Origin of the sequence: Streptomyces sp. YS415 (assembly GCF_023544665.1) — a bacterium.
Taxonomy (GTDB): domain Bacteria; phylum Actinomycetota; class Actinomycetes; order Streptomycetales; family Streptomycetaceae; genus Streptomyces.
In genome coordinates this window covers 1-57,311 of record NZ_JAMJFL010000033.1, presented here as the reverse complement: position 1 = coordinate 57,311, position 57,311 = coordinate 1, and the positions used below count along the sequence as shown (strand labels likewise).

Sequence of the window (57,311 nt, the reverse complement as noted above, 5' to 3'; positions counted from 1 at the left end):
GCCGCCGCCGGTCGCGGAGACCGTGACGATCGCGTTGACCTCACGGCCGCCCTCGGGAAGGTACTCGTTCTGGTACACGTCCATCGAGAACTGCGGCACGTTCGACTTCGAGAAAATGGCCATGCCTTCTGTGATCCCCCTAGGTCACCCCACCGGGGTGGGGCGATGGCTGATGGCGGACCGGTCCCCTCCGGCCCGTCGAGGCTTCCCCGCTGCGTGGCCTCAGGCCGATCCTGCCCCCATCGGCGGGGCCGGGAACGGCAGCACGGCCACTGTTACGTTGTCGTGGCCCCCGCCGTCGAGCGCGTGGCCCACCAGCACCTGGGCGCTGTGCAGCGGACGTACGGCCGCGTCGAGGGGCACCACGTCCGCCATCTCGCCGGCCGCCTCGGCGTAGTTCCACAGCCCGTCGGTGCAGACCACCACCACGCCCGGCCGGTCCGGCTTGAAGGACGCGGTGTGCGGCTCCAGTTCGTAGGCGTCCGCGCCGAGCCACCCGGTGATCGCGTGGGCGCGCTCGTCGGCGTACGCCTCGGCCTCGTTCATCAGGCCCGCGGCGACCATCTGCGCGGCCCAGGAGTCGTCCTCGGTGAGCCGGGCCGCGGGCGCGCTGCGGTCCACCGGGACCCAGTAGACGCGGCTGTCGCCGACCCAGCCGACGACCAGCAGCCCGGCGGTGATCACGGCGCCGACGAGGGTGCAGGCGGGCGCGTTCTGGTGCGGGGCGTGCTCGCGGGCGGTGGCGGGCTCGCCGGCCAGCGCGTTGACCGCGCGGGAGGCGGCGACGATCGCCTCGTGCATGGCCTGCTGCGGATGCGTGCCCTGCGGCAGCGCCGCCAGCAGCGATTCGCTCGCCGCGCGGGACGCGGCCTGCGAGGCGTCGTCGGGGCGGGTCGCCGAGGAGACGCCGTCGCAGACGATCGCCAGGAGCGCGGGGGAGCCGTCGGCGAGGGCCGTGCAGCCCACGGCGAAGGAGTCCTCGTTGCGGTGGTGGCGCAGTCCGCGGTCGCTGACGGCGGCGATCGGGCCGCACGACTGCTCCATGTGGTCGCGCTCGCGGGGCTGGGCGTGACCGCAGTTCTCGCAGTAGCCGTCGTGGTCGACCCGGCCCGCCCGGCAGGCCACGCACACCTTGGCGGCCCCGGCCGGGGCCGGCTCCTCGGCGGCGACGCGCGGGTCGGGCGCCTGGAGCGGGTACTCCTCGGGCTCGGGCGCGTGGTCGAACCGCACGCCCGAGTGACCGCGGCCGTCCGGTTCGGCCCCCGGGAGATCGGCGGGCCGGTGCACCGCCGCCGGGGCGTCCGGGCCGGCCGGCTCGGAGACCTGCGGCCAGGCCGCGCCGGCGGCGCCGGGCCGCGGCGGCGGGACCGCGCTGTTGAAGGCGGCCGGTGTGCCGGCGAGGGCGGACAGGTCGTATCCGCACTTCTCGCAGAAACGGTCACCCGAGAGCAGCGGTTCGGCGCAGCTCGGGCACTTCGACAGAGCGGCCTGCTGGGGCATCTGCGACATCAACTACACCCACGTCCGGGGGCGGTAACGATTGGCACGTTCCACCAGGTCGATCCTCTCCTCGCCGCCCTGCGCGAGCCGGGCCAGCGTGCGGTACGAACGCTCCAGACCGAACCGCAGTCCCCGCTCGTCCAGGCCGCTGCCGAGCAGCAACCGTCCCCCGACGGCGGTGGGGACGGAACCTTGGCCACCGGAGAGTATCCAGTCCAGCGCACTGCCGAGCACCTCGGCCGCCAACTGCTCGCGGCGCGCCGGGTCCAGACCGTACGCCTGAAGCGCTTCCACCTGGCCCGCCGCGGCGGTCAGGTCGTCCAGGAACGGTACGTCACCGGCGACCGCGGTGCGCTGGCGCAGCCGCGCCCGTACCGCCGCGACCCGTGCGGCCGTGTAGTGGATGGAGCTCTCCGGAACCGACTCCAGCGTCGTCACGGCGCTGCGCCGGTCGCCGGTGGCGAGCTGGACGCGGGCCAGGCCGAACGCGGCGCTCACATAGCTCGGGTCGGTCGTCCAGACCAGGCGGTAGTACTCGGCGGCGTTGTCGAGCTGGCCGAGCACCTCCGCGCACAGGCCCAGGGCCAGCTTGGGGGCGGGCTCGCCGGGGAAGGCGTCGTAGATCGCGTCGAAGGCGAGCGCGGCGCCCTCGTGATCGCCGGTCACCAGCGCGGCCACGCCCCGGTACCAGACCACCCGCCAGTCGTCGGGCCGCTCCGCCTCCAGGTGCAGCAGGGCCTCGTGGGCGGTGCCCGCGTCGCCGTTCTCCAGCCAGGCCCGCACCTGCCGCAGCCGGGTCTCGGTGGAGGGCGCCGGGGCGGCGGCGAGCGCGCTGACGAGTTCGCCGGGCGCGGAGGTCATCAGGCCCGCCAGGAAACCGGCGTTGGGGTCTCCCGGGTCCACGTGCGGCACGGGCAGGGCGAGGGCCGCCGCGGGGGTGAGGACGGGCTTGACCAGGCCGCCGGCCAGGGCGGGCGCGGTGGTGGCGGCGCTGCCGCGGGCCCCCAGACGGGAGACCTCGCCGTCCAGCTTCGGGAACAACACCGTGTCGGTGACCTTCACTTCGGGACCGAACAGCGTCGACAGCGCGGGCCGCGCGCGTCCCGTCTGCAGCGACACGACCTCCCGCAGCACGCCCGTCAGCTGCTCCGCCATCTCCTGCGCGGAGGCGAACCGGCGGGCCGGGTCGGGGTCCGTCGCCCGGACCAGCAGCCGGTAGAAGGACTCGTACTGCCGGAACACCTCGATGTTGTCCGGGTCGGGCAGGGAGTCCACGAAGACGTTCGTGTAGCCCTGGAAGTCGAAGGTGAGCACCGCCAGGGTGCGGCCGACGGTGTAGAGGTCGCTCGCCACCGACGGGCCGACCTCCGCGACCTCCGGCGCCTGGTAGCCCACCGTGCCGTAGATGGCCGACTCCTCGTCGTCCATCCTGCGCACCGCGCCCATGTCGATGAGCTTGAGCTGGCTCTCGGTCTGGATGGCGTTGTCGACCTTGAAGTCGCAGTACAGCAGGTTGCGGCTGTGCAGATGGCCGAGGGCCTCCAGGGCCTCGATGCCGTAGGCGCAGGCCTGCTCCACCGGCAGCGGATCGCGCTTGCCCGCCGCGGTGCGGCGGTCGTTGGCGATCTCCTTGAGGGACTTGCCGCCGACGTACTCCATGACGATGTAGCCGTCCAGGGAGCCGGTGCGCTGGTCCAGGTGCTCGACGAAGTTGTAGATCCGCACGATGTTGGCGTGCTCGATCTCCGCGAGGAAGCGCCGCTCGGAGATCGCGGCGGCCATCGCGTCCTGGTCGCCGGTGTCGAGCAGGCCCTTGAGGACCACCCAGCGGTCGGAGACCGCACGGTCCACGGCGAGGTAGACCCAGCCGAGCCCGCCGTGTGCCAGACAGCCCACGACCTCGTACTGCCCGTGCACCACATCGCCGGACTTCAGCTTCGGGACGAAGGAGTACGGGTGCCCGCACTTGGTGCAGAAGCCCTCCGTACGGCCCGGCCGCTCGCCGCGCGCCCGGCCCACCGGCGCCCCGCAGTCCGAACGCGAGCAGAACCGCTTGCGCTCGGGCACCTCCGGGTTGTCCAGCACCATCGCGCGCGGGTCGGGCCGCGGCACGTCCGGCACGTCCACCAGGCCGACGCCGAGCCGGCCCCGTCCCGAGGTGGCGGCGGCGGAACCGGAGCTGCGCACCGACACCGAGCGGCCGGAGGCACGGCCCGACAGGGACCGCGACAGCCGCCCGGACACCGAGCGGCGCGACTTCGACGACTGCGAGGACGTACGCGAGCTGCTGCGGCTGCTGGAGCGGGAACTGGTGCTGCCCGAACCGCCCTTGCCGCCGCCGGTCACCCCGGTGGGCGTCGAGCCGACCATGCCGGACGAGGAGACGACCGGGGCCAGACCGCAGGTGTCGCAGTACAGCTCACCGCCGCCCATGTCCTCGTACGCACCGCCGCAGCCGGGCCGCTGGCAGGACTGCTGTGGCTGACTCATGACCTCGTCTCCCCCCGACGATCCTCCGGTCCGTCCTGCTCCGCCACCCGCGGGGTGCCGAGCAGTTCGACGGCCGCCCGCTGGTAGCGCAGGACGGCCTGTTCCGCGACGCGCAGGTCGCAGGGCGCGCTCCACAGCATCCGCCGGGCCGCGTCGTACCGCTCGATGAGGAACGGGTCCTCGGCCAGGCCGTGCCGGGCCACCTTCGCCTTGTACGCGTCCAGCCGCCCGCGCAGCTCGGCGCGGACCGCCAGCGGCTGGGTAACGGCGGTCAACGACTCGCGGGCGCGCAGCAGTTCGTCCTCCGCCTTCTCCTCCAGCGACTCCAGCAGCGGGGACAGCCGGTGCCACTGGCCGTGCCTGCGGTACTCGGCGGCCGTCGCCAGCTGCTCCTGCAGCGCGGTCGGCGGACCGCTGACCACCGGTACCTCGGTGGCGGCGATCTTCGCCAGGACCTCGCCGCGCGCGGTGCGTGCCTCGGCGAGGGTGCGGTCCGCGCGGGAGAGCACGTCCCGCAGCTTCACCAGGCGGGCCTCGGCGTCCTGCCGGACGGTGAGCACGGCGTCGATCTCCCGGCGTACGTCCTCCAGGGCGCGCGCCTCACGGTCGTACACCGTGGTGTCCGGCTTGCCGCCGCCGGGGGCCGAACTGCCCTGCGCGGGACGCCAGAAGGCGAGCGGGTCCGACACGACCTGCGCGCGCAGGTCCGTCAGCGTGCGGGTGATGCGCTCCAGGTCGTCGCCGGCCGGGTGCTCGCCCGGGCGGACGCCGACGGAGTGCGCGAGCTTGCGGGTGCGCTGGAGCTCCGCGGCCAGTAAATCGATCCGGGCAGGCAGCGCCGACCACACCGCGTCGGCGGCGACGACCATGTCCAGTGAGCTCGCGTACAGCTCGTTCATCCGGTCGACCAGTGCGGCCAGCGTGAACCGCTCGCTGAGCTTGCCCGAACCGCCGTGCAGCGTCGGCGCGTTGGCGGTGGCCACGGTGGAACCGGCGACCGTGACGGACTCGCCGCGCAGGAGCTCGGTCAGCTCCGCCAGGTCCTCGCGGCTGGACCAGCGGCGCCGGGAGCGGATCTCACGGGCGCCGCGCAGGGCCGCCGTATAGGCGTCGAAGTAGGCCCACAGCAGCGTGATCGACGCCTCCGCGGCCGTCCAGCGCTCGTGGGTGACGCCGGTGAGCTCGGCGCCTTCGAGGAGTCTGCGGCCCGCGTGGTCCTGGAGGGCGAGCAGCGAGGTCTCGATCGCCTCGTGCTCCGCGCCGAGCCGCGCCAGCGCACGGTCCACCTCGTCCCGGTCCATCACCGGCCCGGGGGGTCCCGTGACGCCCATCGATCACCTCTCGCTGCTGTGTTGTGCGGTTGGGGGGTTGTGCTCGTGCCGGGTTCAGCTCTTGCGGAGGTACCGCGGTGCGGGCGGTTCCGAATCCGCCGACTCCGCCCCCAGTGTCGCCGACAGCCAGGTGTCGTACGACGCCTGCCAGCCGCCGGAGGCGTCCTTGCGGTAGTCCACCAGGATCTGGTTGACCCGGCGTACCAGATCGTCGGCGTCCTTCTTCATCGCCACGCCGTAGTACTCGGTGGTGAACGCCGCGCCCTTCAGCTCGACCGTCGGGTCCTGCGCCGCCTGGCTCGCGGCGAGCGCGCCGTCGGTCACCACCGCGTCGGCTTCGCCGAGTTGGAGACGGACCAGGCAGTCGAGCTGGTTGGGAACGGTGCGGGAGATGTCCGCCGAGGCCGGCAGGTTGCCGTCCTTGCGGCCCTGCTCCAGGGTGGAGTACGCCGTCGAACCCTCGGCGGTGCAGATCTTCCGGTCGGCGAGGGTGTCGTCGTAGCCGGTGACGTCGGAGGACTTGGGGGCGAGGACCTGCTGGCCGGTCTTGAAGTAGGGCGCGGAGAACGCGACGTCGGTGAGCCGGTCGCAGTTGATCGTCATGGTGCGGACCACCATGTCGACGCGGCCCTCCTGGATCGCCGGGATGCGCTGGTTGGTCGGTATCGCCTTGAACTGCACCGCGTCCGGGTCGCCCAGGATGTCCTCGGCGATCCGGCGCGCCAGGTCGATGTCGAAGCCCTCCAGCTCGGCGGCGCCGGTGCTGTTGGGGTTGCGGTAGCCCCAGCGGTAGCTGTTCTGGTCGACGCCGACGATCAGCTTGCGCTTCTCGCCCTGCCGGTTCTTGATCGCCTCGATGGTCGGACCGTCCGCGCCGGACGGGGAGAGCGTCTGCTTCTCCGGGTCCGTGCACTCCTCCTCGGCGCGGGCGTGGCTGCCCTGCGCGATCCCCGGGCCACCGGTGCCGGTGCTGCCGTCGCCGGCGGCCCGGGCGAGCGGCAGCAGCAGCGCGAGCACCACCGCAAGGGCGCACACGGCCGCCATCGCTCCTACTCCGCCCCAGCCTTTCAGACTGGCCCGCAGTCGCTTCGCGCGCATCGTCCTGCCCCCTCTCACCGGTACTCCGACAGCCTGCGGCCGATGCCCAGGACGGCGCCGGCCGCGCCCAGCACGGCGAGCACCGCCGCGCCGATGGTCAGCCCCGACATCGCGTCCAGGCCGTTGCCGGCCGCCGACTTGAACTCGGCCGTCTCGTGCTTCAGCGCGGTGGCGAGGTTGGTGTCGACGCTGTCGAAGCACTCGCCGGTGGTGCCCTTGGCGCCGATCACCTTGTCCAGCGCCTGCTGGTACTCGCCGTTCTCGTCCTCCGCGCGGGCGGCGGAGTGGCGCTTCTTCCACTCCGTCATGTTCGCCACGGCCGAGGTGACCGGCCGCTCGCCCGCCCGGTCGTCGGCGAGATCCCCCGCGAGGGCGAGGCCCTTGCCGAGGGCGTTCATGTCCTGCGTGAAGTCGTAGTCGTAGGCGTCGTACGTCTCCTCGCCGACCTTCTTCGTCTCGGCGCCGCGGGAGACCAGCGTCAGGTTCTCGTTGCCGCGGGCCTTCAGGGAGGCGATCCGGGCGTCGTGCAGGACGTTCAGCGAGCGGACGCCGTGGTCGTAGGAGTCGTTCAGGCTCGCGCGGGCCACGCTGTGGCCGATGACCAGCCACAGCAGCACCACGGTGGCGGCGGCGGTGGCGGCGACCAGGCCGTGGTTCAGGACGCGGTTGGTGCGGCGGTAGTTGCGGTGCTGGGCCCAGGCGAGGGCGGCGAGCGCGAGGACGCCGAGGGCGATCGCGGCCCAGGGGTACGGGGTGGCGCCGTCGTAGTCGTCGCGCAGCCGCTGGTTCTCCTTCTTGTAGAGATCCTCCGCGGCCGGGAGCATCTCCTGCTGCATCTTCTCGTTGGCGTACCGCAGATAGGCGCCGCCGACCGGGAAGCCCTGGCGGTTGTACGTCCGGGCCTGCTCGACCAGGCCCTTGTACTCCGGGAGCAGCCGGTTGAGCTTGGCGATGGTCGCCGCGGAGGGGGAGTCGGGGTCGGAGTTGGCCGCGGCGGTGACGAGCTTCTCCGCGGCCGTGCGGATGCCCTTCTCGTAGCGGACGCGGTTGACGCCGGTCTCCGAGCGGCCGGCCAGGAAGCCGCTGGAGGCGGCGGTGTTGGCGTCGGCGAGGGAGCGGTAGATGTCGGCGGCGTCGGAGCTGAGCGGCTGGCTGCTGTGCAGGACGTCGTCGGCGGCGGCCGCGCGGTCGGCGACCTGCCAGGCGGTGACCGCGCCGAAGGCGACGACCAGCAGGGCGAGTACGGCGCCGATGATCCGGAGCCGGCCGGGCTCGGTGGTGGCGGCGGCGCGGAGCCGGTCCACGCCCTCGGCGAAGGCGGTGCGGCGGGTCACCGGTGGCGGGGGTGCCGTCGGCTCGGCGGGGGGAGCGGGCCGGTGCTGCTGCGGCGGGATCGGCGGCATGGCGGGCACGCCGGATCCCGGTGGTGGTGCCGTGCTGCTCGTCGCCGGCTGTGTCACTTCGACCTCCCCCATGGTCATCCGTCGCCCGCAAGTATCACTGCCGAAGCCTGCCGACGGCCAGGCGGGATCCCGGATCACCCCCTGCCCATGAATACGCCTCGGCCACCGGTTCGGTTCCGGCGGGGGTGGGTCGGGGTGCGGCGAGGGGCGGGTGGGGGTGACGTGGGGCGGGAGATGGCCGCCTCCGACGCTGCCGCCCCCGCCGCTCACCCCCCGTAATGCGCCCGCGCTCGCGCCTCCGCCTCCGCTCCCGCGCCCACCACGTCCAGCCCCAGCAGCACCGCGCCCAGCACCGGTGGTGCCGTCACCACGCGCGGTACCGCCTTCGGGGCGCGGGTGGCGAGCAAGTCCCGTATGCCGGTGTCCAGGAGGGGATGCCGGGCGGCCAGGACGCTGCCGCCGAGGATGACCGGAGCCTCCTCCGTCAGGAGGTCCAGCCGCCGCAGCGCGACCGTCGCCATCGTCACCACCTCCTCCGCCAGGCGGTCGACCAGGGAACGGGCCACCGGGTCGCCCGCCGCGGCCGTCGCGAAGAGGACCGGGGCCAGTTCGTGGCGGCGGGAGAGGGGGAGGTGATCCAGGTGCAGCGCTTCGATCAGGGACTGCATCGACGGGAGGCCGAAGTGGGCCGGGAGCGTCGCGGCCAGCGCGGTCGGGGCGCCCCGCCCGTCCTCCGCCCGCGCCGCGTGCCACAGCGCCTCCTCCGCCAGGCCCCAACCGCCGCCCCAGTCGCCGGAGATGCGGCCTAGCGCCGGGAAGCGGGCCGTGCGGCCGTCCGGGAGCATGCCCACGCAGTTGATGCCGGCGCCGCACACCACGGCCACGCCGCGCGGTTCGGCCACGCCCGCCCGCAGGATCGCGAACGTGTCGTTGCGGACGTCGACCGTCGCCCCCCACGCGCGCGCGTGCAGTGCGGCCGACAGCTGTTCCTCCTCCACCGGGAGGTCCGCGTTGGCCAGACACGCCGAGACGTGGGACACCGAGTCGACGCCCGCCTCGGCGAATGCCCGCCGTACCGCGTCCGCGACCTTGTCCACCGCCGCCGTCACCCCGACCGCCGGCGGCCGGAACCCGCCGCCGCGCGCCGCCCCGATGACCTCCCCGCCGGCCGTCACCACCGCCACGTCGGTCTTGCTGTTGCCCGCGTCGACGGCGAGCACCGTGCCCGTCACGCCCACGCCAGGTGCTCCCGGTTGTGCGCGATCAGCCGGTCGGTGAGGGCCTCGGCGTACGCGTACTGCCCGACCAGCGGGTGCGCGAGCAGCGCCCGGAACACCCGCTCCCGGCCGCCCCGCAGCGCCGCCTCCAGGGCCAGGTCCTCGTACGCCGTCACGCTCGCCATCAGTCCCGCGTACAGCGGATCCACGTCCGCCACCGGCAGCGGCGCCGCCCCCTGCGGGCCCACCGCGGCCTGCACCTCCACCACGGCGTCGTCCGGGAGGAAGGGCAGCGTGCCGTGGTTGTACGTGTTCACCACCTGGTAGGGGCTGCCGGCCCCGCCGAGCAGTGCCGCCGCCAGGTCCACGGCGGCCTCCGAGTAGTAGGCGCCGCCCCGCCGGGCCAGCAGCTCCGGTTTCTCGTCGAGCGCCGGGTCCGCGTACAGCTTCAGCAACTGCCTTTCCATCTCCGCCACTTCGGCCGCCCGGGAGGGCTTGGTGCGCAGTTCGTCCACCACCTCGTCGTGGGCGTAGTAGTAGCGCAGGTAGTAGGAGGGGACGACGCCGAGGCGGTCCAGTACCGCGCGGGGCAGGTGCAGGGTGGAGGCGATGTCCTCGCCGTGCTCGGCCAGCAGCCGGGGCAGGACGTTCGCGCCCTCCGGGCCGCCGAGGCGGACCGCCGTCTCCCAGGTGAGGTGGTTCAGGCCCACGTGGTCCAGGTGGACGTCTGCCGGGGCGACGCCCAGCAGGCCCGCGAACCGGCGCTGGAAGCCGATCGCCACGTTGCACAGCCCGACCGCCCGGTGGCCCGCCCCGAGCAGGGCGCGGGTCACGATCCCGACCGGGTTGGTGAAGTCGATGATCCACGCGCGCGGGTTGGCCCGCCGGACGCGTTCGGCGATGTCCAGCACCACCGGCACCGTCCGCAGGGCCTTCGCCAGGCCGCCCGCGCCGGTCGTCTCCTGGCCGACGCAGCCGCACTCCAGCGGCCAGGTCTCGTCCTGCTCGCGGGCCGCCTGGCCGCCCACCCGGAGCTGGAGCAGGACGGCGTCGGCGCCCTCCACGCCCCGGTCCAGGTCGTCCGTCGTGACCACCCGGGCGGGGTGGCCCTGCCGGGCGAGGATGCGGCGGGCCAGGCCGCCGACCAGCTCGAGGCGCTCGGCCGCCGGGTCCACCAGGACCAGCTCCGTCACCGGCAGCGTGTCTTGCAGCCGGGCGAAGCCGTCGACGAGTTCGGGGGTGTAGGTCGAGCCTCCGCCGACCACCGTCAGTTTCATTGCGCGGGTCAACCCTTCACTCCGGTCAGCGTGACACCCTCGACGAACGCCTTCTGCGCGAAGAAGAACACGAGGATCACGGGGGCCATGACCAGCACGGTCGCGGCCATGGTCAGGTTCCAGTCGGTGTGGTGCGCGCCCTTGAAGGACTCCAGGCCGTAACTGAGCGTCCAGGCACCGGGGTTCTCGGAGGCGTAGATCTGCGGGCCGAAGTAGTCGTTCCAGGCGTAGAAGAACTGGAAGAGGGCGACGGCGGCGATGCCGGGCTTCGCCATCGGCACCACGACCCGCAGCAGGGTCCTGAACTCGCCGCAGCCGTCCACGCGGGCCGCGTCCAGGTACTCGTCCGGGATGGTCAGCAGGAACTGGCGGAGCAGGAAGACGGAGAACGCGTCCCCGAACGCCATCGGGACGATCAGCGGCCACAGGGTGCCGGACAGGTCCAGCTGCTTCGCCCAGAACAGGTACATCGGGATGATCACGACCTGCGGCGGCAGCATCATCATCGCGATGACCAGCATCAGGGACAGATTGCGGCCCCGGAAGCGGAACTTGGCCAGCGCGTACGCCACCGGCAGCGACGACACGACCGTGAGGACGGTGCCGAGACCGGCGTACAGGAGGGTGTTGCGCCACCAGGTGAGGAAACCGGGGGTGTCGAGGACCCTGCGGTAGTTGTCCCACTGCCAGGTGTCGGGGACGAGGTCGCGGGTGAGCGCCTGCTGGTCGCTCATCAGCGAGGTGAGGACCACGAAGACGAAGGGGAGGGTGAAGAAGAGCGCGGCGGCCACCCCGAGGGCGTGCACCGCGATCCACTCCAGCAGCGAGCGGCGGCGGGCCGTGCGCGCGGCCTCGCCGGGCGGCTCCAGGCGTACGGGCCTTTCCAGTACCTGAGTCATCGGTCACCTGCTCCGAGCAGCCCGCCGCGGCGGCGCATCAGCAGCGCCGTGAAGGCCATGGCCAGGGCGAAGAGGACCAGCGCGACGACGCAGGCGGCGCCGTAGTCGAAGCGCTGGAAGCCGAGGTTGTGGACGAGCTGGGGGAGGGTCAGGGTCGACTTGTCGGGGTAGCCGGGCTCGAAGGACTGCCCCGAGCCGCCGATCACCCCGGAGGCGACCTTCCCGGCCACCAGCGGCTGGGTGTAGTACTGCATGGTCTGGATCACGCCCGTGACCACCGCGAACAGCACGATCGGCGAGATGTTCGGCAGCGTCACGTACCGGAACCGCTGCCACGGCGAGGTCCCGTCCAGCTCGGCCGCCTCGTACTGCTCCTTCGGTACGTCGAGCAGCGCGGCCATGAAGATGACCATGAGGTCGCCGACGCCCCACAGGGCGAGCGCGGTGAGCGCCGGTTTCGACCAGGCGGCGTCCGTGAACCAGCCCGGAGCGGGCAGCCCCATCCCCTCCAGGACCGAGTTCACCGGTCCGGTACCGGGGTTGAGAAGGAAGACGAAGGCGAGGGTGGCGGCGACGGGCGGGGCGAGGTAGGGCAGGTAGAAGAGGGTGCGGAAGAGGCCGGTGCCCGTCTTGATCTTCGTGATGAGCAGGCCCACCCCGAGTCCGAAGACCACCCGGCAGCTGACCATCACCAGGACCAGCCACAGGGTGTTCCGCAGCGCGGGCCAGAACATGGGGTAGTCGGCGAAGACGTACGCCCAGTTGTCCAGGCCCCGGAACTCCGGGGTGTTGAAGCCGTCGTACCTCATCAGGGAGAAGTAGACGGTGGAGACCAGCGGGTAGGCGAAGAAGACGGTGAAGCCGATCAGCCAGGGGGAGAGGAAGGCCAGCGTCCGCAGGGCGGACCTGCGGCGGCGTACGGCGAGCGTGGACATGGGCGGCTACTTCGCCTGCTCGATGTCACGGTCGATCTGCTCGGCCGTCTTCCTCAGCCCCGCCTCGAGGTCCTTCGCCTTGCCGGACTCGTACCGGTAGCCGAAGTCCTGGAGCGTCAGCTGGTAGGTGGCGCCGTTGACGGAGTTCGGGGCGGTGCTGGACTCCGGGTGTCGGGCGATGTCCAGGAAGGTCCTGAACGCCGGGTCCGCCTTCAGATCGGGCGACTTCAGGGCGGCGAAGGTGGACGGCACGTTGTGGATGGCGTTGGAGAAGGCGACGACGGCCTCGGTGTCGGTCGTCATGTACTTCACCAGCTCCCAGGCGGCGTTCTGCTTCTCGCTCTGCGGGGCGATGCCGATGATCGTGCCGGAGAGGAAGCCCTTGCCGTACTCGTCCGCCTCGTCGTCGGCGACCGGCAGCGGAGCGGTGCCGATCTCGAAGTCGAGGCCGGCGTCCCTGGCCATGCCGAGCCGCCACTCGCCGTCGAGCTGCATGGCCACCTGACCGGTGTGGAAGGGGTGTTCGGCCCCCCATTCGTCGCCGAAGGTGGTGCGGTACTTCTCCAGTCTCTCGAAGCCGCCGAGGTCGTCGACGAGCTTCTTCTGGTACGTGAACATCTCCGCGAAGGCCGGGTCCTCGGCGATGTTCGAGGTCCCGTCGGCGGCGAAGTAGGCGTGGTCCCACTGGGACATGTAGTGCGAGACGACGGTCTCGTAGCCGTGGTAGGTCGGCATGATGCCGAGCTGCTCGTAGGAGTCGCCCCGGGGCTTCGTCAGCTTCTTCGCGACCTCGGTGAACTCCGACCAGGTCTTCGGCGGGGCCTTGATCCCGGCCTCCTCGAAGGCGTCCTTGTTGTAGTAGAGGCCGTATGCGTCGCCGAGCAGCGGCAGGGCGCAGCGCCTGCCCTCGAACTGCGTGTAGTCGAGCATCGGCTTCGGGATCGTCGCGTCGAGGTCGAGCTTCGACTTCTCGATGAACGGCTGCAGGTCGAGGAAGGCGCCGGAGGAGCAGAACTTGCCGACGTTCGAGGTGGTGAACGACGACACCACGTCGGGCCCCTTCGAACCGCCCGCGCGCAGCGCCTGGTTGAGCTTGTCGTCGTTGACGTTGCCGACGACCTTCACCGTGATGTTCGGGTGCGCTTCTTCGAACCGGTCGATGTTCTCCTGGACGGCCTTCACCTCGGCGGGCGCGCTCCAGCCGTGCCAGAAGGTGAGGGTGGTCTCGGCGTCGGGGTCGTCACTCGCGCCGGAGCCGGACGAGCCGGTGCAGGCGGTGGCGAGGAGGACGAGGGACGCGGTCAGGACGTAAGCCGCATTTCTCCTGCATATGGGCATGGCGAAGTCTCCCTGGAAGGGCGATCGGGGATCCGGGGGTCCTGCTAGCGCGAGGTGTCGAAGATGTCGTCGCGGGTCGTCGCGAGCGCGCTCTCCAGCGCGCCGCGCAGTACGGGGTGTTCGGTCACGTCGCCCAGCACCAGCCGGGGCCGGGAGGCGGCGAGATCCGCCAGTTCGGCCTGGACGAGGGCCAGCAGCCGCTCACCGCCGGAGGCGAGGGCGCTGCCGCTGAGGACGACGAGTTCGGGGTCGAGCACGGAGACGAGCGAGGCGAGACCGGTGGCCACCCCGGTCGCGTAGGTGGCGAGGAGCCGGCGCTGCGGATCGGCGCCGCTGTCCGCGGCCCGGGCCAGCAGTGCGGCGGCGACCTCGGTGTAGGGGCCCTCGGGGATGTCGGTGATCCCCAGCTCGCGGGCGAGCCGGGGGATGACCTGGGCGCCGGCCAGCTCCTGGTAGCCGCCGCTGTTGGCCCGGGTCACCTGGCGGACCAGAGGCGCGCCCGGCACCGGGAGGAAGCCGACCTCGCCGGCGCCGCCGGTGAACCCGCGGTGCAGCCGGCCGCCGAGGACCAGGGCGGCGCCGAGACCGGCCTCGTTCCACAGCAGCACGAAGTCGTCGTGGCCGCGGGCGGCGCCCAGGCGCTGTTCGGCGAGGGCGACGAGATTGACGTCGTTCTCGTACTCCACCGGCATCGGCAGGGCGGCGGCGAGGGCGTCGAGGAGGGCGGGCGAGTGCCAGCCGGGGAGGTGGGCGGCGTAGCGCAGGCGGCCGGTGCCCGGGTCGAAGGCGCCCGGGGTGCCGATGACGAGGCGGCGGATGTCGTCGCGGGTCAGCCCCGCCGCCTTCGCGGCGCCGTCGAGCGCCGCGGTGACCTGCTCGACGACGGGCTGCGCGGACCGGCGCCCCGGGGTGGGGATCTCGTGGCGGCCGACGGTGCGGCCGGTGATGTCGGCGACGGCGGCCAGGACGCGTTCGGGGGTGACGTCGACGCCCGCGGCGTGTCCGGCGGCGGGATTGACCCCGTAGAGCTGGGCGCTCGGGCCGGGGCGGCCCTCGGTGGTGCCGGTGGCGACCACCAGTCCGGCGGCCTCCAGCCGGGCCAGCAGCTGGGAGGCGGTCGGCTTGGACAGCCCGGTGAGCTTGCCGATCCGGCTGCGGGACAGGGGGCCGTGCTCCAGCAGCAGATCCAGGGCGGCGCGGTCGTTCATGGCGCGCAGGACGCGCGGGGTGCCCGGCGTACCGGCGGTTCCTGCCATGGGATCTGCACCTGCCTCTCGGGCGACCAGTTTCTCACCCAGCAACTGTTAGGAAGGTTTCCTATCGGTTGGGAGGAAAGTAAGGGGCGGCGCGGCAGCCGTCAAGAGCGGACGCCCCCGCGGCGACGGAGTCGTCACCGGCGGGGGCGTGCGAAGCGACCTACTTGGTGACGCTCGGCGGGGTCAGCGGGGTGGCCGCCTGGGCCTGCGGCGAGGAGGTGTTCGCGTAGGCCGAGGGGGCGGCCATGGCCGCGGTCGGGTCGGCCGCCGGCTCCTCGGCGGGCAGCGGAGGACCGCCGACGATCTGGATGTCCGCCGCGTCGAAGGCCCGCTTGATCCGCCAGCGCAGCTCGCGCTCCACGGTCAGCGCCTTGCCCGGCATGACCTTCGCGGAGACCCGGACGACCATGGAGTCCAGCAGGACGCTGTCCAGGCCGAGGGTCTCGATCGGGCCCCACAGCAGCTCGTTCCAGGGCTCTTCCTTGCTCATCCGCTCGCCGACGTCGGCGAGGACGGCCTTCACCCGGTCCAGGTCCTCGGAGGGCCGGACGGTGACGTCGACACCGGCCGTCGACCAGCCCTGGGAGAGGTTGCCGATCCGCTTGACCTCGCCGTTGCGGACGTACCAGATCTCGCCGTTGTCGCCGCGCAGCTTCGTCACCCGCAGGCCGACCTCGATCACCTCGCCGGAGGCGACGCCCGCGTCGATGGAGTCGCCGACGCCGTACTGGTCCTCCAGGATCATGAAGACGCCGGAGAGGAAGTCCGTGACGAGGTTGCGGGCGCCGAAACCGATCGCCACACCCGCGACACCGGCGGACGCCAGCAGCGGTGCCAGGTTGATCTCGAAGGTGCCCAGGACCATCAGCGCGGCCGTGCCCATGATCAGGAAGCTGGCCACCGAGCGGAGCACCGAGCCGATCGCCTGCGAGCGCTGGCGGCGGCGCTCCGTGTTGACCAGCAGGCCGCTGAGGGCCGTGCCGTCCACCGCCGAGACCGTGCGGTTCATCCGGTCTATGAGCTTGGTGATCGCCCGCCGCACCATCACTCTCAGCACCGCCGCGATCACCAGGATCAGCAGGACCCGAAGGCCGATCGCGAGCCAGGTGGACCAGTTCTCCTCGACCCAGCCGGCGGCGTTGGTCGCGCTCTCCTGGGCGTCCCGGAGCGACGGAACCGCCGGTGCGGACCCCGAAGGAGAGGGGGACGGGGTGGGACCGGCGGCCAGTAGGACGGCGGACAAGGACACGGCGGGTACCTCCAGGTGCGGCGCCTGCCTCCCGGTACGGCGGTCAAAGGACGTCGGATCATCAAGGTCACGGAAAGGTCACCGAGGGGGCAGACACACCACACTAACGGTGCATCGTGTGTGGATCGTTGCCTTCTCCGGGGGAGAGACCGTGCTCACCTGGGGATGAAGAGAGGTGTGGTCGAAAACACTCTCAGCCCGTTACCTGGACATGGTGGCGCTATCACCAGGGCTGAGGGGAAACTGACTACAGATCGTCCCGGCGCGAGCCACGCGCCGCCGACGCCCAAGGAGGCATCCGTGCCGCATGTCCTGGTCCTGAACGCGTCGTACGAGCCACTCGGCGTCGTACCGCTCCGCCGCGCGCTCGTCCTCGTTCTCGAAAACAAGGCCGTGTGCCTCGAGGAGTCCGGCGCCTTCATGCACAGCGCGACCGTCACAGTCCCCGCACCAAGCGTGGTCCGGCTCAAGCGATTCGTCCGGGTTCCCTATCGGGGGCCCGTTCCTCTGACCCGCAGGGCGCTGTTCGCCCGCGACGGGGGCCGGTGCATGTACTGCGGTGGCGTCGCAACCAGCGTCGACCACGTCATCCCGCGCAGCCGCGGGGGCAAGCACGTCTGGGACAACGTGGTGGCGTCCTGCCGCCGCTGCAACCACGTGAAGGCCGACCGTCATCTGTTCGAGATCGGCTGGCGGCTGCGGCACAAACCGGCTCCGCCCAGTGGGCTGGCCTGGCGCATCATCGGCACCGGGCATCGGGATCCGCGCTGGTTGCCGTACTTGCAGCCGTACGGCGCGGATGATGCCTTGGCCCGGATCGACGGCATTTCTGCCTGAGGATCCGGGCTTTGTGCGTTGTCTGCGGGGCGGTGGGGGCTGGTCGCGCCCGCGCGGCGGAGCCGCAGATCGATACAGCCCCGCGCCCCTCAAGGAGTTGGGCGCGCCCCTCGTGCGACGTAAGCCGTGCCTCCTGCCATGAACAGGGTCGCTGCCGTCGTCCAGGCCGTCCCGCTCGCCGTCGGCTCCAGCAGCCATGCCCAGGCCGGGAGCGAGCCGCCCGGTATGGCGGAGATCCCCAGGTACATCGCGCTGACGTATCCGAACACCGGCAGCCAGCTCAGTCGCGCCCCCAGGAACACCGCCGCCCCCGCCGTCAGGCCGGTGCAGCCGAGGACGTTGCGGATCATGGCGGGCGGGCCGAAGGTCTGGGCGCTGGTGAGGACCGCCAGCGGGAGCAGGGCGGCGGCCAGGGCGGTGAGGGCCAGCAGGTGCAGCGCACGGCGGTACCACCAGGGGCGTACCGCCGTGCCGTCCAGTTCGGCGGAGGCCGTGTGCAGGCTGGTGCCGATCACCGCGGCGGCGAGGAGGGGGGCCAGCGCCACCACGGGGACACGCCGGTCCGGGTCCAGGTAGGAGTCCAGGGCGTGGGCGGCCCACACCGCGAGGAGCGTGACGGCGGCGAGGGACGCGAGGGCCTGGGGCAGGGCGCGGGAGCGGGCGTACAGGACGAGGCCGGTCTGGGTCACAGGGTCGGCACCCGGCCCGGGTCGCACTGATCCGCCGTCGCGAAGTACTTTGACAGCCAGCTCCGGCGCTCCTCGTCGCTCATCCCCAGCAGGCGGGCGCGCGCCTGCTGCTGGGCCTTGAACTCGGCGCGGCGGGCCTTGTCGCCCTTGGCGTTGATCTCGTCGAAGTGTGCCTCGGCCGGGCTGGGCGCCAGATAGTGCTCCACGGCCCGGTCCGTTCTGCCGACGACGGGGTCCGTACGGTCGCACCAGCTGCGGCCGACCAGCATCATTCCGGCCTCCCAGGCGTACTGCCGCGGATCCGTGAGCTCGCCGGCGACGACCGACCGGCCGAGCGGGGTGATCATCGGCAACCGGACCTCGTCCTCGCCGGTCCGGCCCGGCACGTCCACGAAACGGACCGGCACGTTCCGTACGCCCTCCAGGCGTCCCGTCAGTCCCGACAGCGCCTCGGTGACCTCGGGCAGTAGCTTCTCGTAGCGGGCGTTGACGCAGATCTGCGGGGTGGTGGAGGTGTCGCAGACCTGACGGAGGGTGATCGGGTTGGTGCGGACGAGTCCGTCGTCGCCGGTGTGGACGAGGAGTACCGCGGCGGCCGTCGCGGCGGTCAGCGGCACCAGGGCCGTCGCGCGGCGGCGGGCGGCGAGGGCCAGGACCGCCGCTGTGGCGAGACCACCCACCCAGGCCATCATCACCATGGGTTGCCACCACACCGGCACCTGATAGGAGGCGGTCTCCAGCAGCGGCGACAGGGGGGCGAGAGCGCTCCGGCTGTCGTAGGACAGGGTGCCGAGGACGACGTACGCGGCCGTCGCCAGCAGGGGTGCCGTCAGGCGCCAGGGCAGGACCCGGCCCCCGACCTGGCCCGCGAGCGCGGCGCAGCCGAGGACCAGGGTGTCCGCGAGCGGGACGAGCACGTACGGGCTGTCTCCGGTGGCGCAGTACCAGGTGGCCAGCAGGGCGAGCGCGGCGGCGGCCAGGTGTCCCGCGGCCACCCACAGGGCGACCGGCAGGGCCGAGGCAAGGAACCGGGGGAGCGGTCCGCGTACGGCGGTCTCCATCAGTTCGCCGGTACGGCGGCGGCGTTCCCGTCCGCCCTGCCAGCAGCCCGCCGCCACCGCCAGCGGGATGCCGAGCAGGACCGCCGCCGTGTGCGTGCGGTCCCGGGTCTCCGCCCAGCCGCCCTGCCAGGTCTCCGCGGGCACGGCGAGGGCGACGAGCAGCGTGAGCAGGACCGCACCGCCCGCCAAGGGGGCGAAACCGCGCCGGAGTTCGGGGCGCAGGGGGTGCCGGGTGACGCGGGGTCTGGCCGCGAGGAGGGTCATCGCGCCGCCACCCCGCTGTCGGCGAGGGAGGCGCGGTGGGCGCGCAGGGCCGCGGTGTAGCCGCGCTCGATGGGGTTGTCGCCGATGCCGTCCGCCGTCGCGCCGAGGGCGCTCAGGGAGTCGGGGGTGCCGCGGTGGGCGAGCCGGCCCGACGCGAGGAGGGTGACCTCCGTGCAGGCGGCGGCCACGTCCTCCACAAGGTGCGTGGAGACCAGCACGGTGGCCGTGGCGCCCAGCTCGCGCAGCAGCTCGCGGAACTCCACCCGCTGCTCCGGATCGAGGCCCGCCGTCGGTTCGTCCAGCAGCAGCACCGCCGGGTCGTTGACCACGGCCTGCGCGATGCCGACCCGGCGGACCATGCCGCCGGACAGCGTCCTGATCCTCGCGTCGATCCGGTCGGTGAGCCCGACCCGGGCGACCGCCCGCTCGACCGCGGCCGGGGTGACGGCGGCCGGCATCTCCTTCAGCCAGGCCATGTAGGCGACGAACTCGCGCACGGTGAAGCCCGGGTAGTAGCCGAACTCCTGCGGCAGGTATCCCAGCCGACGGCGCACCGCGGCCCGTCCGCGGGGGTCGCCGATGTCCTCGCCGAGCATCTCGACCCGGCCCCCGCTCGGGGCGGCGACCGTGGCGAGGACCCGGATCAGTGAGGTCTTGCCCGCCCCGTTCGGTCCGAGCAGGCCGTGCACACCGGGGCCGAGGTCGAGGTCGAGCGAGTCGAGGGCGACGGTTCTGCGGTGCCGGACATGCAGACCGGCCACCTTGATCGTGGTCAAGAGGGCTCCAGGGAGAAGCGGTACGGGGATCAGTGCCGTTCGAGGCGGTCGTACGCGGTGCGGCGGGCGGCGAGCAGGGCCGCGCACAGGACCGCGGCCGCCGCCCAGGCGCCCTGCGCGGGAGCGCCGCCGAGCCAGACGGAGGCCTGGTGCGTCAGCGCCGCGGACACCGCGCCGTCGTCGGGTGCCAGCGCCGGCGCGAGGACGGCGCACAGCCAGCCGCCGCCGGTCACCGCCGTGGCGGTCCGCAGCCCGAGCCAGCCGCCGAGGGCCAGCGAGGCCAGCGTCAGCGCCAGCCCGGGCAGCAGCCAGGCGGCGGCGCCCGGGCCGCCGTAGGACGGCAGCAGCAGACCGGCGAGGGTCAGCAGCGGCAGGCTCACCGCCAGGACCACGGCAGTGCGGGTCAGCACCAGGCGCAGTCCCGCGGACGGGGTCGACGCGGCCAGTTCGTGCAGCGGGTCCGCGTGGGCGCCGTAGGACAGGGCGACCCCGGCGAGCGGTACGACGGGGGCCAGGGCGAGGAGCAGCGGGCGGGCGCCCGCGAAGCCGGCACCGTGGGCGAGGACGACCGCGCCGACGGCGACCAGGAGGGCGGCCGGGAGCCAGGCCCCGCGCACGGCGGGGCCGGCGGCCCACAGGACGCGGATGCGGGGGAGTGGGACGGGAGCGGGCGCGGGTGCGGGTGCGGGTAGTGGCCGGTGGGGTGCTGCGGGTGCTGCGGGTGCTGCGGGTGCTGCGGGTGTCGCGAGTGCCGTCCGTCGCACGTCGGACAGGACCGTCCGCCGTACGTCGGACAGGACCGCGCCCGCCGCCGTCGCCCGTACCGACCGGGAGACCCGGGCCGCGCAGGGCGTACAGGCTTCCAGGTGCTTCTCCAGCGACCAGGCGTCCGGGTCCGGCAGGGAGCCGTCGGCGTAGCGGGCGACCAGCTCCTCGGGTGCGTGCCAGTCGGTCATGCCGGGCCTCCCATCGGGGTCGGGGCCAACAGGTCCAGCGCCGCGCGCAGTTCGGCGCGGGCGCGCATCGCCCGGGACTTCACGGTGCCCTCGGGGATGCCGAGCAGCCGGGCCGTCTCCCGGGTGGTCAGACCGTCGACCACCGTCGCGCGCAGCACCTCGCGCAACTCCGGCGAGATCCGGTCCAGGGCGGTGCCCACATCGCCGTACTCCAGGCCCGCCAGCACCCGCTCCTCCGCGGACGGCGTGGCCGCGGCGGGCCCGTACCCGGTCCGGGTGTCGTCGATCGGCGTCGTCTCCAGGCGCGCGGCCCGCTCCTGCGCCCGGCGCGCGTCGACCAGCCGGCGCGCGGCGATGGTCCACAGCCAGCCGCCCGCCTCCTCGCCGCGGTGCGCCTCGGCCGACCGCCACACGGTGACGAAGGTGTCCTGGAGCACTTCGCGGACGACCTCCGGGTCGGCGCAGCGCCGGGTCAGCCGGGCGTGCAGCCAGCCCGCGTGCCGGTCGTACAGCGCGGCCATCGCCGACGGGTCCCCGGCCGCGACGGCCCGCAGCAGGACCGCGTCCCCCGCGCCCGCCTCGTCCGACTCCCGGTGGCCCCCCATGGGGCGGAACAGTCTCACACCCCCTCTATCGACCGGCCGGGCCCACTCGGTTCACGCCCGGTCGACCCGGCGTCGAGCCGTGCTGCCGCGCGACTCGACGCCGGTGGCCCGGGCGGCGGACTTCCGCCAGCCGTGCGGGGACGCGGCGGGGCAGAATGTGACGACCGGCACGTTGTCTCCCCGGACACGTCTGCCGTCGCGCCCGCTGGGTAGGGCTGCGGTAACCCGCAAGGGCCTGCCCGACGTGATCCGCCGGACAGGCCGTAGGTCGCCGTACTCGACAAGGAGGCCCCCGTGGCCGCATCGGCACACCTTCTGCTCACCGCCCTGTCCAAACCCGAGGCGCTCACCGGGCCCGAACCGCACGTGTGCGTCTTCAGCGCGGAGAGCGCCTGCGCCGAACCCCCGCTGACCAGCGAACCTTCCCTGCCCGACACCGGGCCGCTGACCAGCGAGCCGCCGCTGTACGAGGCGATGCCACTGACCAGCGAGCCGCCGCTGTACGAGGCGCTGCCCCTGACCAGTGAGCCGCCCCTCGCCGACTTCTCGCCGCTGACGAGCGAGGCGTTCCCCGTCGACACGGACACCACGAGGCCCTGAATGGCAGAGCAGCGGTCGGCCGAAACCCCCTCCGAGGACGCGCCCTCGCAGGACCTGTCCCGGCTCGCCGGACTGCTCGGCGTCGCCACCTCCTACCAGCCCTCCCCGGACCGCACGGTCCGGGCCTCGGCGACCGCGCTCACGCTCGCGCTGACCGCGCTCGACGTCGACGTGAGCACCCCCGCGGCGGTACGGCAGGCCCTCACCGCACGCGAACGCGCCCTGCGTGAACGGCTGCTGCCCCCGACGGTCGTGCAGTGGGCCGACGCCGACCCGCCCGCCGCCCTCACCTCACTCCCGCCCGGCACCCGGCTGCGCGTGGAGACCGAGCAGGGCGAGACCCGCGCCGCCACCGACCGGCTCCTGCCCGGCGTCCACCGGCTGACCGCGACGGCCCCCGACGGCCGCACCGCCACCGCCCATCTGGTCGTCGCCCCGGCCCGGCTGCCCGGCACCGCCGGACGCACCCACGGCCTCCTCGTCCAGCTCTACTCCCTGCTCTCCCAACACTCCTGGGGCATGGGCGACCTCGGTGACCTCGCCGAACTCGCCGGCTGGGCCGGGCGGACGCTCGGCAGCGGCTTCGTCCAGGTCAACCCGCTGCACGCGGCCGTGCCCGGAGCACCCACCGACCCCTCCCCCTACCGCCCCTCCTCCCGCCGCTTCCCCGACCCGGTGCACCTGCGCGTCGAGGACATCCCGGAGTACGGCCGGGTCGAGGACCGCGAGCGGGTACGGGCGCTGCTCGAACGGGCTGACCGGCTGCGCGAGTCGGTACTGGAGAAGGGCGCCCTGATCGACCGGGACGCGGTGTGGGAGCTCAAGCGGGAGGCGCTGGAGCTGGTCCGCGAGGTGCCGCTCGGGCCCGGCCGGCGCGCCGCCTACGCCGACTTCCTCGCCGAGGAGGGGCAGGCGCTGGAGGACCACGCCACCTGGTGCGCGCTCGCCGAGGTGCACGGCTCCGACTGGCGGCGCTGGCCGGCCGGGCTGCGCGATCCCCGGTCCGCCGAAACCGCCCGCGCCCGGAACGAGTTGGCGGACCGCGTCGACTTCCACTCGCTGCTCGCCTGGCTGACCGACGCCCAGCTCACCGCCGCCCAGCGCACCGCCCGCGAGGCCGGGATGCCGATCGGCATCGTGCACGACCTCGCGGTCGGCGTGCATCCCGACGGCGCCGACTCCTGGGCGCAGCAGGATTACTTCGCCGCCGGGATGTCGGTCGGCGCGCCCCCGGACGCGTTCAACGCCCGCGGCCAGGACTGGGGCCTGCCGCCCTGGCGCCCCGACCGTCTCGCCGAGTCCGGCTACACGCCGTACCGCCGGCTGCTGCGGGCCCTCTTCCGGTACGCCGGCGCGCTGCGCATCGACCACGTCATGGGCCTGTTCCGGCTCTGGTGGGTCCCCCAGGGGCACCCGCCCACGGACGGCACCTATGTCCGCTACGACGCCGAGGCCATGCTCGCCGTCCTCGTCCTGGAGGCCTCCCGCGCCGGGGCGCTGGTGATCGGGGAGGACCTGGGTACGGTGGAGCCCGGGGTGCGGGAGGCGCTGCGGGCGCGCGGAGTGCTCGGCACGTCGGTGCTGTGGTTCGAGCGGGACTGGGCGGGCGACGGCCGTCCGCTGCCGCCCGACCAGTGGCGCTCCGACTGCCTGGCCACGGCCACCACCCACGATCTGCCCTCCACGGCCGCCCGTCTCACCGGCGACCATGTCGAACTCCGGTACCGGCTGGGTCTGCTGACCCGCTCGCTGGAGGAGGAACGCGCGGAGGCGGCGGCGGACACCGGCGAGTGGCTGGGCCTGCTCGCCCGGCTCGGTCTGCTGCGCGGCACGGGCGGCGGACACGGTACGTCGCAGGAGGAGGCCGAGATCCAGGCCGTCCACCGGTTCCTGCTGCGCACCCCGGCCCGCATGGTCGGCCTCTGGCTCCCCGACGCCGTCGGTGACCGCCGGCCCCAGAACCTGCCCGGCACCTGGGACCAGTACCCGAACTGGCGGCTGCCGATCGCCGACGCCGAGGGCAGGCCGGTGACCCTGGAGGAGCTGGCGGCGTCACCCAGGCTGCACGCGCTGGTGGAGGTGATGAGGTCGGGGTGAGGCGGGTGGTTCGGGGGAGGAAGGGGCGGCTCACGGGCGGGGGCGCCTCTTATGCACCCCCGGGCGAGCGGCCCCGTCCGCGGTTCGATACTTTTGGCACCGTGGACAAGAAGAACGCCCTGCGCGCCGGCGCCCTGGCCGCCGGTACGACGCTGATGATGCTGCTCATGTCGTCCCCCGCGCTCGCGCTGACCCGCGACGACGGCGACGACCCCGGCTCGGGCCTCAGCGTCATGGAGACGCTGGGTCTGTTCGTCGTGGCCCCGATCGCCCTGTTCGCGGTGATCACGGGCCTCGTCATGGTCCTGGACCGCTCGGCGGAGGCCCACCGCGTCAGGACCAAGCCGAAGGTGAAGGCCCCGGCGAAGGCCTGACCTCTCCCGATCTCCTGAAGGGCGCCGCCCGCACGGCGAGTACGCGCAGACCGCCGTACGCAGCGGGCGGCGCCTTCTGCACCCCGACCCCTTCCCCAACGTCCCGCTCGGGGTCCCTCTCCGCCTCCCGCTCGGGGTTCCTTTGCGGGTCCCGCTCCGGGCTCCCTCCCGTCTCCCGCTCCGGGTTCCCTTGCGGGTCTCGTGCCTGGTCCCCTTGCGGGACCCCGGTCGGGCTTCCTTCTGGGGCCTCGTCCGGTCCTGCTTCCGGCCCCGCTTCGTCGCGGCCCGCTGCCGCGCTCCTCTCCGGCCCTGCGTTTGGGCGGCCACCCGGGCCGTCTTCCAGATCCCGCTCCGAGCTCCCTTCCGGCACCCCTGTCGAACCTTCTTCCGGGCCCCCATCCGGGCCCCCATCCGGGCCCCCATCCGGGCCCCCATCCGGGCCCCCATCCGGGCGTCCTTGTGGGACGCCTGCCGGGACGCCTGCCGGGCCGCCTTCCGGTCGCTCTTCCGACCCTGCCGGGCCCGTTTCCGGCCCTGTTGCCGGCTCCTCCTGCGGCCCCGCGTCGGGTTCCGCTTCCCGCGCGGGCGCCCCCGTCGGCTCCCGGTCGCTCACGGGTTCGGAGCCGTCAGGTACCGCTGCACCGTCGGTGCCAGCCATGCCACGACCTCCTCGGGACTCAGCGCCACGGCCGGTGGCAGCCGCAGCACATAACGGGTCAGCGCGAGACCGAGCAGCTGCGTCGCGGCGAGCGCGGCCCGGGTCGGGTACTGCTCGGGGTCCGGGCACACCTGCCGGGCCAGCGGCAGCAGCTGCTCGCCGAAGATGTCCTGCATCCGCTCGGCCCCGGCCTGGTTGGTGACACCGACCCGGAGCAGGGCCGTCAGCACCTCGTTCTCCTCCCACAGGTGCAGGAAGTGCAGCACCATCGCCTCGCCGACCTCCGCACGCGGCAGCCTGCTCAGATCCGGCAATTTCAGGTCGACCGAAACGGCCGCCGCGAACAACCCCTCTTTGTTGCCGTAATAGCGCATCACCATCGACGGATCGATGTTGGCGTCCTTGGCGATGGCGCGGATGGTGGCCCGTTCGTACCCGTCAGCTGCGAATCGTTCGCGCGCTGCCGCGAGGATCGCGATGCGGGTGGTTTCCGAGCGGCGGCGGGTGCCATTCCCGGAATCGGTCACGGTACTGCGTTCATTTCCGGTCATGCCAACAAGCGTAGGCCAACACGCGTGGGCCAACAAGTGTTGACTCCAGACGAAAAGGGTCGTACCGTCGTCAACGAGCGTTGGCAAACAAGCGTTGGCAAACTGGTAGGCGTTGGCAACAGGAGGCCACCATGAACGACACCCCCCACTCCGTGATCGTCGTCGGCTGCGGCCCCACCGGTCTCCTGATGGCCGGTGACCTCGCCGCCGCCGGTGTCCCCGTGACCCTCGTCGAGAAGCGCCCCCACAAGATCAGCAACCTCTCGCGAGCGATCGTCGTGCACGCCCGCACCCTCGAACTGCTCGACGCCCGCGCCCTCTCCGACGAGGTGGAGTCCCTCGGCCGCCACCTGGACCGGATGAACCTCTTCACCCGGCTCACCGTCGAGTTCGACACCCTTCCCTCCCGCTTCAACCACATCACCCTCCTCCCGCAGTACGAGATGGAGCGGATCCTGGAGCGGCGCGCCTTCGAGGCCGGGGTCCGGTTCCGGTTCGAGACCGAGGTGACCGGGGTCCGCCAGGACGACGACGGGGTCACGGTCGAGGTGCGCGGCCCCGACCGGGAGAGCGAGGAGCTGCGGGCGGCGTACGTCGTCGGCGCCGACGGCATGCACAGCACCGTGCGCGGCGCGATCGGCCTGCCCTTCCCGGGGCGCTCCGTGATCCGCTCCGTCCTGCTCGCCGACGTCCGGCTCGCCGAGGAGCCCGAGAACCTGCTCTCCGTGCACTCCAACGGGGACGCCTTCGTGTTCTTCGCGTCCTTCGGCGACGGCTACTACCGGGTCGTCGCCTGGAACCGGCGCCGGGACACCGCCGAGAGCGAGCCGCTCCACCTGGAGGAGGTCAAGGAGACCGTCCGGCTCGCCGCGGGCCGTGACTTCGGGATGCACGACGCCAAGTGGCTGTCCCGCTTCCACAGCGACGAACGCCAGGCGCCCGCCTACCGGGTGGGCCGGGCCTTCCTCGCCGGGGACGCCGCGCATGTGCACACCCCGGCCGGCGGCCAGGGCATGAACATCGGCATGCAGGACGCGGCCAACCTCAGCTGGAAGCTCGCGGCCGTGCTCCAGGGCCGCGCGGACGAGGCGTTGCTGGACACCTACCAGGCCGAGCGCCACCCCGTCGGCACGGAGGCCATGCGCAGCAGCGGCGCCATCGTCCGCCTCGCGATGGCCAAGCACGCCTGGACGCTGGGCCTGCGGGCGGTGGTCGCCTCCGCCCTCAACGTCATGACCCCGGCCCGCCGCAAGCTGGCCCTCCAGATCACCGGCATCGGCGTCAAGTACGACGCCCCCCACGGCGCCCACCGCCTCACCGGCGCCCGCGTCCCCGACCTCGCCCTGGAGAGCGGCCGCCTCTACGAGGCCCTGCGCGGCGTCCGGTTCGTCCTGGTCACCCCGGAGAAGTTCCAGGACAAGACGGGCCTGGAGGACTGGCTCACGGTGGAGCGCCGCACCGGGCGCGGCAGCGGCAGCCGGACGAGCGTGCTGGTGCGGCCCGACGGATACGTGGCCTGGGCGGCGGACGCCGCGGACCCGGCGGAGATCGAGGCGGCGGTGGAGCAGCACGTGGGCGAGCGCATCGCCCTCGCGCGCTGAGCACCGGTCCTGCGGGTCCGGGCCCCCGCCGGGTCCTGACGACAGGACCTAGCGGTCGGACTCCCGCGTTCCGTCCAGCAACTCCCGCAACAGGTCGGCCAGTTGGCCGGCCTGTTCGGCGTTCAGGGTGGAGAGCGCCTCCGTCTGGAGGGCGAGCCCCGCGCCGACCGCCCGGTCGACCAGGCTCAGCCCCTCCTCGGTCAGCGTCACCTGGAGCCCCCGGCGGTCGTGCGGGTCGGGGGAGCGCCGGAGCAGTCCCGCCCGTTCCAGCTTGTCCAGCCGGCCGGTCATCCCCCCGGTGGTCAGCATCAGCGTCGCCGAGAGCTGACGCGGCGAGAGGGTGTACGGCTCGCCGGAGCGCCGCAGGGTCGCCAGGACGTCGAACTCGCCCCGGGAGATCCCGAAGCGGGCGTAGGCCTTCTCCATCCGGTCGCCCATCGTGCGGGCCAGCCGGGAGATGCGCCCGAAGACCTCCATCGCGGCGGTGTCGAGGTCGGGCCGCACGGCCGCCCACTGGCCGATGATCGCGTCGACGGCGTCCTTGCGCTGTTCCGGGCGTGCGTTCATGCGGGGAGTATCCCGGCCGCGCAGGGTCGGCCGCAAGAAAGTGGCTTGACGGAAAGTAGCTTAAGAGTAAGCTACTTTCCATCGACCTACTTCCTCGAAGGGTGCGTCCCATGGCTGCCGGCCGCGTCGCGATCACCGCCCTCACCGCTCTCGCGCCGGTCTCCTGGGGCACGACGTACTACGTCACCACCGAGTTCCTCCCGCCGGACCGCCCCCTGTTCACCGGCCTGATGCGGGCCCTGCCCGCCGGTCTGCTGCTCCTCGCGTTCGCCCGGGTGCTGCCGCGCGGCGCCTGGTGGTGGCGGGCGGGGGCGCTCGGCGCGCTCAACATCGGCGCCTTCTTCCCGCTGCTGTTCCTGGCGGCGTACCGCCTGCCCGGTGGCCTCGCGGCGGTGGTCGGCTCGGTCGGGCCGCTGTTCGTGGTGGGCCTCTCGGCGCTGCTGCTGAGTCAGCGGCCGACGGCACGCGCGCTGGTGACGGGAGCGGTCGCGGCGTTCGGTGTCGGTCTGGTCGTCCTGAAGGCGGTCGGCGCGCTGGACGCCCTCGGGGTGCTCGCCGCCCTCGCCTCCACCGCGTCGATGTCCACCGGCACCGTGCTGGCGAAGAAGTGGGGCCGCCCCGAGGGTGCGGGCCCGTCCGCGCTGGCCGGCTGGCAACTGACCGTCGGGGGGCTCCTGATCGCCCCGGTCGCGTTCCTGGCCGAGGGGGCGCCGCCCGCCCTGGGTGCACGGGCGGCCGTCGGCTACCTCTACCTCGCCCTGGCCGGTACGGCGGTCGCGTACTGGCTCTGGTTCCGGGGCATCGGCCGCCTCACCGCGACCCAGGTCACCTTCCTGATCCCGCTCTCCCCGCTCACGGCGGCGGTCGTCGGCTGGGCGGCGCTGGGGGAGTCGCTGACGCCGGTGCAACTGGTGGGCATGGCGCTGGCGCTCGGCGCGACGGTCGCCGGGCAACTGCTGCCGGGCGGAGGCGGCGGGGCCGTGCGAACGTTCAGTTCTGCTGAAAGGAACGGTCGAAAAGATTCGATGGACGTGACAGGTCCGGCGCTGCGACGGTAGATCTCCGCGATCACCGACGAAAGGACCTCTGTGGCGGTCACAGCCGACCGGATCTCCCGTACGACCTCCCGCGCGTCGAGGCCGAGGACGGCAGCCCCCGTCCTCGGCCTCGCGCTGGCCGCCCTCGCCACGCTCGTCTGGTCCGGCAGCTTCGTCACCGCACGGGCGCTGCACGACAGCGTGCCGCCGGTGCAGCAGGCGTTCTGGCGGTGGATCGTGGCGCTCGCGGCGGTCGCCCCCTTCGGCGCCCGGCGGGCCTGGCGGCAACGGGCGCTGATCCGCGAGCACCTCGGGTACGTGGTGCTCGCCGCGCTGCTCGGCGTCAGCGTCTACAACACCCTCGTCAACCAGGCCGGGACGACCACGCCCGCCGCCACCATGGCCATGATCATGGCGGCGTCGCCGGTGCTGATGGCCCTCTTCGAACGGCTGGGCGGAGTGCGGCTGGGCGGGCGGCGGATCGCGGGGCTGCTGGTCGCCTGGGCCGGGGTCATGCTGCTCGTCGGCGGCGGCGGGCACTTCGCGGTCGGGGACCTGTGGATGATCGGGGCGGCCTGCTGCTTCGCGGGCTACAGCGCCCTGTTGCGCCGCAAGCCCGCCGAACTGGGCGGCGTGGCCTTCCTGTTCACCACGTTCCTGGTGGGCGCGGCCCTGCTGCTGCCCGCGCAGGGCGTCAGCCTCGCGGTGCAGGGCGGCTTCACGCCCACCGCCGGCACGGTGCTGCCCCTGGTCTACGTCGGTGTCGCCTCCTCCGCCGTGGCCTTCTTCGCCTGGAACCGGGCGATCGCGCTGATCGGCGCGGCCCGCGCGGGAATCGTGTACTACCTGCAGCCGGTGTGCGTGGCGCTGCTGTCCTGGGTGCTGCTGGGGGAGACCGTCGGCTGGGCGCAGGTACTGTGCACGGCGCTGATCCTGGGCGGGGTGGTGCTGGGAGCCGGGGCGCGGCGGTGACGTAGGTTGCGGCCATGGCCGAGTGGGACATCCGGAAGCTGCTGATTCTGCGGACGCTGCGGGAGCGGGGGACGGTGACGGCGACCGCGGAGGCGCTGCGGATGACCCCGTCGGCCGTGTCGCAGCAGCTGACCAATCTGGCCCGCCAGTTGGGGGTGCCCCTGCTGGAGGCGCGGGGGCGGGGGGTGCGGCTGACCGACGCGGCCCGGCTGGTGCTGCGGCACGCCGAGGCCGTGTTCGAGCAACTGGAGCGGGCGGACGCCGAGTTGGGGGCGTATCTGCACGGGGAGGCCGGTGAGGTCCGGGTGGGGGCCTTCTCCACCGCCGTACCCGCGCTGGTCGTTCCGGCCGTGCGGGTGCTGCGGGCCGGGCATCCCGGTGTACGGGTGCAGGTCCGGGAGGCCGAGGCGGGGGAGGCGTACGAGCTGCTGGGGAGCGGGGAGGTCGACCTGGCCCTGTCGCTCGCGGCACAGGCGCCGAGCGCAGCGGATGCCCGGTTCACCCGGGTGACCCTCCTCGCGGACCCCTTGGACGTGGCCCTGCCCCGGGACCATCCCCTGGCCGCCGCGGAGCGCCTGCGGCTGGCCGACCTCGCCGCCGAGCCGTGGATCTTCGGCGGGAGCGGACCCTGGTCGGACATCACCCGGGGGGTCTGCGAGGCGGCCGGGTTCACCCCGCACCAAGGGCACTCGGCGACCGGCTGGACCGCGATCCTCGCAATGGTGGAGGCGGGGATGGGGGTGGCGCTGGTGCCCCGGATGGCCGCGGTGCCCCGGGACGGCGTCGCCATGCGGGAACCGGCCACCGAACGGCCGGTCCGGCATGTGGTGGCCGCGGTGCGCAGGGGCGCGCAGGACGCACCGGCGGTGCAGCGGGTGCTGGACGCCCTGCGGACGGTCGCCGCGGGGCTCGGGAGCTGAGCGGGGCAAGCGCGAAGGGGCGCCCGGTGCCGGACCGGGCGCCCCTCCTCGTCTCGTTGCCGCCGGTTACTCGGCCGTCGCCGCCGCGTCCGCCGCCTGGGCCTTCAGCGCGCGCTCCACGCCCGCGCGGGATTCCGAGACCAGACGGCGCAGGGCCGCGCTCGGCTCGGCGGAGGCCAGCCAGGCGTCCGTCTTCGCCAGGGTCTCCTCGGAGACCTGGAGCGTCGGGTACAGGCCGGTCGCGATCTGCTGCGCGATCTCGTGCGAGCGGCTGTCCCAGATGCTCTTCAGGACGTCGAAGTAGCGGTCCGTGTACGGCGCCAGCAGCTCCCGCTGGTCCGTCTGCACGAAGCCGCCGATCACCGCCTCCTGGACTGCGTTCGGGAGCTTGTCCGACTCGATGACCGAGGCCCAGGCCTCCGCCTTCGCCTCCGCGGTCGGGCGGGCCGCGCGCGCGGTGGCCACGTGCCGCTCACCGGCCGCCGTCCGGTCCCGCTCGTACTCGCTCGCGATCTCCGCCTCGTCGAAGCGGCCCACCGCTGCCAGGCGGTGCACGAACGCCCAGCGCAGCTCCGTGTCGACGGCCAGGCCCTCGATGGACCGCGAGCCGGCCAGCAGCGCCTCCAGCAGATCGAGCTGCTCCGGCGTACGGGCCGCGGACGCGAACGCCCGTGCCCACGCGAGCTGGTGGTCGCTGCCCGCCTCCGCCGCCCGCAGATGGGCGAGGGTCGCGTCGGTCCAGCGGGCCAGCAGGGTCTCCCGGGCGGCCGGGTCGGCGTACAGGTCGATCGCCAGCTTCACCTGCCGGTGCAGCGACTGCACGACACCGATGTCCGACTCCTTGCCGATGCCGGACAGGACCAGGGAGAGGTAGTCGCGGGCGGCGAGTTCGGCGTCCCGCGTCATGTCCCACGCCGACGCCCAGCACAGCGCGCGCGGCAGCGAGGACTCGAAGTCGCCGAGGTGCTCCGTGACGAACGCCAGCGACTCCTCGTCCAGGCGGACCTTGGCGTAGGACAGGTCGTCGTCGTTGAGCAGCACGACCGCCGGACGGCGCTTGCCCACCAGCTGCGGTACGGCCGTCAGTTCGCCGTCCACGTCCAGCTCGACCCGCTCCCGGCGCACCAGCTTGCCGCCGGCCTCGTCGCGCTCGTACAGGCCGACCGCGATCCGGTGCGGGCGCAGCGTCGGCTCACCCTTCGCCCCGGCCGGCAGGGCGGGGGCCTCCTGGCGGATGGCGAAGGAGGTGATCAGGCCCTCCGCGTCCGTCTCGATCTGCGGGCGCAGGACGTTGATGCCGGCCGTCTCCAGCCACGCCTTCGACCAGGCCTTCAGATCACGGCCGGAGGTCTCCTCCAGCGCGCCCAGCAGATCGCTCAGCCGCGTGTTGCCGAACGCGTGCGCCTTGAAGTACGCCTGCACGCCCCGGAAGAACTCGTCCATGCCGACGTACGCGACCAGCTGCTTCAGGACCGAGGCGCCCTTGGCGTAGGTGATGCCGTCGAAGTTGACCAGGACGTCGTCCAGGTCGCGGATCTCGGCCATGATCGGATGCGTGGAGGGCAGCTGGTCCTGGCGGTAGGCCCAGGTCTTCATGGAGTTGGCGAACGTCGTCCACGAGTGCGGCCAGCGCGAGCCGGGCGCGTACGCCTGGCAGGCGATGGAGGTGTAGGTGGCGAACGACTCGTTCAGCCACAGGTCGTTCCACCACTCCATGGTGACCAGGTCGCCGAACCACATGTGGGCCAGCTCGTGCAGGATCGTCTCGGCGCGGATCTCGTAGGCCGCGTCCGTCACCTTGGAGCGGAACACGTACTGGTCGCGGATGGTCACCGCGCCCGCGTTCTCCATCGCGCCCGCGTTGAACTCCGGCACGAACAGCTGGTCGTACTTCTGGAAGGGGTAGTCGTAGTCGAACTTCTCCTGGAACCAGTCGAAGCCCTGCCGGGTGACCTCGAAGATCGCGTCCGAGTCCAGGTACTCGGCGAGCGAGGGGCGGCAGTAGATGCCGAGCGGGACCGACTGGCCGTCCTTCTCGTAGGCGCTGTGCACCGAGTGGTAGGGGCCGACGATCAGCGCGGTGATGTACGTGGAGATCCGCGGGGTCGGCTCGAAGGCCCAGACGTCGTCCTTGGGCTCGGGCGTGGGCGAGTTGGAGACGACGGTCCAGCCGGCCGGCGCCTTCACGGTGAACCGGAAGGTCGCCTTGAGATCCGGCTGCTCGAAGGAGGCGAAGACCCGGCGGGCGTCCGGCACCTCGAACTGGGTGTAGAGGTACGCCTGGTTGTCGACCGGGTCGACGAACCGGTGCAGGCCCTCACCGGTGTTGGTGTACGCGCACTCCGCGACGACCCGCAGGACGTTGCGGCCCTCCAGCAGCCCGGGCAGGGCGATCCGCGAGTCCTTGAAGACCTCGGCCGGGTCGAGCGCGTCGCCGTTGAGGGTGACCTCGTGCACGGCGGGAGCGACGAGGTCGATGAAGGACTCGGCCCCTCCCTCGGCGACGTCGAAGCGCACCGTGGTCGCGGACCGGTAGGTTCCGCCCTCCTGCGCGCCGGAGAGGTCGAGATCGATCTCGTACGAGTCAACGGTGAGCAGCTTCGCCCGCTGCTGCGCCTCTTCGCGAGTCAGGTTTGTGCCAGGCACGCGGTCATCTCCTCGTTATGTGTGGGTTCGGTCATCCTTCCATGGGACCTGTGTGGAAGGCGATGTCCGTTTACCGCCGGTGAACGGGGCCCGGGGGCGGCAGCGTGGAGTCATGGCGATCTACCGCGCACGACCCGTCCCCGCCCCGGCCCTGAAGGAGCTGCGCTCCGTCGACGACGCGGGGCGCCCGGCCGTCCCGCTGACCGACGAGGAGGGCGGGGCACCGCTGCGCTGCTGTCTTCGCCGCAGCACACCCGGCGAGCGGATCGCGCTGGTCAGCTACGCGCCGCTGCGCCGCTGGGCGGCCGGGACGGGCGCGGACCCCGGCCCCTACGACGAACAGGGCCCGGTCTTCATCCACGCCGAGGAGTGCGCGGGACCGCAGGAGGGCGACGGCCATCCCTTCGCCAACACGCACCGGACCGTCCGCCGCTACTCCGCCGACGGCCGCATCCTCGGCGGGGAGCTGGTCGCGGCCCCGGACGACGAAGCCTTCCGCAACGCGTTCGACGACCCGTCCGTGGCACTCGTCCACGTCCGGGCCGTCGAGTACGGCTGCTTCCTCTACGAGGTCACCAGGGCCTAGTCGCTCTCGTTCGGCAGGCCCTGGCCCTTCAGCTCGGCCGCCACCAGCTCCGCGATCTGCACCGCGTTCAGCGCGGCGCCCTTGCGGAGGTTGTCGTTGGAGATGAACAGGGCCAGGCCGTGCTCCACCGTCTCGTCCTCGCGGATCCGGCCGACGAAGGAGGCGTCCTTGCCGGCCGCCTGCAGCGGGGTCGGGATGTCGGAGAGGACCACGCCGGGGGCGGCGGCCAGCAGCTCGGTCGCGCGCTCCGCGCTGATCGGGCGGGCGAAGCGGGCGTTGACCTGGAGGGAGTGGCCGGAGAAGACCGGGACCCGCACACAGGTGCCGGAGACCTTCAGCCCGGGGATCTCCAGGATCTTGCGGGACTCGTTGCGGAGCTTCTGCTCCTCGTCGGTCTCGTTCAGACCGTCCTCGACGATCGAGCCGGCCAGCGGCAGCACATTGAAGGCGATGGGGCGCTTGTAGACCTGCGGGGCGGGGAAGTCGACCGCCTCGCCGTCATGGGTGAGCCGGTCGGCCTCGGCGACCACCTTCTGCGCCTGGCCGTGCAGCTCCGCCACGCCCGCGACCCCGGATCCGGACACCGCCTGGTAGGTGGCGACGACCAGCGCCTCCAGGCCCGCCTCCTGGTGCAGCGGCCTGAGCACGGGCATCGCGGCCATCGTGGTGCAGTTCGGGTTGGCGATGATGCCCTTGGGCCGGTCGGCGACGGCGTGCGGGTTCACCTCGGAGACGACCAGCGGGACCTCGGGGTCCTTGCGCCAGGCCGAGGAGTTGTCGATCACGACGGCGCCCTGCGCGGCGACCTTCTCGGCCAGCGCCTTCGAGGTCGCGCCGCCCGCCGAGAACAGCACGATGTCCAGGCCCGTGTAGTCGGCCGCCGAAGCGTCCTCCACCGTGACACCGTCCAGGACCGTCCCCGCGGAGCGGGCCGAGGCGAACAGGCGCAGCTCCGTGACGGGGAAGTTCCGCTCCGTGAGGATCCTTCGCATGACCGTGCCGACCTGTCCGGTGGCTCCGACGATTCCGACCCTCACGGTGACTCCTTCGCTGTGGCGCATTGCGTGGCCTGGACGTTTCCATGATGCGTCCCATCCGGGCCGTTGTGTCCAATCGTTTGCCCGAGTGATGGGACGCCACTCCCTTCAGGGCCGCAGTTCGATCACCCACGCGCCCAGCGCCCGGACGTGCAGGATTGAGCTCTGGATCCGGTACGGCCCGGAAGAACCCGTGATTTTCCGCTTCGGGAACAGGTTTTCGTCCAGTTCGTAGACGTGCATGATCACGCTCGACCCGGCGACGACCATCTCGGCCTCGGCCCCGGTGTGACGTACGACTCCGTATCCCTCGCCCTGGTTCCGCGGGCCGAGCCCGGTCGCCGCGCCGAGCGCCTCCGGCTCCAGACGCCATTTCGTGCCGTCGGTGGCGTACACGGACACGAAGCAGGTGCCGCCCGGGTCCACGAAGACGGGACCGAGCGAGGGGCGCCGGCGGCCGTGCGTGTCGAGGACGATCACCGGCCTGCCGAACGGGTGGTTCACCGCGTACACGCACAGCTTCTCGTCCTTGCCCAGCGATGTCTTGCGCACGGTCAGCAGCGTGGGCGGCCCCGCGTACCGCAGGACGGTGGTGCCCTTGCCCTCGGCCGAGCGGCCGAGCAGCGGCGCCTCGTCCTCGGGGAGCAGGCGCAGCGACCACTTGCCGGAGTGCTTGACCCGTACCGTCCGCTCGGCCTGGCCCTGGCTGAACATCACGACCGTGCCGCGGGTGCCGTGCGTGTAGGTCTTCAGCCACTCGTCCTCGTCGCCGTACTCGTCGACGAGCTTCAGTTCGGTGTCGTAGCTGCGCTCGGCACCCGTGAACTCGTACTGGAGCAGCGACGGGCGCCCGGGCCGCGGGTTGACGAGCGTGATCGTCTTCTCGCCGCGGCCCTCGTAGGCATCCGTCCGGCCGTCCTTGCCGCGCTTGGGGACGGGCACCGGGGAGGTGGTGAGCTCCCACTGGTGGCGGCTCTTGTCGATCGAGAGCAGGATGGGGCCTTCGGTGATCCGGACGGTCTCCTTGACCCGCTTGCCGTTCCAGGCGTGGACCAGCCGCTCCGGGTGCTTGAGCTCCTCCGGGGTGTCGCCCCGGTGGCAGTTCAGCTGGAACCAGCCGTTGTGGCGGTCGGTCGCACGCACCTTCAGATCGGCCTCGGCGCCCGAGTAGAAAAGGACCTCGGGGCCGCTGCCGCGGACCGTTTCGGCATCGAACGGACGGGCCGCCGACAGGGGCAGGACGGTGAGCTTCCAGTTCCCGGAGCAGCTCACGTTCAGCCGCAGCGGTCCGCCCTTGCGGGGCGGCACGAACAGGACCCGGCCGTGGTGCTCGGGCAGGTCGTGGCAGAAGATCGTGTCGTCGCGTCCGCGCAGCTCGACCTGGATCCACTGGTAGTCCTCGACCCGGGCCTCCATGATCACCGGACCCGAGTCCGGGGGGAACGGAATGTCCATGGTGATCTTGGAGCTGCCCTTGCCGCTGCGGACGTACGGCTCGAAGTCGAAGAATCCCTCGCTCCAGGGAGCAGCGGTGGCGGCCGGCGCGGGCACCGGCACGACCGCGGCGGGCGGGGACACGACGACGGCGGCGGGCGGGGGCACGGCGACGGTGGGCGGTGGGACGACCGCGGTGGGCGGCGGTGCCGAGGTCTTCGCCACCCCGGTGATCATCACCGGTCCCACCGAAGCCGTCGGTCCCACCGGAGCCACCGGCACCGGCTCCTCCGCCACCACGATCCCGAAGTCCGTGGCGAGCCCCGCCAGCCCCGAGTCGTAGCCCTGCCCGACCGCACGGAACTTCCAGGCGCCGTCGCGCCGGTAGAACTCCCCGAGCACGAAGGCCGTCTCGCTCGACGCGTCCGTCACCTCGTAGTGCGCGACGATCGTGCCGTCCGGCGCCACGGTCTGCGCCGCGAGCCCCGGCACCGCCCCGAAGGTGCCGTCGTCGCAGGACCCGGCGATCAGCACCCGCTGGACCGCCGGTTCCACCCGGGGCAGGTCCAGCTCCAGCCACTCCGCGAGCTGTTCCCCGCTGTCGCCGGTGCCCACGTGGCGGACCGCCCCCGAGGGATGCGCGGGCCGGCCGTGGAAGACGAGGTCGGCGTCACCCCGTACCTTGCCCGCCGCGTCCAGCAGCAGCGCCGAGACCTCCACCGCGGGCGTCCCCCCGACCTTGCGCCGGCAGACGGCGACCCTCAGCAGACCTGCGGGGACAGGGGTGTTGGCCCCTTTGGTGATGTGCGTCATGGGGCACATGGTGACAGTGGAAATGATGTGAAGAAAAGATTCCGCAGTCCGGGTCGAACGTTTTCTCCCGCACCGGCGTCATAGGGGAAACGCGGCGAGGGGAGGGGTGGCTGTGCTGCGCAGAAAGACCCGGCGCGGCCAGGGGGACCCGGTGCACGACGTGCCGGACGATCCCCTGGACGCGGCTCAGGAGCGCAGGGTGCGGGCGGTGCTCGCGCTCGGCGGGGTGCCGCAGGCGGACCTGCCGGACGGGGTGCAGCAGGTCCGCCTGCGGCTGCTGGAACGCGCGGCGAGCGGCCGGGAGGCGCCGCGGGACGTCTCGGCGTGGGCGGCGGTGGTCGCCTCCAACCTCGCCATGGACTGGCACCGGGCCAAGAAGCGCCAGGAACGGCTCGGCGAGCGGCTCGCCGCCCTGCGCCAGAGCGAGCACCCCTCCGGCGAGGACACCAGCCTGCTCTCCCTCGCCGTGGCCCAGGGCTTGGACGAACTGCCCGACGCCCAGCGTCAGGTGGTCGTCCTGCGCTTCTACGCCGACCTGCCGGTACGGGACATCGCCGAGCAACTCGCCGTCCCCGAGGGCACGGTGAAGAGCAGGCTGCACACGGCGGTACGGGCTCTGCGCGCCCGCCTGCACGAGGACGAGGTGGTGTGACGTGACCGCCGAACACGACGGCGTCGACGCGCTGATGGCCGCGCTCACCGACGAACCCCTGCCCGAGGAGGCGGACGCCGCCTACCTCGCCGAACACCGCGCGGCGACCGCCGACATCACCGCACTGCGGGAGCAACTGGACATCATCGGCCGCGCCCTGGGAGGGGAGACGCCGAAGCCCGCACCGGCTCCCGTGCCCCTACGGCCGGTGAGGCGCCGTGCCTTTCGGCTCGCCGCCGGCACCCTCGCGGCGGCCGCCGCGGCGACCGTGATGGTGGGCCTCGGCTGGCTGGTGGTGCAGGCCGACCCGGGTGCGAGCAGCGCCGACTCGGGCGCCAGTGCCGCGAAGGAGGCGCAGCAGGACACCAGTGAAGGCGTCCTGTTCGGCAGCCCCCGCTATCTCGCCTGCGCGTACCTGGTCGCCGAGGGCGAGGTCCGCTCCGCCGAACCGGCCGCCGCCGGCGGCCCGGAGCTGATCCGGGTGACCGTGGAGCTGACCCGGGTCCACAAGCCCGGGAAGCCCGGGCCCGAGCGGGGCGACGACCTCGCTTACGTGATCGACGAGAACACCGCTCCCGGCCTGCGCGCGGGCGACCACGTCCTGTTCGGCGTCCCGGAGAAGGGCGCCCCGCCGGACATGTGGGTCGTCGGTGAGACGGAGGTCGCCCGGGAGCGGGACCGGATCGACGACGCGCTGCCCGAATCCCGCTCCCTGGACTGCGGATGAGAAAAGGGCGGGCGCCCGCACGGACGCCCGCCCCTGTACTGCCGTGGAGCTACGGGGTGACCTTCTCGATCTTCACGCTGCCGGCGCCCGCGACCGTGCCGCGCGCGTTGAGCAGTTCGACCTGGCCGAAGAACTCACGGCCCTCCGGCGCGGCGGCCGCGACGGTGACGTTCGCGGAGACCGTGGCGGAGTCGCCCGTGCCCAGCTTCACCGGCGCAGACCCGTCGACGCTGACCGAGCCGAGCGCGGCGGAGAAGAACACGTCCAGGTAGTCGTAGGCGGTGGAGCCGGACGGCACCGCGTAGCCCACGACCTCGATGGTGTACGTGCCGGCGGCCGGCTTCGGGAGCGAGACCGCCTCCTCCGAGTCGCCGTCAGCGGCCTGCGCGACCTGGTTGCCGTCCTTGTCGTAGACCGTCAGGTCCAGGTCGGCGGCCGTGTCGGAGACGTTGCCGATGGCGACGTCCAGGGACGCGGCGCCCTCGGGGACCTCGACCGTGGTGGTGTGCGTCTCGTGGTCGGCGATGGTCGGCCGGGCCGCCTTGGACGAGCCGAGCGGACCGCCGGCCAGCTTGCCGTCGAGGGCGGCGAACTTGTTCGTCACCTTCCAGGACGCCTCGACCGGGGTGCCCACCTTGGCCTCCGGCACGGTCACGGTCTCCGGGTCGAAGACCGCGCCGAGCACGGTGACGTCCAGCTTGTAGGGGTTGTCGAGCAGCGGCGACGTACGACGCGACTCGACCTCGATCTCCCAGACGCCGGGCTGCGGGTCGGCGTAGGAACGCACGTCCGGCTTGCAGCCGTTGCCGTCGAGGTAGTTGTTGTAGCAGTTCGGCGTGGACGTCGTGTCCGACGGGACGCCGTAGGGGTGGATGGCGATGAAGCGGGTCTGGCTCTTGTCCGCCAGTCCGCCGATCGCGACCTCCAGCGACTTGGCGCCCTCGGGCACGGTCACGTAGTACGACTTGTGGCTGTTGCGCTGCACCGTGCCGGACGCGGAGTAGGTGTACTGCAGCGGCGCGGCGACCACGACGGTCGACATGACCTGCTTGTCGATGCCCTCGGTGCGCGGGTCGTCGACCTCGAGGATCGCGCTCTTCAGCCCGGCGGACCGCGGCGCGGCCTGCACCTTGACGGTGACCGGCTGGTTCAGCGGCAGGTTCACCTCGTCGGAGCCGACGATCCGGAAGGTGTCCCCGGCGTTGTTCTCGAAGTGCAGCTCGTGCCGGATTGCCCGTTCGGCGCCGGACGTGCGGGTCAGGGTGATCTCGTACGTCTTCTTCTGGCCGGCCTTCAGGCCGCCCTCGCGGTCGTACAGGCCGGTGCCGAAGCCCGGGGTCTTCAGGAACTGGTCGATCGCGGTGTCGACCGGCGCCTTCACCGCGTAGGTGTGCGCGGTGGCGCCGTCCTTGATGGCGTCCCAGGCGTCGGGGATGTTGATCAGGCCCGCGCCTTCCTCGTACGCCTGGACTCCGCTGATGTGGTCGGCGGTCGAGGTGAGCGCGGTGCGCAGCGTGGCCGGGGTGAGCTCGATGCCCTTGCGCTTGGCGGCGCTCAGCAGCAGTGCCGAGGCGCCCGCGGCCTGCGGGGAGGCCATCGAGGTGCCCTGGAGCATGCCGTAGCCGGCCGGCAGCGAGTAGCCCGCCTCGGCGACCGGGAGGCCCGGCAGCCAGGTCTGGATGGTGTTGACGGAGGCACCCGGCGCCACGAGGGTCGGGGCGAAGCCGCCGTCCTCGCGCGGGCCGCGGGAGGAGAACGGCATCATCGCGTAGCGCTTCTGCACCAGCGAGCCGTAGTTGGACGCCCAGGTCTCCTTGGAGACGGACGCGCCGACCGAGATGACCTTGTCGGCCAGGGCCGGGTCGCCGATGGTGTTGGTGCCGGGGCCGGAGTTGCCCGCGGAGATCACCAGCTGGACGCCGTAGGTGTCGATCAGGCGGGTGTAGAGCTCGGCGCGCGCGTTGTTGCCGTCGTTGAGCGCCGGCAGGCCGCCGATGGACATGTTGACGATGTCGACACCGCGGTTGACGACGAGGTCGATCATGCCCTCGGTCAGCGCGACGTTGGTGCAGCCGCCGGTCCAGGTGCAGGCGCGCGAGGAGACGACCTTGGCGCCGGGCGCGGCGCCGTTCATCTCGCCGCCGAACAGGCCGTTGGCGGCGGTGATGCCGGCGACGTGGGTGCCGTGCTCGGACTCGATGACGCCGATGTTGACGAAGTCGCGCTTCTGCCCGACCCAGTCACCGCCGTAGGGGTCCATCGGGACGTCCTTGCGGATCTCCACGACGAACGGCTGGCGCTCGGCGACGTCGGTGCCGGGGTTGTCGGTGCCGAACCAGCCGATCTGGAAGCCGTCCTTGTACGGCTTCATCGGGGTGTCGTCACCGAAGTCGGCGTTGTTGTTCAGGTCGACCCGGACCGTGCCGGCCGTGGCGTCGTACAGCACGCCCCAGACGTCGGTGGTGTCGCCGTCCCGGTTGGCGTCGCCCTTGGCGTCGCCGCCCGCGGTGACCGACTCGCGGAACACGTTGACCTGGTACGACCCGGCGGGTGCCGTCCAGGTGCGGCCGGAGAAGGTGAAGCTGGGCCCGGAGACGCTGGTGGTCATCGCGCGCCAGGTGGCGTCGCTGTCGACGATCGGGTCGGTCGCGGTGACCCAGTCGACGATCTTGCGCTCACCGGTGGTGGTCTTCTGGAGCGCCGGGTGGGAGAGGTCCACGCCCGAGTCCAGGACACCGATGGTGATCCCGCGGCCGTCCGCCTTCGGGTGGTCCTCGACGAAGTCGACGGCGCCGGTCTCGAAGGAGGGGTTGTACGGGTTCTCGGCGGGGGTGTTCTTGCCGGGGGCCGGATAGGCGGCGGCGGTCGACGCCGACTCCTTGGTCGCGGCGACCGGGTCGTCCAGCGGGATCTCCTCGCGCAGGTCGATGCCGTGCACGGAGGAGAGCTTCGCCGCGGCGGCGATGGCGGCGTCCGCCTTGGCCGTCGGGACGGTGGCGCGGACGTAGCCGAGCTCGTCGTAGGCGCGGCCCACGGAGCCGCCCTTGACCGCGTCCAGGTCCGCGGCGACCTGCTCGGTCCGGCCGGGGGCGGTGGCGATCATCATGGTGACGTTCTTGTCGCCGGCCGCCTTGGCGTCGGCGAGCAGGTCCGCGTCGTCCGAACCGAGCTTGTCGTGCGCGGACTTGACGGCGGGGTCGGCCGCGGCCGGAGTGTCCTCGGCGAAGGCCAGGGGGATCGGCCCGGCGGCGGAGAGCGCGGCCACGAGCCCCGCGGCCACGGCGATCCGGGCCGCGCGTCTGGCACCCGATATGGGTTCGCGCTGGGGGGTGTGGGTCATCAGCATCCCTTGTAGGTAAAGGAACGAGCGTGGAGCGATCGCTCAGCCTTACTCAGGGGACAGATGTTTGGGGAGAGTTGACTCAAACGAAATCGAGGGATGGGGAAAACCCGCTATCCCTTTCCGGGTGATCCGTGGCGAACGGTACAAGTCGCCACGGCGCCCCGGTCCTCCTTCGTCGGCCTTGGTCCCCCTCAGTCCTCTTTGGTCCGCGCGTAGTGCCGGGACGCCTTCGCGCGGTTGCCGCAGGTCGCCATGGAGTGCCAGCGGCGGGTGCCGTTGCGCGAGGTGTCGAAGAAGTACAGGACGCAGGCCTCGTGGGCGCAGGCGCGGATCCGGTCCGGCGCGGTGGTGAGCAGCGTCAGGTAGTTGCGGGCGGCGAGCCAGGCCGGACCCCAGGCGGGGGAGGGGAACTCGGGGAGCTCACCGGGCCCCTCGGCGGTGAGCGTGGCCCGGATCCGGCCGTGCGCGAGGACGGCGTCGACGAGCGGTGCCGCGTCCTGCGGTGATCCGTCGACGGCCGCCTTCACCGCGTCCCGGGCCTGGAGGAGGTGGCGCAGGGTCGTGGCGTCGGCGCCGAAGGTGCCGTCCAGGCCGTTGGCGGCGAGCCAGATCGCGAGCCCTTCGGTGTCCGTCAGCAGGTCCTGGGGGGCGCCGTCCTGCATCCAGCGCGTGTTCAGCAGGTCCAGCGCGAGCGGCTCGCCGGTGTGCGGGCGGGGGTCGGACCTGCGGGGGTGGGGGTCGGACATGTGGGGGGCTCCCTTCCGTGCTAACCGGTCAAGAGTAGGTGACTGGTTGACACTCGCCGAACCTAACCACTAATCTCACTTACACAGGTTAGATACGGCGGAGGGAAACCCATGGCACTGCACACCGGCCACACCGGCCTGAACGTCACCGACCTCGACCGCTCGCTCGCCTTCTACCGGGACGTCCTCGGCTTCACCCCGCTCGCCGAGGGCAAGGAGGAGGACCGGCGGTTCGCGCTGCTCGGGGACGGCGAGACGCTCGTCCTCGCGCTCTGGCAGCAGGCCGCGGGACCGTACGACGGCACCCGCTCCGGCCTGCACCACCTCGCCTTCCGGGCGGACTCGATCGAGCAGGTCCGCGCTTACGAGAGCGCCCTGCGCGAGTACGGCGTGGAGTTCGCCCACGAGGGGGTCGTGGCCCACGCCGAGGGCGCCGGGTCCGGCGGCATCTTCTTCCACGACCCCGACGGCATCCGGCTGGAGATCTCGGTGCCGAGCGGCGCCGAGGGCGCCCCGGCGCCCTACGGGTCCGCGCCGACCTGCGGCTTCTTCTAGCCATGAGCGTCTACCACCAGGGCTCGCTCGCCGTGCAGGACCGGCTCGGCGTGCGGGACCTCGCCGACCACGTCGGCCGGTCCATCGGGGAGGGCATCAAACCGGTGGCCGCCGCCTTCCTCGGACTCCAGCCGCTGCTGGTGGCCGGCGCCGCCGACCCGGCGACCGGCAGGGTGTGGGCGGCGCCGCTGGCCGGTCCGCCCGGGTTCGTCCGGGCCACCGGGCCCCGGCAGATCTCCGTCGCGGGCCCGGTCCCTCCGGCCTCCCCGCTCGCGGCGGCCCTCGCCACCGAGGGCGCCCCGGTCGGCACCATCGCCCTCGACCCGCGCACCCGGCGCCGGATGCGGCTCAACGGACGGCTCCGGCCCACCCCCGGCGGGCTCGCCATCGAGGCGGACCGCGTCTTCGCCAACTGCCCGAAGTACCTCCAGCGGAGGGAGACCTACGAGACAGTGCCCGACCGCAGGCCGGGGGAGCCCCTGACGGCCCCCGAACTGTCCGACGCCCAGGCGCGGTTCCTCACCGCCGCCGACACCTTCTTCCTGGCCAGCGTCCACGAGGGCGGCGCCGACGCCAGCCACCGCGGCGGCAACCCCGGCTTCGTGCGCGTCGACTCGCCCCGCGAACTGAGCTGGGCGGACTACCCGGGCAACTCCATGTACCTGTCCCTCGGCAACCTCGCCGCCGACCCCCGCGCCGGACTGCTCTTCCTGGACTGGACGACGGGCACGGCCCTGCACCTCACCGGCGAGGCCCGTACGGAGTTCGCTCCCGAACGACGGGTCCGGTTCACCCTGTCCGAGGCGCGGGAGATCCCGGCCGCGGTCCCCCTGCGCTGGTCCGCGCCGGAGTACTCGCCCGCGAACCCGGGACGGCCCTGACAAGCCCCCGGACACCTCCCGGTTACCCGCGAAGATGAACACGGAGCAACCGTCCTCCGGCCGCCCGAGGAGCGGCCGGGGGCGCGCAGGGCAGCCCAAGATCGACGTACGGTGATCGGCGCTGCGCGTTGCCGCCTCGTTCACGCGCAGGTCATTCCCGGTGCCAACGATCCAGAGAGAGCGGGTCGTTCGCGTCAGCGACGCCCGTGACCACTGCCGACGCGTCACGCACTCGGGGAGACCGCGCCATGTCGCGCACACGCTCTGTCGCCAGCTCCGCGCTGGGCGTCCACCGCCGTACCGTCCTCGCCGCCGCCGGGGCGGTGTCCCTGTCCGCCGGAGTCGGCTACGCCCTGCGGCCCACCGACAGCCAGGCCGCCACCCCCGGCACCCCCGCGACCGCCGCCCAGGAGGCACCGGTCGCCTCCGACCGCCGGGCGCCCTTCCGGCCGCTCGCCCCCTACACCCGAGGCACCACCGTCGCGAGCGTCGCCGCCCCGCGCGGCACCTCCGGCTACCGCCGGCTCGCCGACGGCCGCGGCTGGCCCCGGGTGGTCCGCGGCGACCTGGCCGCCCCCAAGCCCGGCCGCGCCGACCGCCGTACGACGCTCGCCGCGTTCGTGCAACTCACCGACCTGCACATCATCGACGCCCAGCACCCGATGCGCCTGGAGTTCCTGCGCTCCACCGACGTGCACGCCTGGCGGCCGCAGGAGGCGCTGACCGTGCACGGCGCCGTCTCGCTGGTCGAGCGGGTCAACGCGCTGCGGGGCGCCCCGGTCACCGGCGCCCCGCTCCAGTTCGCCATGACCACCGGCGACAACACCGACAACAACGCCCGCTCCGAACTGGAGTGGTTCCTCACCGTCATGAGCGGCGGCCGCATCACCCCCAACTCCGGCGACCCCAGGCACTGGGAGGGCGTCCTCAACAGCGGTCTCAAGCAGTACTGGCAGCCCGACTCGACCGTCCGCGACGCCGACAAGCAGCTCGGCTTCCCCTACCTGGAGGGTTTCCTCGCCGCCGCCATGCGGGAGTTGCGGAGCCCGGGCCTGTCCATCCCCTGGTACTCCACGGTCGGCAACCACGACTCCATGCCCCTCGGCTGCTACGCCTCGCACCGCGACACCTGGCTCACCGACTTCGCCGTCGGCGGCAGGAAGCTGATGAGCCTGTCCGCGGCCGAGGCCAAGAAGCTCCAGGAAGCCCTGCGCATGGCCAAGGACCCCGAGGGCGTGCAGTTCCGCGAGCTGCTCAAGGCGCACACCCGGGACATGCGCCCGGTCACCGCGGACGAGCGGCGCGCGCCCTACACGCCGACCGAGTACCTCAAGGCCCACCTCGACCCGGCGTTCCGGGGCGTCGGCCCGGCCGGTCACGGCTACTCCTCGGCGAATCTCGACGCGGGCACCCAGTACTACAGCTTCCGCATCGCCGACGACGTCATCGGCATCAGCCTGGACACCACCGACGCGGGCGGCCACTACGAGGGCTCCGTCGGCAGCACGCAGCTGCGCTGGCTGGACCGGACGCTGCGGGACAACGCGGACTCGTACGCCATCGTCTTCAGCCATCACACCAGCAAGACGATGGACAACACCCGCCGCGACCCGGCCCGGCCGAACGAGCGGCGCCACAACGGCCAGGAGGTCATCGCCCTCCTCGGCACCCACAGCAACGTCCTGGCCTGGGTGAACGGCCACATCCACCGCAACGCCATCACCCCGCACCCGGCACCCGGCGGACGCTCCTTCTGGGAGATCTCCACCGCCTCGCACGTCGACTTCCCGCAACTCGCCCGGGTCATCGAGCTGGCGGACAACAAGGACGGCACGATCTCCCTCTTCACCACCTGCGTGGAGGCCGCCGCCCCGCACCGCACGGACTTCTCCGACCTCTCCCAGACCGGCCTCGCCGCCCTCTACCGCGAGCTCTCCTACAACGCCCCCGGCGCCCGGACGGACCTCGCCGGAGGCGGCGCTGACCGGAACACCGAGCTGGTGCTCAAAAAGGGCTGAGACTCAGTCAACCGGTGCGCACCCGCTCAACCATCCCCAACCACCACAGGTCTGCCCTTCCGACCGGCCCGGCGCACCGAGGCGCCGGGCGATGAAGGGGGAAGACATGACCACACGCGTACGGACGATGCTGGTGGCGGCCACGGCCGTGGCGCTCTCGGCCGCCCTGGCGGGTCCGGCGGCCGCCCAGGGCGAGGGCGGCGGTCACTCGGCCACCCGCGCGGCCATGAAGGCGGCCGTCAAGGACGGGGTGCCCGGGGTGACCGCCGGCGCGCGGACCGACGGCCGCACCTGGGCGGCCACCGCCGGCGTCGGCAACCTGCGGACGGGCAAGTCCCGCTCGGTAAACGACCGTTACCGCGTCGGCAGCATCACCAAGACCTTCGTCGCCACCGTGCTGCTCCAGCTGGAGGCGGAGGGCCGGCTGTCCCTGGACGACAAGGTCGACACCTGGCTGCCGGGCCTGGTGGCGGGCAACGGCCACGACGGCCGCGAGATCAGCCTGCGCCAGCTCCTCAACCACACCAGCGGCATCTACAACTACACCGACGACAAGACCTTCGTGGAGACGTACCTCCTCAAGGACGGCTTCCTCCGGCACCGCTACGACACCAAGGCGCCCGAGGACCTGGTCGCGATCGCCATGACCCACGAGCCGGACTTCGCACCCGGCACGGACTGGTACTACTCCAACACCAACTACGTCCTGGCCGGCATGGTCATCGAGAAGGCCACGGGACGCCCGTACGGCGAGGAGATCCGCGACCGCATCCTCGCCCCGCTGGACCTGCGCGCCACCTCGGTCCCCGGCACCCGGGTCACCGTCCCCCGGCCCAGCAGCCGCGCCTACTCCAAGCTCGCCGAGTCGACGACGGGACCGACGTACGACGTCACGAGGCTCAACCCCTCCCTGGCCCACGCGGCGGGCGAGATGATCTCCGACTCCGGCGACCTGAACCGCTTCTACACGGCCCTGCTGAAGGGCCGGTTGCTGCCGCCGGAGCAGCTGAAGGAGATGAAGACGACGGTCAAGGTCGACGCCATCCCGAACGCCGGGTACGGCCTGGGCCTGATCGAACGCGAACTGACCTGCGGCGTCACCGTCTGGGGCCACGGCGGCGGCATCCACGGCTCCACCTCGGAGGCGGTGACCACGGCCGACGGCCGGCACGCCCTGTCGTTCAACTTCAACGGCGACTGGTCGGGGGACACCGACGCGGTGCTGGAAGCGGAGTACTGCGGCAAGTAGCAGGCCGGGGGAGCACATGAGGAGGGGCCGCGGCATGCCCGGCGGCCCCTCCTCTCCCCTCCTGATGCCTTTCCGGTCCGTCACTACCGGGGCAGCACCACGACATACGCGGCCGGGTCACGGTCCGCCGAGGCCATCAGGGCCGTGCGGACCACGGCCGCCTGCTGGTCCATGGCCTCCCTCAGCTTCTTCGGCGTGACGTGCACGACCGTGATGCCGAGGCGCTCCAGGTGCTCGCGCTTGCGGGCGTACTCCGACCACAGCGCGTCGTCGTCCTGCTGATGGCCTTGCCGATCGCCTTGGCGGGGTGCGCGGGTGTCCAGCTCCAGCGCCACCGCGTGCTCCGGCCAGTACGCGTCCAGGCCCCCCAGGTGCGGTCCGCCGGGCAGGCGCAGATCGACGTTCCACACCGGGTCGGGCAGACCGTACTCGCGGACCATCGCGTACAGGCGGTTCTCCGCGATGGCCCGGCCCTCGGCCAGCAGGGAGTCCACGGCATCCACCACATGCGGCCGGGACAGCAGCTTCGCCCGGTTCAACTCACGCACCAGCGCTGCCGGTTCGCAGTGCCCGCCGCGGACGGCCTCGGTCAGCAGCCGGCGTACGGCGCCCGCGTCCGAGAGTTCGGCGACCGCGTCGGCCACGGCGCGCTGCACCGGGGCGACGGGCAGGCCCGTGACCTCCTCGGGGGCCGGCAGGGCGGCCGTACGCACGATGCGGGCGAAGCCCGTCGAGCGGAGCCGGCGCAGGCGGGGGACGAGGACGTCGATCGTGTCCAGGGCGGTCAGCGGGGGCGTCGCCGCGAAGCCGTGCAGGGTCAGCGCCGCCAGGCCCGTGATCATCGACTCGGTGTACACCGGCCGGTGCGGCTCCGCCGCGCCCGGCTGCGGCGGCACCTGGACGTTCCGCTCCCGCGCCGCGTACAGCAGCACCGCGTGCAGCCGCTCCTCGCTGGTCGGCGGGCCGGGGTGGAGCAGGCAGACGCCGGGCAGCAGCTGCTGCCAGGGGCCACCGGTGCGGCACTGCTCGGTGATCTCGGCGGCCGGGACTCCGTGCGCCCGCAGCTGCGCGGCCGTCAGCACGCGCCGCCGGACGTCGGAGAGCTGGTGGAGGGGGCGGGGGGAGAGCGGGGTGTTGTGGGTCATGACCGGGGAATGCCCGCGTCCGGTCCCACTCCTAACCCCTGTTACACGCCCGTCGATAATTCCGGACAAGCTCGTCCTAAAGGACGGATGTTCGGATGCCGAGTAGGCACGGAAAACCCCTGGTCCGTTCGGGTGGGACCAGGGGTTACGGTTCCGTTTGCCTGAAGTTCGTAACGGTCACGCAGGCATTAAACGGTGGCCAAAGGTCAGGCGTCGGCCGCCGCGTCGCACGCCTGCCCGCGCAGCGCCCGCGCCAGGTCGTCCCGCGCCTCCAGCACCAGCCGCCGCAGGGCGGGGGCCGCTTCCGGGTGCGCGGCGAGCCAGGCGTCCGCCGCGTCCAGCGTCTCCTGGGACTCCTGGAGGGACGGGAACAGCCCCTGCACGACCACCATGCCGATCTGGATGGACCGCTCCGCCCACACCCGCTCGATCGCCGCGAAGTACTTCTCGGTGTACGGCGCCGTCAGCTCCCGCTGCGACGGCCGGGCGAAGCCCGCGAGGGTGGCCTCCACCAGCGCGTTGGACAGCTCGTCCGACTCCACCACCTGCGCCCACGCCTGCGCCTTGACCGACGCCTGCGGACGGGCGGCGAGGCAGCGCACCAGATGGCGCTTGCCGGAGGCGGTGTCGTCGCGGGCGAGTTCGGCGGCCAGCTCCTTGTCGCCGACGACGTCATGGGCGGCCAGCGCGTCCAGGAACGCCCAGCGCAGCTCCTGGTCGACGTCCAGACCGGGCAGCGTCACCGTGCCGTCCAGCAGCGCGCTCAGCATCTCGAAGGCGGGCGCCGCGTTGGCCACCCGGGCGAAGAACCGCGCCCACGCCAGCTGGTGCTCGCTGCCCGGCTCGGCGGTGGACAGGTGCAGCGCCGCGCTCTCGGCGAGCCGCTGGTCCGTTTGCTCGCGCCGGTCCGGGGCCGTGTAGTGCACCGCCGCCGACTCCGCCCACGCGTGCAGCATCTGCAGCACGCCGATGTCGGACTCCCGCGCCGCGAACGTCAGCACCAGGTCGATGAACTCCCGGGCGGGCAGCAGCGCGTCCCGCGTCATGTTCCACAGCGCCGACCAGCACAGCGCGCGGGCCAGCGGATCGGTCATGTCGCCCAGGCCCCGGCGCAGCGCCGCCAGCGAGGTCTCGTCGAACCGCGTCTTGCAGTACGTCAGATCGTCGTCGTTGACCAGCACCAGCTCGGGCGCCTCGGCCCCGGCCAGCTCCGCCACGACCGTCCGCGGTCCCTCGACGTCCACCTCCGCCCGCGCGTACCGCTCCAGCACCCCGCCGGTACGGCGGTACAGGCCCACCGCGACCCGGTGCGGCCGCAGCTCGGGGTGGGACTCGGGCGCCTCCTGCACCACCGCCAGCTCCGCGACCCGGCCCTCCGGGTCCAGCAGCACCTGCGGGGTGAGGGAGTTGACCCCGGCCGTCTGCAGCCAGGACCGGGCCCAGGCGGCCATGTCCCGCCCGCTGGTCTCGCCGAGCACCGACAGCAGATCACCGAGCCGGGTGTTGCCGTAGGCGTGCCGCTTGAAGTAGCGGCGGGCGCCCTCCAGGAACGCGTCCTGGCCGACGTACGCCACGAGCTGCTTCAGCACGGAAGCGCCCTTGGCGTAGGTGATGCCGTCGAAGTTCAGCTTCGCGTCCTGGAGGTCGCGGATGTCCGCGGTGACCGGGTGCGTGGAGGGCAGCTGGTCGGCGCGGTAGGCCCAGGCCTTGCGGCGGTTGGCGAAGGTGATCCAGCCGTCGGTGAAGCGGGTCGCGCCCACGGTCGCGAAGGCGCCCATGAAGTCGGCGAAGGACTCCTTCAGCCACAGGTCGTCCCACCACTCCATGGTGACCAGGTCGCCGAACCACATGTGCGCCATCTCGTGCAGGATGACGTTGGCCCGGCTCTCGTAGGACGCCTGGGTCACCTTGCCGCGGAAGATGTACTCCTCGCGGAAGGTGACGAGCCCCGGGTTCTCCATCGCGCCGAGGTTGTACTCGGGCACGAAGGCCTGGTCGTACTTCCCGAACGGGTACGGGTAGTCGAAGTGGTCGTGGAAGAAGTCCAGTCCCTGCTTGGTCACCAGGAAGACGTCGTCGGCGTCGAAGTGCGGCGCGAGACCCTTGCGGCACATCGCGCCGAGCGGGATCTCCAGCGTCGTGCCGTCGTCGAAGGTGCGGGTGTAGGAGTCCGTCACGTAGTGGTACGGGCCCGCCACCACACAGGTGATGTACGTGGAGATCGGCTTGGTCTCCGCGAACCGCCACACCCCGTCGGTCCGCTTGCCCACGCCGTTGCTCCACACCGTCCAGCCCTCGGGCGCGCGCACCTCGAAGCGGAACGGCGCCTTGAGGTCGGGCTGCTCGAAGCAGGCGTGGACGCGGCGGGAGTCGGCGGGCTCGTACTGGGTGTACAGGTACACCTCGCCGTCCTCGGGGTCGACGAAGCGGTGCAGGCCCTCGCCGGTACGGGAGTAGGCGCACTGCGCGTCGACGACCAGCTCGTTGTCGGCGGCGAGGTCCTCCAGGACGATCCGGGTGCCGTCGAAGACCTCGCTCGGGTCGAGGTCCCGGCCGTTGAGGGAGAGCGCGGTGACGCCCGGCGCGATCAGGTCCGCGAAGGTGGTGGCGCCCGGCTCGGCGCAGCGGAAGCGGACGGTGGTGACCGAGCGGAAGGTGCGCGGCCCGTCCGCCGGCTCGTCGCCGACCGCGGAGCGCAGGTCGAGGGACACGTCGTACCCGTCGACGGACAGCAGTGCGGCCCGTTCCCGGGCCTCGTCGCGGGTCAGGTTCTCACCGGGCACGGGTGGCGCTCCTCACAGCGTGTTCAGTATGCGGACAGGCCCGATCCTGCCATGTGCGCACGGGCGGTGGCAGCCGGGAATGGGGGAGGCGGCGGCCGGTGTTGCGGCTGTCAAAGACCGCTTCCCTAGGAGAGCCATGTCCGAGACCGCGAAGACCCCTGTCGACTTCTGGTTCGATCCGCTGTGCCCCTGGGCCTGGATGACCTCCCGCTGGGTGCTGGAAGTGGAGAAGGTCCGCGACATCGAGGTCCGCTGGCACATCATGAGCCTGGCCGTGCTGAACGAGCCGAAGCTGGACGAACTGCCCGAGGAGTACCGCGACCTGCTGGAGACCAAGGCCTGGCAGCCGATCCGGGTGGTGACCGCGGCCTGGCAGAAGCACGGCTCCGACATCCTCGGCCCGCTGTACACCGCGCTCGGCACCCGTATCCACAATGAGGGCGAGGGCCCGACCCGGGAGGCCGTCGCCGGTGCTCTCGCGGACGTCGGTCTGCCGGCCGATCTGATCGACTACTTCGACCAGAAGGACTTCGAGTTCGACGCCGAGCTGCGCGCCTCCCACAAGGAGGGCATCGACAAGGTCGGCCAGGAGGTCGGCACTCCGGTGATCGCGGTGCCCGGTGACAACGGCGAGCAGATCGCCTTCTTCGGCCCGGTCGTCACCCCGGCCCCCAAGGGCGAGGAGGCCGCCCGCCTGTGGGACGGCACGCTCGCGGTGGCCTCGGTCCCCGGCTTCTACGAGATCAAGCGCACCCGCACCAAGGGCCCGGACTTCAGCAACCTGTAAGGCACCGGGCACATGGCCGGAAGCCCCCGCGAGTCACGTCCTCGCGGGGGCTTCCGTCATTCCGCCCGCCCGCGTGAAGGGTGAGAAGACGATCACGAGGCGGGACGATGGGAGGGGGTCAGGGCGCCAGCAGCAGGACATCCGCGCGGGACGTCGCGGCCGCGTAACGGCGGGCCACGTCCTGCCAGTTGACGACCTGCCACATCGCCTCGACGAAGTCGACCTTCTGGTTCTTGTACTGGAGGTAGAAGGCGTGCTCCCAGGCGTCGAAGACGAGGATCGGCACCGAGCCCTGGCCGACGTTGCCCTGGTGGTCGTAGACCTGCTCCACGACGAGCCGCCCGCTCAGCGGCTCGAGGGCGAGGACGCCCCAGCCCGAACCCTGCGTCGTCGCGGCGGCCTTGGTCAGCTGGGCCTTGAAGCCGGCGAAGGAGCCGAAGGATTCGGTGATGGCGTCGGCGAGGTCGCCCACGCCGTCCGCCGCGAGCGGCTCGCCGCCGCCCGCGCCTCGGCGAGTTGCTCCAGCGTGTCGTTGGCCCCCTTCACATACGCCGCGTGGTGCTTGTCGTGGTGCAGCTCGATGATCTCGGGGCTGATCACGGGAGCGAGCGCGGCGTAGTCGTACGGCAGCTCAGGAAGCGTGTAGACGGGCATGGGTGAAGTCCCCTCCGACCTCTTATTGCAAGTAACTTGCAACTGCAGGCTAGTAGCATCAAGCACGGAGGTGGGGGAGGAAACGGACGGCTCGCGGGTGGCTGAAAACGAGAACGGGCGCTCGGAATCGAGCACCCGTTCATCGCCTACGACCGTCACCGGCTCACCGTGTGGCAGGCCGGAGCGGAGATCCGGTCAGCCCTTGGCCGCCCGCATCCGCTGCCAGGCGTATCCCGTCGCCGCCAGGACCAAGGTCATCGCACCGGTCGAGTACAGCTGCACCCGCGTGTCCGGCTCCCGCGCCATCAGCACGAAGATCGCCACCATGCCGGCCAGCGCGACCCAGGTCAGCACCGGGAACGCCCACATGCGCACCGTCAGCTTCTCGGGGGCCTCGCGCTCCAGGCGGGCCCGGAGCCGAAGCTGGGAGACGGCGATGAAGATCCACACCACCAGGATCACCGCGCCGATCATGTTCAGCAGCCACGGGAACACATCGTCCGGCCGCCAGTAGCTGAGCAGCACGCACACGAAGCCGAACACCGAGGAGGCGAGGACGGCCACGCGCGGCACACCGGCGCTCACCCGGCCCAGCGCCTGCGGGCCCTGCCCCCGCTGGACCAGGGAGTACGCGATGCGCGAGGAACCGTAGATGTTGGCGTTCATCGCCGACAGCAGCGCCACCAGCACGACCACGTTCATCAGCTGACCGGCGCCCGGGATGCCGAGCTCGTCGAGGGCCGCGACGTACGGGCCCTTCTCCACGACCGCCGCCGAGTCCCAGGGGACCAGGGTCACGATGACCGCCATCGAGCCGATGTAGAAGAGGGCGATGCGCCACATCGCGGTACGCACCGCGCTCGCCACGCCCTTGACCGGGTTCTCCGACTCCGCGGCGGCGATGGTCACCGTCTCCATGCCGCCGTACGCGAAGACCGAGGCGAGCAGGCCGATGATCAGGCCCTCACCGCCGTTCGGCAGGAAGTCGGTCAGGTTCGAGGTGCCCGGCGCGTCCGTGCCGGGCAGGACGCCGAAGATGGCCAGACCGCCGAGCACCAGGAACAGGCTGATCGCACCGACCTTCAGCGCGGCGAACCAGAACTCGAACTCGCCGAAGTTCTTCACCGCGGCCAGGTTCGCCCCGCAGAACACCACCATGAACAGCGCCACCCACGCCCACTCCGGCGTGCCCGGCAGCCAGCCGGTGACGATCTTCGCGGCACCGATGCCCTCCAGGCCGACCGCCGTGCAGAGCAGGACCCAGAAGGACCAGCCCGCGGTGAACCCGGCCCAGGGCCCGATCGCCCGCTCGGCGTGCGCCGAGAAGGAGCCGGAGGAGGGATAGGCGGCGGACATCTCGCCGAGCATCCGCATCACCAGCATCACGAGGAGGCCGGAGAGGGCGTAGGCGACGACGATCGAGGGACCGGCGGCGGCGATACCGGCGCCGGAGCCGACGAAGAGTCCGGCGCCGATGACACCCCCGAGGGCGATCATCGACAGATGGCGCTGCTTGAGGCCGTGGGAGAGGGAGGCGCCGTCCTGCTGCGGCGGCGTCTCGACTGTGGTGCTGGGCATGGGCGCGGCTCGTCCAATGCAGAGGATGGGCAAAATCGCCCACAGTCTGGGGGCCATGCCCACTCAGGCGCAGGCGCCGTCCGGTATGCGGACAGGTACGCCACCGAGCGTACGGGACCCCTCACCGCCGCCGGATTGGGGGAACCCTACAGATCCTCTCCGAGGGCCCTTCGTGAGCTGTACGTCCTCACCTCAGTGACCGGCATCACGCCGTACCGCGTGTAACCCCTGCTCTTTGTGCAGAGCCCACCAAGCCGGTGTTCCGGCCTTTGTCGACCAGTGACGGTGATCGGCTCCAGGCCCCTGGGATAGCGTCGCCGTGTCCCAGCCTGCCCACACCTTCGCGGAGTCCCCATGAGCACCGCCGCTGTCGCCGCCCCCGCCCGCACCGGACAGGTCCTCGCCGACCTGCTCCCCGCCTCCCGTGTCCGGGACATCGCCCTCGTGGTCGGCGGCGCCGCGCTCACCGGTCTCGCCGCCCAGATCGCCGTGCCGGTGCCGGGCACCCCGGTCCCGGTGACCGGCCAGACCTTCGCCGCGCTGCTGGTCGGCACCTCGCTCGGCGCCCGCCGGGGTGTCGCGGCGCTGGCCCTGTACGCGCTGGCCGGCCTCGCGGGCATGCCCTGGTTCGCCAACGGCGGCCACGGCTTCAGCGCCTCCTTCGGCTACATCCTCGGCATGCTCCTCGCCTCCGCCGCCGTCGGCGCCCTGGCCCGCCGCGGCGCCGACCGCTCGATGCCGCGCATGGCCGGCACGATGCTCCTCGGCGAGGCGATCATCTACGCCGTCGGCGTCCCCTACCTGGCCTTCTCGGCCGACCTGTCCGCCTCCGCCGCCATTGCGGCCGGCCTGACGCCGTTCCTCATCGGTGACGCCCTGAAGGCGGCCCTGGCGATGGGCCTGCTGCCCACCGCCTGGAAGCTGCTCGACAAGTAGCCCTCCGGGGGCCCTCCGGAGGAATCCTTCGCCCCATCGGCCGGGCGACCCGGCATCTGCCGTCGGTCGCCCGGCCGAGGTGTGCCAGGGCTCAGCTCTCCTGCCGGACCGGCCGCCGCAGCCCGGACCACCACAGCCCGGCCGCGCCCGCCGCGATCAGCGCCGCCCCGGCCGCCCCCAGCGGCAGGACGTCACGCTTGGAGCCGGTCTCGGCCAGCTCGTCACCGCCGGGTGCCACCGGCTTGTTGTCGGTGCCCAGCAGCAGCGGGGTGGCCGGGGCGTTCGGCGACGGGTTCGTCGTACCGAACGGCACCGGGCCCTGTTGCCAGTACGTCTTGTCGCCCGACGCGGTCTGGACGGGCAGGCAGATCCTGCCCTTCTTGCTCAGGTCGTACGTCGCCTCGACGTCGTACGATTTCGAGTCGCCGGCCGCGAGATTGTCCACGGCGCAGGCGAATCCACTGTTCGAACCTTCCGGCAGATCGCTTTTGGCAATCCGTGAACAGCCCTGAACATTCTTGACCGTCAGGCCGTCGAATCCGACGACCAGAAGCCTGATCTCTCCGCTCTCCTCGGTTCCTTCGTTTTTCACGGTGGCGGTAATCCCGGTCTTCCGCGACGCGTTGTCGACCGAGATCTTCTCGGGCAGGGTCGTGGTCAGTTCAACCCCCGCCGGTGCCTCGTCAACGGCCTTTCCCCCCTTGCTGCTCGGAGGTCCCTCGTCTTCCGCGGCGGCGGTGAACGGAAAGATCATCACCGCCGAAAAAGATGCTGCAACCAGCGATCCCGCGATGGTCGTCGTACGACGAGAACTCATGTTCGTCCCCCCTTGGCTGCGCCTGAATTCGCAGTACTTGAAGAGGTACCACAAGATTTCTCCGCACTATGCTGGGGTGGCGCGAAGTGTGACCATCGTGTTTCAAACGGACTGACTCGGTGGGCCGTTCACGGGCTTCGAGGGGGTGCAGTGCATTGCCGGGGAATACGGGAAACACGAGGAGCGGCGGGATTCCGGGGCTGCTGGTGACCGGGCGCTACCGACTGGTCGAAAGCATCGGCCAGGGCGGAATGGGGCGGGTGTGGCGGGCCGCCGACGAAATACTCGACCGGCCGGTGGCGATCAAGGAGATGCGGATGGACGCCCTCGACGCCGAGGACTCCCGCACCCGCCGCGAACGCACCCTGCGCGAGGCCCGGGCCACCGCCCGCATCGACCACGCCCATGTGGTGCGGGTGTACGACGTCGTGGACGAGGGCGAACGGCTCTGGATCGTCATGGAGCTGGTCGACGGCCGCTCACTGGAACGGCTCATCGCCGAGGAGGGACCGCTGGGCCCGGCGGAGGCGGCCCGCGTCGGACTCGGCCTGGTGGCCGCGCTGCGCCAGGTGCACGAACGGGGCGTCCTGCACCGGGACATCAAGCCCGGCAACGTCCTGGTGGAGGCGCGGACCGGGCGCGTGGTCCTCACCGACTTCGGCATCGCGGCGATCCAGGACGCGAAGGCGCTCACCATGGTGGGCATGCTGGTCGGCTCGCCCGACTACATGGCCCCCGAGCGGATCTCCGGCCGCCCGCAGGGACCGCCGTCGGACATCTGGTCGCTCGGCGCCACCCTGTGCGCGGCCCTGGGCGGCCGTTCCCCGTTCTCCCGGGGCACCACCCTGGCCACCCTGCACGCGGTCCTGTACGAGGAGCCAGAACTGCCCGCCGCGGCGGGGCCGTTGCGGGACGTCCTGGCGGCCCTGCTGGAGAAGGAACCGGAGGCCCGCCCCGGCCTGGCGGACCTGGAGAGCGCCCTGGAGCCGATCGCGTTCCCGCCTCCCACGCCCACGGCGGTGGTGGTCACGGCCCCGGAGGCGCCGGGGCCGGTACCGGAAGGGGCCCAGGGGCGGGACCCCAGGGAGCCCGAGGCGCCCGAACCCGCCGACACACCGCCCCCCGAAGTGCCCCGTCCCACCCACGACTTCGGCCACCGGGGACCCATCACCCCCGAGGGCAGTACCCCCCGCACCCCGGGCGTCTCCTTCGCCCGTACGGAGCCCGAGCCGGCCGCGCGGACGCACCACGAGCCCGAGCGGGCCGGGGTGTCACGTCATGAGAGCGAGCCCGAGTGGGCTGGGGTGCCGCGTCACGGGAGTGAGCCCGAGTGGGCTGGGGTGCCGCGCTCTGAGGGCGAGCCCGA

At 72.4% G+C, this 57,311-nt stretch carries 47 protein-coding genes and 1 pseudogene (1 of these 48 running past the window's edge); 18 read left to right on the top strand and 30 right to left on the bottom strand.

All coding sequences use genetic code 11. The annotated features are described in order from the left end of the window. From M8H82_RS30730 to M8H82_RS30670, 13 genes are all read right to left on the bottom strand, one after another. Positions 1–123, bottom strand: the 5' portion of a protein-coding gene (locus M8H82_RS30730; RefSeq protein ID WP_250078354.1) for a VWA domain-containing protein. Its footprint begins 1,221 nt before the window's first position; only the first 123 of its 1,344 coding nucleotides appear in the window; it begins with the start codon at positions 121–123; its stop codon lies beyond the left edge, outside the window. Between the two features lie 99 nt (positions 124–222). Beyond that, positions 223–1,512, bottom strand: coding sequence for a protein phosphatase 2C domain-containing protein (locus M8H82_RS30725; RefSeq protein ID WP_250078353.1), 1,290 nt, complete (start codon positions 1,510–1,512; stop codon positions 223–225). Next, on the bottom strand, positions 1,513–3,990 hold the full coding sequence (locus tag M8H82_RS30720; RefSeq protein ID WP_250078352.1) for a serine/threonine-protein kinase: 2,478 nt from the start codon (positions 3,988–3,990) through the stop codon (positions 1,513–1,515). Next, positions 3,987–5,321: a hypothetical protein gene (locus M8H82_RS30715; protein WP_250078351.1), complete on the bottom strand. Its 1,335-nt coding sequence runs from the start codon at positions 5,319–5,321 to the stop codon at positions 3,987–3,989. The genes M8H82_RS30720 and M8H82_RS30715 overlap by 4 nt, the downstream gene beginning before the upstream one ends. Before the next feature lie 54 nt (positions 5,322–5,375). After that, positions 5,376–6,419: a glutamate ABC transporter substrate-binding protein gene (locus M8H82_RS30710; protein WP_250078350.1), complete on the bottom strand. Its 1,044-nt coding sequence runs from the start codon at positions 6,417–6,419 to the stop codon at positions 5,376–5,378. A gap of 14 nt (positions 6,420–6,433) precedes the next feature. Then, a complete protein-coding gene (locus M8H82_RS30705) occupies positions 6,434–7,822 on the bottom strand; it encodes a hypothetical protein (RefSeq protein ID WP_250078379.1) in 1,389 nt (462 codons plus the stop codon). A 266-nt stretch (positions 7,823–8,088) separates the two neighbouring features. Further along, positions 8,089–9,060, bottom strand: a complete 972-nt coding sequence (locus tag M8H82_RS30700) for a BadF/BadG/BcrA/BcrD ATPase family protein (protein WP_250078349.1) — start codon at positions 9,058–9,060, stop codon at positions 8,089–8,091. After that, positions 9,051–10,316: a 6-phospho-beta-glucosidase gene (locus tag M8H82_RS30695; protein WP_250078348.1), complete on the bottom strand. Its 1,266-nt coding sequence runs from the start codon at positions 10,314–10,316 to the stop codon at positions 9,051–9,053. The genes M8H82_RS30700 and M8H82_RS30695 overlap by 10 nt, the downstream gene beginning before the upstream one ends. Positions 10,317–10,324: 8 nt before the next feature. Further along, positions 10,325–11,215 carry a carbohydrate ABC transporter permease gene (locus tag M8H82_RS30690; protein WP_250078347.1) on the bottom strand — a complete coding sequence of 297 codons (891 nt, stop codon included), beginning with the start codon at positions 11,213–11,215 and terminating at the stop codon, positions 10,325–10,327. Then, on the bottom strand, positions 11,212–12,150 hold the full coding sequence (locus M8H82_RS30685; protein ID WP_250078346.1) for a carbohydrate ABC transporter permease: 939 nt from the start codon (positions 12,148–12,150) through the stop codon (positions 11,212–11,214). The genes M8H82_RS30690 and M8H82_RS30685 overlap by 4 nt, the downstream gene beginning before the upstream one ends. A 6-nt stretch (positions 12,151–12,156) precedes the next feature. Then, positions 12,157–13,488 carry an ABC transporter substrate-binding protein gene (locus M8H82_RS30680; RefSeq protein WP_250078345.1) on the bottom strand — a complete coding sequence of 444 codons (1,332 nt, stop codon included), beginning with the start codon at positions 13,486–13,488 and terminating at the stop codon, positions 12,157–12,159. A 44-nt stretch (positions 13,489–13,532) separates the two neighbouring features. Next, entirely contained in the window at positions 13,533–14,744 is a 1,212-nt protein-coding gene (locus tag M8H82_RS30675; protein WP_250078344.1) for an ROK family transcriptional regulator, read from the bottom strand. Positions 14,745–14,904: 160 nt separating this feature from the next. Next, positions 14,905–15,993, bottom strand: coding sequence for a mechanosensitive ion channel family protein (locus M8H82_RS30670; RefSeq protein ID WP_250078343.1), 1,089 nt, complete (start codon positions 15,991–15,993; stop codon positions 14,905–14,907). Between the two features lie 300 nt (positions 15,994–16,293). On the opposite strand from M8H82_RS30670, the gene M8H82_RS30665 reads away from it, so the two are divergent. Next, positions 16,294–16,830 (top strand): HNH endonuclease, encoded by a 537-nt coding sequence (locus M8H82_RS30665; protein ID WP_015660341.1) that lies wholly within the window; start codon positions 16,294–16,296, stop codon positions 16,828–16,830. Positions 16,831–16,919: 89 nt separating this feature from the next. Here M8H82_RS30665 and M8H82_RS30660 read toward each other — a convergent pair whose 3' ends face one another. From M8H82_RS30660 to M8H82_RS30640, 5 genes are read right to left on the bottom strand one after another with little or no spacing between them, the layout of a single operon-like run. Continuing rightward, positions 16,920–17,519 carry a hypothetical protein gene (locus M8H82_RS30660; RefSeq protein WP_250078342.1) on the bottom strand — a complete coding sequence of 200 codons (600 nt, stop codon included), beginning with the start codon at positions 17,517–17,519 and terminating at the stop codon, positions 16,920–16,922. Continuing rightward, positions 17,516–18,844, bottom strand: a complete 1,329-nt coding sequence (locus M8H82_RS30655) for a hypothetical protein (RefSeq protein ID WP_250078341.1) — start codon at positions 18,842–18,844, stop codon at positions 17,516–17,518. The genes M8H82_RS30660 and M8H82_RS30655 overlap by 4 nt, the downstream gene beginning before the upstream one ends. Next, positions 18,841–19,620, bottom strand: a complete 780-nt coding sequence (locus M8H82_RS30650; RefSeq protein WP_250078340.1) for an ABC transporter ATP-binding protein — start codon at positions 19,618–19,620, stop codon at positions 18,841–18,843. Before M8H82_RS30650 ends, M8H82_RS30655 begins: the two co-directional genes overlap by 4 nt. Before the next feature lie 29 nt (positions 19,621–19,649). Next, the gene (locus tag M8H82_RS30645) at positions 19,650–20,576 is read right to left on the bottom strand and encodes a zf-HC2 domain-containing protein (protein ID WP_250078339.1); all 927 of its coding nucleotides are present in this window, start codon (positions 20,574–20,576) and stop codon (positions 19,650–19,652) included. Then, entirely contained in the window at positions 20,573–21,181 is a 609-nt protein-coding gene (locus M8H82_RS30640) for an RNA polymerase sigma factor (RefSeq protein WP_250078378.1), read from the bottom strand. Before M8H82_RS30640 ends, M8H82_RS30645 begins: the two co-directional genes overlap by 4 nt. A 294-nt stretch (positions 21,182–21,475) precedes the next feature. On the opposite strand from M8H82_RS30640, the gene M8H82_RS30635 reads away from it, so the two are divergent. The 3 genes from M8H82_RS30635 (at position 21,476) to M8H82_RS30625 (ending at position 24,252) form a co-directional block, all read left to right on the top strand. Next, positions 21,476–21,781 carry a hypothetical protein gene (locus tag M8H82_RS30635; RefSeq protein ID WP_250078338.1) on the top strand — a complete coding sequence of 102 codons (306 nt, stop codon included), beginning with the start codon at positions 21,476–21,478 and terminating at the stop codon, positions 21,779–21,781. Then, on the top strand, positions 21,782–23,878 hold the full coding sequence (gene malQ / locus M8H82_RS30630; protein WP_250078337.1) for a 4-alpha-glucanotransferase: 2,097 nt from the start codon (positions 21,782–21,784) through the stop codon (positions 23,876–23,878). Between the two features lie 101 nt (positions 23,879–23,979). After that, entirely contained in the window at positions 23,980–24,252 is a 273-nt protein-coding gene (locus M8H82_RS30625; protein WP_250078336.1) for a hypothetical protein, read from the top strand. Positions 24,253–24,861: 609 nt separating this feature from the next. Here the strand turns inward: M8H82_RS30625 and M8H82_RS30620 are convergent. Further along, positions 24,862–25,461, bottom strand: coding sequence for a TetR family transcriptional regulator (locus M8H82_RS30620; protein ID WP_250078335.1), 600 nt, complete (start codon positions 25,459–25,461; stop codon positions 24,862–24,864). Positions 25,462–25,592: 131 nt separating this feature from the next. On the opposite strand from M8H82_RS30620, the gene M8H82_RS30615 reads away from it, so the two are divergent. After that, positions 25,593–27,062: an FAD-dependent monooxygenase gene (locus M8H82_RS30615; RefSeq protein ID WP_250078334.1), complete on the top strand. Its 1,470-nt coding sequence runs from the start codon at positions 25,593–25,595 to the stop codon at positions 27,060–27,062. A 48-nt stretch (positions 27,063–27,110) separates the two neighbouring features. Here the strand turns inward: M8H82_RS30615 and M8H82_RS30610 are convergent, their stop codons facing one another. Further along, positions 27,111–27,629: a MarR family winged helix-turn-helix transcriptional regulator gene (locus M8H82_RS30610; protein ID WP_250078333.1), complete on the bottom strand. Its 519-nt coding sequence runs from the start codon at positions 27,627–27,629 to the stop codon at positions 27,111–27,113. Between the two features lie 110 nt (positions 27,630–27,739). On the opposite strand from M8H82_RS30610, the gene M8H82_RS30605 reads away from it, so the two are divergent. From M8H82_RS30605 to M8H82_RS30595, 3 genes are read left to right on the top strand one after another with little or no spacing between them, the layout of a single operon-like run. After that, a complete protein-coding gene (locus M8H82_RS30605; protein ID WP_250078332.1) occupies positions 27,740–28,687 on the top strand; it encodes an EamA family transporter in 948 nt (315 codons plus the stop codon). 30 nt (positions 28,688–28,717) lie between these two features. Next, complete coding sequence (locus M8H82_RS30600; RefSeq protein WP_374211721.1) at positions 28,718–29,638, top strand: DMT family transporter; 921 nt, start codon at positions 28,718–28,720, stop codon at positions 29,636–29,638. Positions 29,639–29,652: 14 nt separating this feature from the next. Beyond that, entirely contained in the window at positions 29,653–30,558 is a 906-nt protein-coding gene (locus tag M8H82_RS30595) for a LysR family transcriptional regulator (RefSeq protein ID WP_250078331.1), read from the top strand. A 66-nt stretch (positions 30,559–30,624) separates the two neighbouring features. On the opposite strand, the gene pepN (M8H82_RS30590) is transcribed toward M8H82_RS30595, so the two are convergent. Further along, positions 30,625–33,204, bottom strand: a complete 2,580-nt coding sequence (pepN, locus tag M8H82_RS30590; protein ID WP_250078330.1) for an aminopeptidase N — start codon at positions 33,202–33,204, stop codon at positions 30,625–30,627. A gap of 112 nt (positions 33,205–33,316) precedes the next feature. Between pepN (M8H82_RS30590) and M8H82_RS30585 the strand changes: the two genes are divergently transcribed. After that, positions 33,317–33,790 (top strand): DUF1203 domain-containing protein, encoded by a 474-nt coding sequence (locus M8H82_RS30585; RefSeq protein ID WP_250078329.1) that lies wholly within the window; start codon positions 33,317–33,319, stop codon positions 33,788–33,790. Here the strand turns inward: M8H82_RS30585 and M8H82_RS30580 are convergent. Next, positions 33,787–34,827 carry an aspartate-semialdehyde dehydrogenase gene (locus M8H82_RS30580; RefSeq protein WP_250078328.1) on the bottom strand — a complete coding sequence of 347 codons (1,041 nt, stop codon included), beginning with the start codon at positions 34,825–34,827 and terminating at the stop codon, positions 33,787–33,789. The two genes, M8H82_RS30585 and M8H82_RS30580, sit on opposite strands and share 4 nt — an antisense overlap. 108 nt (positions 34,828–34,935) lie before the next feature. Further along, the gene (locus tag M8H82_RS30575; RefSeq protein WP_250078327.1) at positions 34,936–37,074 is read right to left on the bottom strand and encodes a TerD family protein; all 2,139 of its coding nucleotides are present in this window, start codon (positions 37,072–37,074) and stop codon (positions 34,936–34,938) included. A gap of 112 nt (positions 37,075–37,186) precedes the next feature. Here M8H82_RS30575 and M8H82_RS30570 point away from each other — a divergent pair, with 112 nt between their 5' ends. Next, positions 37,187–37,726, top strand: coding sequence for a sigma-70 family RNA polymerase sigma factor (locus M8H82_RS30570; RefSeq protein WP_250078326.1), 540 nt, complete (start codon positions 37,187–37,189; stop codon positions 37,724–37,726). Between the two features lies 1 nt (position 37,727). After that, positions 37,728–38,453: a hypothetical protein gene (locus M8H82_RS30565; protein WP_250078325.1), complete on the top strand. Its 726-nt coding sequence runs from the start codon at positions 37,728–37,730 to the stop codon at positions 38,451–38,453. A gap of 49 nt (positions 38,454–38,502) precedes the next feature. On the opposite strand, the gene M8H82_RS30560 is transcribed toward M8H82_RS30565, so the two are convergent. Both M8H82_RS30560 and M8H82_RS30555 read right to left on the bottom strand, forming a co-directional pair. Next, on the bottom strand, positions 38,503–41,793 hold the full coding sequence (locus M8H82_RS30560; protein WP_250078324.1) for a S8 family serine peptidase: 3,291 nt from the start codon (positions 41,791–41,793) through the stop codon (positions 38,503–38,505). 194 nt (positions 41,794–41,987) lie between these two features. Continuing rightward, entirely contained in the window at positions 41,988–42,542 is a 555-nt protein-coding gene (locus M8H82_RS30555) for a CGNR zinc finger domain-containing protein (RefSeq protein ID WP_250078323.1), read from the bottom strand. Between the two features lie 111 nt (positions 42,543–42,653). Here M8H82_RS30555 and M8H82_RS30550 point away from each other — a divergent pair, with 111 nt between their 5' ends. From M8H82_RS30550 to M8H82_RS30535, 4 genes are all read left to right on the top strand, one after another. Beyond that, a complete protein-coding gene (locus M8H82_RS30550; protein WP_250078322.1) occupies positions 42,654–43,097 on the top strand; it encodes a VOC family protein in 444 nt (147 codons plus the stop codon). A 2-nt stretch (positions 43,098–43,099) separates the two neighbouring features. Beyond that, the gene (locus M8H82_RS30545) at positions 43,100–43,978 is read left to right on the top strand and encodes a pyridoxamine 5'-phosphate oxidase family protein (RefSeq protein WP_250078321.1); all 879 of its coding nucleotides are present in this window, start codon (positions 43,100–43,102) and stop codon (positions 43,976–43,978) included. 248 nt (positions 43,979–44,226) lie between these two features. After that, positions 44,227–45,996: a TIGR03767 family metallophosphoesterase gene (locus M8H82_RS30540; protein WP_250078320.1), complete on the top strand. Its 1,770-nt coding sequence runs from the start codon at positions 44,227–44,229 to the stop codon at positions 45,994–45,996. A 106-nt stretch (positions 45,997–46,102) separates the two neighbouring features. Further along, entirely contained in the window at positions 46,103–47,245 is a 1,143-nt protein-coding gene (locus tag M8H82_RS30535; protein ID WP_250078319.1) for a serine hydrolase, read from the top strand. Positions 47,246–47,328: 83 nt separating this feature from the next. Here M8H82_RS30535 and M8H82_RS30530 read toward each other — a convergent pair whose 3' ends face one another. Together M8H82_RS30530 and pepN (M8H82_RS30525) are read right to left on the bottom strand one after the other, a co-directional pair. Further along, positions 47,329–48,390 carry a hypothetical protein gene (locus tag M8H82_RS30530; RefSeq protein ID WP_250078318.1) on the bottom strand — a complete coding sequence of 354 codons (1,062 nt, stop codon included), beginning with the start codon at positions 48,388–48,390 and terminating at the stop codon, positions 47,329–47,331. 206 nt (positions 48,391–48,596) lie between these two features. After that, a complete protein-coding gene (gene pepN, locus M8H82_RS30525) occupies positions 48,597–51,173 on the bottom strand; it encodes an aminopeptidase N (protein WP_250078317.1) in 2,577 nt (858 codons plus the stop codon). Between the two features lie 136 nt (positions 51,174–51,309). Between pepN (M8H82_RS30525) and M8H82_RS30520 the strand changes: the two genes are divergently transcribed. Next, positions 51,310–51,960, top strand: coding sequence for a DsbA family protein (locus M8H82_RS30520; protein ID WP_250078316.1), 651 nt, complete (start codon positions 51,310–51,312; stop codon positions 51,958–51,960). Between the two features lie 118 nt (positions 51,961–52,078). Here M8H82_RS30520 and M8H82_RS30515 read toward each other — a convergent pair. Further along, positions 52,079–52,614 (bottom strand): annotated as a pseudogene (locus M8H82_RS30515) (superoxide dismutase). 195 nt (positions 52,615–52,809) lie between these two features. After that, positions 52,810–54,192, bottom strand: a complete 1,383-nt coding sequence (locus tag M8H82_RS30510) for an amino acid permease (protein WP_250078315.1) — start codon at positions 54,190–54,192, stop codon at positions 52,810–52,812. 354 nt (positions 54,193–54,546) lie between these two features. Between M8H82_RS30510 and M8H82_RS30505 the strand changes: the two genes are divergently transcribed. Continuing rightward, positions 54,547–55,128 carry a biotin transporter BioY gene (locus tag M8H82_RS30505; RefSeq protein WP_250078314.1) on the top strand — a complete coding sequence of 194 codons (582 nt, stop codon included), beginning with the start codon at positions 54,547–54,549 and terminating at the stop codon, positions 55,126–55,128. Positions 55,129–55,219: 91 nt separating this feature from the next. Here M8H82_RS30505 and M8H82_RS30500 read toward each other — a convergent pair whose 3' ends face one another. Beyond that, positions 55,220–55,945, bottom strand: coding sequence for a hypothetical protein (locus M8H82_RS30500; RefSeq protein WP_250078313.1), 726 nt, complete (start codon positions 55,943–55,945; stop codon positions 55,220–55,222). Positions 55,946–56,151: 206 nt separating this feature from the next. Here M8H82_RS30500 and M8H82_RS30495 point away from each other — a divergent pair. Continuing rightward, the coding region (locus tag M8H82_RS30495) for a protein kinase (protein WP_374211720.1) at positions 56,152–57,311 on the top strand (1,160 nt) is incomplete at its 3' end.

What these genes read in the sequence shown, in the direction of transcription:
- M8H82_RS30720 (WP_250078352.1), bottom strand. Translation starts at nt 3,990, where the DNA reads ATGAGTCAGCCACAGCAGTCCTGCCAGCGGCCCGGCTGCGGCGGTGCG.
- M8H82_RS30575 (WP_250078327.1), bottom strand. Translation starts at nt 37,074, where the DNA reads ATGACGCACATCACCAAAGGGGCCAACACCCCTGTCCCCGCAGGTCTG.
- malQ (WP_250078337.1), top strand. Translation starts at nt 21,782, where the DNA reads ATGGCAGAGCAGCGGTCGGCCGAAACCCCCTCCGAGGACGCGCCCTCG.
- M8H82_RS30605 (WP_250078332.1), top strand. Translation starts at nt 27,740, where the DNA reads ATGGCTGCCGGCCGCGTCGCGATCACCGCCCTCACCGCTCTCGCGCCG.
- M8H82_RS30685 (WP_250078346.1), bottom strand. Translation starts at nt 12,150, where the DNA reads ATGTCCACGCTCGCCGTACGCCGCCGCAGGTCCGCCCTGCGGACGCTG.
- M8H82_RS30690 (WP_250078347.1), bottom strand. Translation starts at nt 11,215, where the DNA reads ATGACTCAGGTACTGGAAAGGCCCGTACGCCTGGAGCCGCCCGGCGAG.
- M8H82_RS30540 (WP_250078320.1), top strand. Translation starts at nt 44,227, where the DNA reads ATGTCGCGCACACGCTCTGTCGCCAGCTCCGCGCTGGGCGTCCACCGC.
- M8H82_RS30520 (WP_250078316.1), top strand. Translation starts at nt 51,310, where the DNA reads ATGTCCGAGACCGCGAAGACCCCTGTCGACTTCTGGTTCGATCCGCTG.
- M8H82_RS30510 (WP_250078315.1), bottom strand. Translation starts at nt 54,192, where the DNA reads ATGCCCAGCACCACAGTCGAGACGCCGCCGCAGCAGGACGGCGCCTCC.
- M8H82_RS30550 (WP_250078322.1), top strand. Translation starts at nt 42,654, where the DNA reads ATGGCACTGCACACCGGCCACACCGGCCTGAACGTCACCGACCTCGAC.
- M8H82_RS30615 (WP_250078334.1), top strand. Translation starts at nt 25,593, where the DNA reads ATGAACGACACCCCCCACTCCGTGATCGTCGTCGGCTGCGGCCCCACC.
- M8H82_RS30595 (WP_250078331.1), top strand. Translation starts at nt 29,653, where the DNA reads ATGGCCGAGTGGGACATCCGGAAGCTGCTGATTCTGCGGACGCTGCGG.
- M8H82_RS30675 (WP_250078344.1), bottom strand. Translation starts at nt 14,744, where the DNA reads ATGGCAGGAACCGCCGGTACGCCGGGCACCCCGCGCGTCCTGCGCGCC.
- M8H82_RS30500 (WP_250078313.1), bottom strand. Translation starts at nt 55,945, where the DNA reads ATGAGTTCTCGTCGTACGACGACCATCGCGGGATCGCTGGTTGCAGCA.
- M8H82_RS30555 (WP_250078323.1), bottom strand. Translation starts at nt 42,542, where the DNA reads ATGTCCGACCCCCACCCCCGCAGGTCCGACCCCCGCCCGCACACCGGC.
- M8H82_RS30535 (WP_250078319.1), top strand. Translation starts at nt 46,103, where the DNA reads ATGACCACACGCGTACGGACGATGCTGGTGGCGGCCACGGCCGTGGCG.
- M8H82_RS30715 (WP_250078351.1), bottom strand. Translation starts at nt 5,321, where the DNA reads ATGGGCGTCACGGGACCCCCCGGGCCGGTGATGGACCGGGACGAGGTG.
- M8H82_RS30560 (WP_250078324.1), bottom strand. Translation starts at nt 41,793, where the DNA reads ATGACCCACACCCCCCAGCGCGAACCCATATCGGGTGCCAGACGCGCG.
- M8H82_RS30610 (WP_250078333.1), bottom strand. Translation starts at nt 27,629, where the DNA reads ATGAACGCACGCCCGGAACAGCGCAAGGACGCCGTCGACGCGATCATC.
- M8H82_RS30505 (WP_250078314.1), top strand. Translation starts at nt 54,547, where the DNA reads ATGAGCACCGCCGCTGTCGCCGCCCCCGCCCGCACCGGACAGGTCCTC.
- M8H82_RS30640 (WP_250078378.1), bottom strand. Translation starts at nt 21,181, where the DNA reads ATGGGGGGCCACCGGGAGTCGGACGAGGCGGGCGCGGGGGACGCGGTC.
- M8H82_RS30695 (WP_250078348.1), bottom strand. Translation starts at nt 10,316, where the DNA reads ATGAAACTGACGGTGGTCGGCGGAGGCTCGACCTACACCCCCGAACTC.
- M8H82_RS30545 (WP_250078321.1), top strand. Translation starts at nt 43,100, where the DNA reads ATGAGCGTCTACCACCAGGGCTCGCTCGCCGTGCAGGACCGGCTCGGC.
- M8H82_RS30710 (WP_250078350.1), bottom strand. Translation starts at nt 6,419, where the DNA reads ATGCGCGCGAAGCGACTGCGGGCCAGTCTGAAAGGCTGGGGCGGAGTA.
- M8H82_RS30620 (WP_250078335.1), bottom strand. Translation starts at nt 25,461, where the DNA reads ATGACCGGAAATGAACGCAGTACCGTGACCGATTCCGGGAATGGCACC.
- M8H82_RS30655 (WP_250078341.1), bottom strand. Translation starts at nt 18,844, where the DNA reads ATGACCCTCCTCGCGGCCAGACCCCGCGTCACCCGGCACCCCCTGCGC.
- M8H82_RS30530 (WP_250078318.1), bottom strand. Translation starts at nt 48,390, where the DNA reads ATGACCCACAACACCCCGCTCTCCCCCCGCCCCCTCCACCAGCTCTCC.
- M8H82_RS30680 (WP_250078345.1), bottom strand. Translation starts at nt 13,488, where the DNA reads ATGCCCATATGCAGGAGAAATGCGGCTTACGTCCTGACCGCGTCCCTC.
- M8H82_RS30645 (WP_250078339.1), bottom strand. Translation starts at nt 20,576, where the DNA reads ATGACCGACTGGCACGCACCCGAGGAGCTGGTCGCCCGCTACGCCGAC.
- M8H82_RS30705 (WP_250078379.1), bottom strand. Translation starts at nt 7,822, where the DNA reads ATGCCGCCGATCCCGCCGCAGCAGCACCGGCCCGCTCCCCCCGCCGAG.
- M8H82_RS30585 (WP_250078329.1), top strand. Translation starts at nt 33,317, where the DNA reads ATGGCGATCTACCGCGCACGACCCGTCCCCGCCCCGGCCCTGAAGGAG.